This window comes from Amycolatopsis dendrobii (genome assembly GCF_014145675.1).
GTDB classification, from domain to species: Bacteria; Actinomycetota; Actinomycetes; order Mycobacteriales; family Pseudonocardiaceae; genus Amycolatopsis; species Amycolatopsis dendrobii.
In genome coordinates this window covers 794252-849088 of sequence record NZ_JACGZW010000002.1, presented here as the reverse complement: position 1 = coordinate 849088, position 54837 = coordinate 794252, and the positions used below count along the sequence as shown (strand labels likewise).

The window sequence follows — 54837 nt, the reverse complement described above, 5'->3', positions numbered from 1 at the left end:
CGACACGATCGATGTCTAAGTTGTACTTCGGGTTAGCTACCTTGCTGAACCCCATCACGACGTGTTTATGGAAAGCCGCATCACGCGCCTCCATGAGGCGCTCATATGACTCGCGCGCCTGACTTATCGTCAACTCTGCGTGCGGTCGGGCATACGGTGGCACGTACGGTTCGTAGCTACCCCAGTTCACCCCATATTTTCGCGTCTTCGTTGAGCGAAACCTCCACCCGGGGTCACAAGTCACGGATAAATCTGCAATGGCGGACCAACCCATCGAGGGACGACAGGAAGTCGTCGCCAAGCTCGCCGAACGCATCGTCAAAGCCGCCGAACCAGCGGCCGTCTTCCCCGACCAACACGACCAGATAACCTCGATTGGCCTCCCCTACGGGCACCAACGCCGTCCCCGCACGTTCGGCGTAGATCGCAACCCACCGCGGGTCCAAGCTCTCGCGCGACCGAGCCGCGGACACCTCGAGGTCATCCGGGAAGCCACTGCTCCTATTCCAGCGCACTTTGATACCAGAGTATTCCCGGAGAAATTCGATCGCACCGGGGAATATTCCGATTCCGGCCCGCTCCAGGGCTCGCACATCATCTGAGATGTCCACAGCGCGACCGGGAGTCCAGCCAGCTCGCCTCAGCAATTCGATCGAAGGCCGTTCGCTCATTTTACGTCCAACACCCCTCAATTTTTACCATCAAATTTTCGATCTTCTTTCGCCGCCCGCCGCTGGAAGCGCTCGTCCGATCTCCTCGCATCAGCTCACTTCGCCGAGTTGTGAACAAGCACCTTGGCAGAGCAAGCCCCGGGCACGCTCGTCGTACTCGCAGAAGTCGATTTAAGTCATTTCAACTAATTAATCATCCGCCATCTCTTTCCCTATCTCCTTCCGCCGCCAATGCGACCGCCCGTGCGCACATCCCAGGTCTCGTCGAACATTCGTCCAGGATTTCCCGGTCGCTCGAAGGCACTGGATCCGCACCTGATCGAAGTCGGCTTCGTGCGCGCCTGTGACACCACATCTGCCGGTCCCGGCGGGCCAGCGGCCGCCCGGTGCGGCATCGCGGCAGCCACCGGACCGGTACCGAAAACCGTGCCAGCCGTTACGAAAATCGTAAGAACGCAGCACAACAAAGCACGTTTGGCCGGCATCCCTTGCTTCCCCCCGCACAATCGCGCCCGAGTCCGCTGGATATACGGCCGACCGGCGGCACCGCCAGCCGTCCCCGCTGAGCGACGAACACCGCAATCGACGGTACAACCGGGTGAGCACGGCCTCAATAGCCCGGTTGGTCCAGCTTGGACAATCGCGACGGGACAGACCGATCGCACCGCATTCGCTACGTTCGCCTCACTCAGTCATGCAATCGCATGATCCACGGACGCGGAGGCCGGGACGAGTATTGTCCCGCGCGCGAAACCCGGCCCGCCAACGGAACCGAGCCCGCGTTGCGAGTGCTGCGGAACCCAGCCGACCGCTAAGCCCGCACCACCACCGGTCCGGCCGCACCCATGGCCGGGCCGCTTCTTGCTGGCTGGTCGGCGGCATTGCGTCTCTCTCCCCGATCGACTATCTTCCTGAATCAGGAAGACTTCTACGAAATACCGGAAGATAGGCCAACCGGAGTATCGGGGAGACGTCGTGGGCGCACTGTTGCGCTGGGCGGAGGCCGATCGCGCCGTCGTGCGCGGGGTGCTTTCCGAGGCGCTCGTCTTGGTGCCCATCGGCGCGACCGAGCAGCATGGGCCGCATCTGCCTACTGGGACGGACGCCTTTCTGGCGGCCGCGGTGTGCGAACGCGCGGCCGAGCTGGCGGCGCCGAGGGCTGAGCGGGCGTTGTTGCTCGCGCCGGCCATTCCATACGGGGCTTCTGATCATCATCTGCCCTTCAACGGGACGCTATCCCTTTCGGCGCAGACCTTGTTGCACGTGCTGGACGATCTCGCCCGGTCGATCGCGGTGCAGGGCGGGCGGCGGATGGTCGTTGTCAATGGGCACGGGGGCAACGTCGGGATCTGCCACGCGTTCGCTGGTGCGGCGTCGACTCGGCACGGGCTTGCGGTGGCGCATACCGACTACTGGCGGGTCCTCGGCCCGGAGGACATCGTGCCTGGCCATGCTGGCGAGTTCGAGACTTCGATGATGCTGGCGGTTCGCGGGGAGCTGGTTCAGGAACCGGCGAAGAGGGAGCAACCCAGGCAAACTGGAGTGTCTGATGTGGACATTCACTCCGAGCAGGTTTGGCTGGACATCGACGGGTACACCGATCGGCCCGAGTTGGCTGCCGCGGAGCAGGGCAGCAGGTGGTTCGAGAAGATCTCCAGCGGGCTTGCCGATCGGTTCGTGAAGCTGGCGGAGGTGTTGTGAAGCCATGATCGTGGACGTGCACACTCATACTCCGACCCACCAGGCCGCGGTGCCGGAGGACGAGCGGCGCGTTTACGAGGGGTGGCGGACTGACCGGCCGGTGGTCACCACGAATTCCTGGGCGGACTACGACAAAGCCACCGAGGCCGCCGATCTGTCCATTGTGTTCAACATCGCTGTCGACAAGCCGGAGGAGGCCACGGGGCTGCCCTATCGGGCGGAGGACACCAATACCGCGACCGCGGCGTTCGTGACGGCTGATCCGGACCGGCGGATGGGGTTCATGTCGGTGAATCCGATTGCTCCCGACGTGTTCGACGAGGCTGACCGGTGCCGGGAACTCGGGCTGGTCGGAGTGAAGCTCGGGCCCAATTACCAGAATTTCGACCCGCTGTCTCAGCCCGCGTTGGACTTCTACCGTTACTGCGAGCGGCACGGGCTGCCGATCTTGTTCCATCAGGGTGCGTCGCCGATCCGGCAGGCACCGTTGCGGTACACATATCCGCTGGTCACCGACGAAGTAGCGTTGCAGTTCCCGGAGCTTCGGATCGTCATGGCGCACATGGGGCATCCGTGGGGACGCGAGACCGTGGTCACCATCCGCAAGCATCCGCACGTGTATGCGGACGTGTCTTCGATTTACCTCCGGCCTTGGGTCTGCTACGAATCGCTGCTCGCGGCGCAGGAGTGGGGCGTGCCGCACAAGCTGCTCCTCGGTTCGGACTTTCCGATCGCCACCACCGCTGAGGCGATCGCGGGGATCCGGCGAGTCAACGACATCGTCGAGGGCACGGCGTTGCCGAAGATCTCGCCCGAGTTGATCGAGGGGATCATCCACGCGAACGCGGTTGCTGCGCTCGGCCTTCAGAAGGGGATTCGATGACGCCTATTCGCGGAGTATCCCCGGTTCTCGAAGTACCCTTCACCGACGACGGCGAGATCGATGTTTCCGGTTTCCGGCGAGTCATCCGGCACGTGCTCGGGACCGGGATCGGCAGCGTGATGTTCCCTGGGTTCGCCTCGGAGTTCTACAAGCTGGCGGAGGACGAACGGCGAACGCTGACGGAGGTGTTGCTGGCCGAGACCAATCCGCGAGCGGATGTCTTGGCCATTATCGCGGTTCAAGACCATGCTACGCGGCTGGCAGTGAAGCGGGCGCAGGAGGCGGTGGCGGCGGGGGCGGACTTGATCAATCTTTTGCCACCGCACTATCTGCGACCGTCGCGGAAGGCGTTGGTCAAGCATATCCGGGAGGTGCTTGACGCGGTCGCGCCGACTCCGGTGGTGCTGCAGTACGCGCCCGCGGAGACCGGTACGAGCCTCGATGCGGACGTGCTGCGCGAGATCGCGGCCAAACATGCCAATCTGCAGCTGGTCAAGGTCGAATCCAGTCCGCCGGGGCCGTTGATCGCCGAGCTGGCCGCGGGGGATCCGCCGATTCCGGCGGTCGAGGGCTACGCGGGCGTGCAGTTGCCGGACGCGATCCGGCGCGGCGCGGTCGGGACGCAGCCGGGGTGTTCGTTCACCGAGATCTACGTCGAGATCTGGCGGCGGTTCGAGGACGGCGACGACGCGGGCGGCGACGAGTTGCATCGGCGGCTGCTGCCCTACATTTCCTACTGGATGCTGGACACCGAACGGATCATCGCCGCGGAGAAGCTGATTTCAGTCCGCCGTGGACTGTTCGGCAGTCCGTACTGCCGCGCGCCCGCGCATCGGCTCGACGCCGAGGACATCCGGATGATCGACCGGTTTCTCGCCGAGTTCCGCGAGTTCCTGTGAATACCGTCGAAGACCTCGAGGTCGCCGCGATCAGCCCGGTCGTCCGGCCGGAACTGGTCGTGGCCGGCGCTCGCGGAACGCATGACCATTCCGACTTCCTGCTCGTCCGCGTGACCGCTTCGGACGGTGCGACCGGGCTGGGCGAAGTCAGTGCGACGCTCCAATGGAGTGGCGAAGACGCTGGCACGGCGGAGTATCTCGCCAAGAGAGCACTTGCCCCGGCGATCCTCGGGCGGCCGCTCGTTCCGGTCGCCGATCTTGAGCGGCGCATGGACGAAGCAGTGGCGGGCGCGCCGTTCACCAAAGCGGGGATCTCGACGGCGTTGTGGGACGCGTATGCGCGCACGCTCGGAGTCCCGCTCGCAGTGGCGCTCGGTGGTCCATTAAGGACTGAAGTGCCAGTGAAGTGTTCACTCAGCGGCAGCGGGCAACGGCTCCACGACGTCTACCAGTCAGCCTTCGAGGCCGGGTTTCGCAGTTACAAGCTCAAGATCGGCTTCGATCCCGAAGAAGACGCGCGTCGGCTCGCCGAGGCACGGAAGCTCGTCGGTGCGGACACGTTCCTCGGCCTCGATGCGAACGGGGGCTACCGGCCCGGAGACGCCGCCCGGGCGATCGAGTTGATGCGGAACCAGGATCCGGCGTTTCTCGAACAGCCGGTGGCACCTGGGGATCTGGCCCGGATGCGAGAGTTGCGCGGGCGCGGGTTGTCCATTGTGGCCGATGAAAGCGTGTTCGGCACTGACGACCTCGTGTCGGTGATCCGGGCCGAAGCGGCGGACGCGGTCAGCTTGTATATCGGCAAAGCGGGCGGCCCGGGCCGGGTGGTGGCGATGGCGCACCTCGCGAACGCGTTCGGGCTGGACGTCGTGCTCGGGTCCAATGGGGAGCTTGGCATCGGCGCGGCGGCCCAGTTGCACGCGGCGTGTGCCGCACCTGGGCTGTCGGGCAGGATTCCCTCCGACATCATCGGCGCGCACTACTACGAACGCGACATCCTCAAGACACCGTTGAACAGCGACGGCCAGACAGTCCGGCTCGGCGACGCGCCCGGCCTCGGCGTCGAGGTGGCCGACGATATCGCCGCTGGGTTCAGGAGCGTCCGATAAACCGGTCGAGGACGTTCGCCGTCACCGCGGACACGCCATCGTCCACCAGCACAGCTGACGTCCAGGCGATCGATCCGACGGAGCACACCTCACCGCCGCTAGCCGTGGTGTAGCACGCGATTTCGCCGCCGCCGTCGCCGGAGTTCAGGCCGCGGGCGATTACCTGAGTCCCTTGTGGACTGTGCGGGCCGGTCTTGTCGGTTTCGTGTCCGGAAGCACCGCCGGGGCAGCGTTCGTGCAGACTCCGGACGCCGAACAAGTCTCCCTTGTCCAGTCCGGTTCCGCGGAAAGCCCAATGGCCGGGGTCGACGACCTCGTACGGTGCCCCGGTCATCGCACCCGCGCTGGTGAACACCACGCCGAACAGCTCCGACGTCGGCCGGAACGTGCGGTGCATCCGGCTCTCATACGCGTCGGGTTCGACGGCTTGGGTACGGAAGCGCAGCGCGTCCGGCGAAGAGAAGACCACTTCGCAGTCGGCGACGTTACCGCCGAAGTTGGCCAGCTTTCCGCCGCGGTCGTGCACCCAGGAATAGACCGCGGTGTACATCTCCCGGGACCAATACTCCGGATGTGTGCTCAGGACCAGCGCACGGTAACTGTCCAATGGCAAGGTGCCGTCATGCAGGTGCGCGTCGGAGTAGAGGTCGTACTCGTAACCGTGGCGTTCCAGCCAGCTGAGCAGCCGCCATTCCGCGGCGGCCAGGTGGCACGGTTGCCTGCCGCGGATCGGGTCCTCCGGCCGCGCGTCCGCGCTGAGCTGGTTCAGCGGTTCCGGACGTTCGAAGGACAACGGCGGGTACGCGTCGTCGGGCAGGGCGTGTTCGCTGAAGCTTGATTCCAGGTAGCGCGACATTTCGAGGCGAGGCACCAAAACTGGTGCAGTGGGCAGGCCGGAGGCGTTGATGTAATTGCTGCGGCCGCCGAAATTGTTGTAGGCGTTCCAGGTATTCGTGGACGCGACTACGGCGATCGGCGCGGTCGGCTGGCGCGGTGCGACCACCCACGGAAACGAGAAGCGAGCCCCGGATTCGCCTTCGACGTGGAAGTAGTACAGGCCGCTGCGGTCCGGAGCCATGACGTACTGGCGGTGCGACGGATCGGCGTAGCCCTTTTCGTTGAACCGCACGCCGGTCTGGGTGTAATCGCCATCGGGAGTGACCTGCACAGTGGCGCGCGGCGCGTGTTCGTCGAACCAGCCGATCAACGCTGTTTCCTCAACCGCCGCGCCGTGCCGCCACAGGCTCAGGCGGTACGGCTCAGGACTGTGGATCCGGAACTCGCCCTCGTCGCCGCTGCGGGCCCATTTCGGCCAGAGGTAACCGAAAATCCGGTCGGACAGCAGCCGGAACTGGTGCGGTTCGGACCCGAGCGCGAGGTCGACGTGTTTGGCTCCGTAGCCGTCCTTGGCGAGCGTGACGCGGTACTCGCCGGACGGGAGGTCGGCATGGATCGCGCCAGTCGCGGTGGAGCGGACGGTCCAGTGTGCGTCGCGCGCGTTGATCTCAACAGTCACGTCGGGCAGCGCGAGATAGCGTTCGTCGCTGACGTATCCCAGCAAGGTCATACCGTCGCCGCTTTCGGTTCAGCGACCGGCTCCGGCAACGGTTTCCCGGCGCGTTCGGGCAACAGCAGCATCGCGGCCGCGCTGAGCACGCAGCCGGCGATGACGTAGATGCCGACGCCCCACACCGCGCCGGTCGCGCCGACCAGCCAGGCGCTGAGGTACGGCGCGAACCCGCCGCCGAGCACCGCGGTGAGCTGATATCCCAGGTTGACGCCGGTGACCCGCGAGCGAGTGTCGAACAGTTCGGACAGAATTGTCTGGGACAGCGCGGACATCGCCATCACGAACACCGAGAAGCCCAGCACCATCGCGACCGCGACGAGCACCGGATTCTTCGTCTCGAACAACCAAAACACCGGGAAGATCACCACGGCCAGCCCGATGCAGCCGCCGAGGAACACCGGTTTCCGGCCGATCCGGTCGGACAACGCACCCCACGTCGGCGCGAGAACGATCTGCGCGCCGGCCGCGACCATGGTGGCGGTGAGCGCCACCGACGCGGGCATGCCGAGGTCCTTTTTGACATACGACGCGCCGTAGGTGGTGATGACGTAGCCGCCGATGCTGTTGGCGAAACCGAACAGCACGCCGTAGATCACATTTCGCGGCCGGCGCAGCACGGCGATCAACGGAACGCGCGCACCGGCGCCCTTCTCGCGGGCGCGTTCGAAGTCCGGCGTTTCGCCTACCCGCATCCGGATGAGCAAACCCGCGATCAGCAGCACGAAGCTGAGCAGGAACGGGATCCGCCAGCCCCAGGCCAGGAAATCCCGGTCGGGAAGCGTCGCGAACAACGCCATCAACCCGGACGAGACGAGCAGCGCGACCCCTGCCCCGGAAAGGAGCAGGGCTCCGTAGAGACCGCGTTTGCGCGGCGGGGCGTGCTCGACGGCCAGCGAGATCGCGCCGCCCATTTCGCCGCCGGTCGAAAAGCCCTGCACCAGCCGCAGGATCACCAGCAGAATCGGGGCCGCGACGCCGATCTGACGGTATCCGGGCAGCACCCCGATGAGAATCGTGGCGATCCCCATCATGACGATGGTCAAGATCAAGGCTTTCTTGCGGCCGAACCGGTCCGCGATGTGCCCGATCACGATCCCGCCGACCGGGCGCAGCACGAACCCGACGGCGAAGGTGGCGAACGCCGACAACTGGCCGGTGAGCGGGTCCGCGGACGGGAAGAACACGGCAGGGAACACGACAGCGGCGGCTAGGCCGAACAGGTAATAGTCGTAGTACTCGAGCAGTGTGCCGATGCTGGAAGCCAGCACCGCGGACCGGCGCGCCGATCGCGCGGGGGCCGAGCCTGCCGAGCCGGAGCGGTCTGCGCCCATGTCGCCCGCACCTCCTGATCCGATGGTGGATCAAGGTCGGTCGACCTCGACCCAGCACCCCCCGAATCACGCATTTTCAAAATACCGTAGATGCGTCTTCTATTTCGGAAAGATTAGTCTATGCTGGCGGCGTCGGACAAGGGGAATCTCGGGGCGGGCCGGCGGGTTTCTTCTCGTGCGCGCGGGCCGCCGAGCCGTGGAGGGGTCGTCCATGACGTTGAGCCGTCGTCGTCTTTTGCAGTGGTCCGCGGTCGCGGCGGGCGCGGCCGCGCTCGGCGCCGGAACCGTCGCGGAGGCTGCCGAAAGGGAGCCGGACTGGGCCGCGTTGCGCAGCCGGCTGCACGGCGCGCTGCTGCAGCGAAACCACGCCGGCTACGACGAAATCCGTCCGCCGTTCAACCTCCTCTACGACGATCGCTATCCGCCGGCGATCGCCCGGTGCGCCGACGCCGACGACGTCCGCAAGTGCCTCGAGTTCGCGGCGGAGAACAAAATCACCTTCGCGGCACGCAGCGGCGGGCACAGTTACGTCGCCTATTCCACTCCGGGCGACGGATTGGTCGCGGACCTCAAGCTGATGAACCGCGTGGAGGTCCGCCGGAACGGCACCGCCGTCGTCGGCGCGGGCGCGCGGTTGATCGACGTCTATCACGCACTGGCCGCCGCAGGACGCGCCTTGCCGGGCGGCACGTGCGGTTCGGTCGGCATCGCCGGGCTCGCGCTCGGCGGCGGAATCGGCGTCCTGATGCGGAAATACGGACTGACCTGCGACCACCTGGACAGCGCGAAAATCGTGCCGCCGCGCGATTTCCGGCTGCGTTCGGTCGACCCGGGTTCGGACCTCGGCTGGGCGCTCACCGGCGGGGGCGGCGGGAACTTCGGGGTCACCACGGAATTCACCTTCCGCACGGTGCCCGCGCCGCCTCGGGTCACGGTGTTCGTGGTGAACTTCCCCGAGGGATCCGGCACCGACGTCTACGGCGCCTGGCAGGATTGGATCACTTCCGCGCCAAGGGAATTCTGGTCGAACATCTCGGTGCTCGGCGGCCCGAACCCGGCGGCGGGCGTGCCCGGCTGTCTCCTCGGCGGCGAACAGCGGGCCCGCGAGCTCATCGCCGATCTGGAACGCCGGGCCGGGGTCAAGGGCACCGTCAGCGGTTTCCAGGAGACGGACTACCTGGGCGCGATGGATTTCTGGTCCGGAAGCCTGGGTCGGCGCCGATTCAGCGCCGCTTCCCGGGTGCTGGCGAAGAAGGCCGATCCGGCGCGGTTGAGCGGGCTCGTCACCGGCGAGACCAAGATCGCGCTGGAGATCAACCCGCTCGACGCGGCGGTCTCCGACGTCCGCCCCACCGACACCGCGTTCGCGCATCGCGGCGTTTTCGGCGACGTGCAGGTCTACCTCAGCGCCGGCCCGGACATCGACCGGGAGACCGCGAAGCACGAGGTGAACGACGTCCAGTCGCGGCTAGCGGAATTCGCCACCGGCGGCGCGTACGTCAACTACCTCAACGACGACCAGCAGGACTGGGCCACGGCGTACTACGGGGTGAACCTTCCGACGCTCCGGGCGGCAGCGGCGAAGTACGACCCGAGCGGGGTGCTCGCGTTCGAGCAGGGTCTCTCGCCGCGCCCGGTGTGAAAGCCGGTCTGCGGCCGGCGCAGGACTCCGGCCGCAGACCGGCGGGCCACGCTTGCGGCCGCGCGAAGTCCGCGAGTCAGGCGGCGACCTGCAGAATCCAGGTGACCCCGAAGCGGTCCCGGAGCATGCCGAACGCCGGGGCCCACGGGGACGGGCCGAACGGCTCGATCACCGTCGCGTCCTCGGACAGCTTCTTCCAGAACTCGCCGACCTCGTCGACGGAATCGCCGCCGGCGGAGAGGAAGAACTTCTCCGTCGTGATCGTCGTCCCGTTCTCGCGGGTGGTCTCGCCGACCGGCGCGGCGGCACCGCCACCCGGCACGTCGTAAGCCATCACCTGGAACCCGTTCTCGCCGATCACGTGGCCGAACACCACGTGGTCCGCGCCGGGCGCGTCCTGGGGCATCCCGAAGTCGCCGTACGTGGCGATCCGGAGGTCCCCGCCGAACACCGACCGGTAGAACTCGAGCGCCTTCCGGGCCTCGCCCCGGAAATTCAAGTGGGCGACGGCGTGCACTGCCATGATTTCGACTCCTCGATTCCCGCGCCGGACTCGTTCCCGCGCTGCGACCGAGACTCGCAGCAGTAGCGGTCAGGCAGTGACCGCTACTTCCGGCATGATCGAAAACATGCGAAAAGTGACCGACGCCGAACGGCGCGACCGGATCGGGCTGCGGCACGCATTGGCGACCCCCGCGTCCGGGGTCGAGACCGCCGTCCGCGCGGTCACGTGCTTGCACGCGACTGAGGCGAGCAGCGTTTACCTGTCCGCGTACGCCCGGTCCCGCGCCGACCGAGAGTCCATTTCGGACGCCTTGTTCAGCAAACGGACTGTGGTGCGGCAGCTGGCGATGCGCCGGACCGTCTTCGCCTTCCCGGTCGATTTGCTCGCCGCCGCAAGGGGAAGCGCCTCAGCCCGGGTGGTGCGGCAACTGACCGCGCGGCTGGCCAAAGACGCCGAACTCGCCGGAATCGACGACGGCCCGGCGTGGGTCGCCGAACGGTGCGCCGAGGCGTTGCAGGCGATCCGCGAAGAACCCGGCACCGCCGCACAGCTACGCGCTCGCGTTCCCGCACTGAACACGCGGATCGCCGCAGAGGGAAGGCCTGCGGTACTTGCCCCGGTCGGCTCCCGGGTGCTGTCCGTGCTCGCGTCGAACGGTTCGGTGGTCCGCGGGGACAACGCCGGGCGCTGGCAGGTCTCGCGTCCAGTGTGGACGGCGATCGAGCAGTGGCTCGACGAGGATCCCGGTGTCCTGGACGAACGGGAGGGCTACCGGGAACTGGTGCGGCGCTGGCTGTGGTCGTTCGGGCCGGGGACCGAGGACGACCTGGTGTGGTGGCTCGGCGCGACGAAGACCGCGGTCCGCCGGGCGCTGGACGACGCCGGCGCGACACCCGCTCTGCTGGAAGACGGCGCCCCAGCGTGGCTGCACCCCGACGACGTGGAAGAAGTCCGCCTCGACCAGGACTGGGCGGCTCTTCTCCCGACCCTCGACCCGACGACGATGGGCTGGCACCGCCGCGACTTCTACCTCGGCGACCACGGCCCGCACCTCTTCGACGGCGCCGGCAACGCCGGCCCGACCGCGTGGTGGAACGGGCGGATCGTCGGGACCTGGACGCAGCAGCCGGACGGGACGGTGGACGTCGTGCCGATCGAACCGCTGTCGCTCGCTGCCGCGGCGGCGCTGGAAGAAGAGGCCGCGAACCTCACCGCCTGGTTCGACGGCGAGGTGGTCGCGACCGGCTACGTGCCGCCGCTGGTGCGGGGACGGGTCAGTCGCGGCGGCGGAGCTTCGGGTCGGTAAGCGACGGCGGTACGTACGACACGTCGATCGGTCCCACATCGGCGCCCGGCGCGACGATCTGGTCGATCCGGTCCAAGACATCGTCGTCCAGCCGGGTCTCGACGCTCGCCAACAGATCGTCCAGCTGCGCCAACGTTCGTGGACCGATGATCGCGGACGTCACGGCCGGATGGTTGACCGCGAACGCCAGCGCCAGATGCGTCAGCGAAAGCCCGGCTTCCTCGGCGACTCGCGCGAGTTGTTCGACCGCGGCGTGTTTGCGCTCGTCGCTCATGTGCCGCGGCACGAAACGCAGCTGTGCTTCCCGGAGTTGTTCGCCGCCGGGCCGGTAGCGACCGGTCAGCAGCCCCATCGCGAGCGGACTCCACACCAGGACGCCCATCCCGTAGCGGCGGCACACCGGCAGGATTTCGCTCTCGATCCCCCGGTTGAGCAGCGAGTACGTCGGCTGCTCGGTCCGCAGCCGGGCCAGTCCCGCGCGTTCGGACACCCACTGGGCCGCCACGATCTCGGACGCCGGGAAGTTCGAGGATCCGACGGCGCGCACTTTGCCGCCGCGGACCAGGTCGGTCAGCGCGGAGAGGGTTTCCTCCAGATCGGTGTCCGGGTCGGGATGGTGAAGCTGATAGAGGTCGATGCGGTCCGTTCGCAAGCGCCGCAACGACTGTTCGACCTCCGCGACGATCCAGCGCCGGGAGCTTCCGCCTCGGCCGGGGCCCATCGAGCCGTTGACCTTCGTGGCTACCACGACGTCGTCGCGGCGGCCCCGCAAAGCCGCGCCGAGGATCTCCTCGGACTCCCCGCCGGGGCCGTAGACGTCCGCGGTGTCCACGAAGTTGATCCCCGCGTCGAGCGCCCGGTGCACCATCCGGACGCACTCGCCGTGATCGGCATTGCCGATCTGCCCGAATTTCATCGTTCCGAGGCAGTAGGCGCTGACCTTGATTCCGGTCCGCCCCAGAAGCCGCATCCGCATGTGCCGGTTCCTTTCCTGAGCACCCGACGGTCCCAGGGGAAGCGGCCAGCCAGTGTCCGCTACCGCGCGCGAAGTCTGCGAAAGTGATCAGGTGACCGACGTCCTGCTGCCGCCGCGAATCCAGCCAGGAGACCGGGTCCGGCTCGTCTCCCCGGCCAGCTGGCCCACCGAAGAACTGCTCGCGGACTCCGTGCGGACGCTGGAAAGCTGGGGGCTGACCGTCGAAATCGGCGAACACGCCCTGGACCGGCACGGATACCTCGCCGGACTCGACGAGGACCGGCTCGCCGACCTCAACGACGCCTACCGCGACCCCGGCGTGCGCGCGGTCATCGCGACCCGCGGCGGGGCCGGGGCGTACCGGATCGCCGACGGGATCGATTTCGCCGCCGTGCGCGCGGATCCCAAGCCGCTCATGGGGTTCAGCGACATCACCAACCTGCACCTGGCGCTGTGGCGGCACTGCCGGATCGCCGGAATCCACGGCTTCCTCGCCGGCCCGCGCTCCGCCGGATCGACCCGGCGGCTGCTGTGCGAAACCGAACCCACGACGCTGCACCGGGACCCGGCCGCGCTCACCGCCGCGATCTCCTTCCCCGGCACGGCCACCGGGAACCTGATCGGCGGCCATCTCGGCACGGTCATCGGGTTCATCGGAGCCGGACTGCCCAGCCTGGACGGCGCGATCCTGTTCCTCGAAGCCCCGCGCGCGATCGGACTGGGCCAGGTCGACCGCCAGCTGACCCACCTCATGCGATCCGGTTCGCTGCGCGGTCTGCGCGGGGTCGCGCTCGGCCGCTTCCCCGGCTTCGAGGACTACACCGACCGCGGCTGGACCGTCCTCGACGTGCTGCGCGACCGGCTCGGCGCACTGGACGTCCCGGTCATCGGCGGCATCGACGTCGGCCACGGCGACTCACCGCTGTCACTCCCGCTCGGACCGATCGCGAAACTGACCGCGGACACGCTCACGGCCGGACCCGCAGTCCGCTAAGAACCCCAGCTCAAATGCCGGTAATGCAACCCGTTCTTCGACTCCCGCCATTCGCCGACGGTGTCCGGCTCCCGGCCGATCTCCGGCGCGTAGACGTCGCCCTCGAAGGACTCCTGGAGTTCGGTCACCTCGATCCGGTCAGCGAACGGCAGCGACTCCCGGTAGATCCGCGCGCCGCCCATCACCCAGACGTCGCCGTCCGCGGCCGCAAACGCTTGCTCCAAGTCGGGGAACGTTTCCGCGCCTTCCTGCGGCGTGCGGGACACCACCAGGTTCCGCCGCCCCGGAAGCGGCCGGAAGCGCTCCGGCAGCGACTCCCACGTGCGCCTGCCCATGAGCACCGTCGCGCCCGCGGTCACCGTGCGGAAGTGCTTCATGTCCTCCGGGATGTGCCACGGCAACGCGTTGTCGCGCCCGATGACGCGGTTCGCCGCCTGCGCCCAGATGAGTCCGATCATCAGACGGCCACCGGAGCCTTGATGCCGGGGTGCGGGTCGTAGCCCTCCAGCGAGATGTCCTCGTAGCGGTACTCGAACAGGCTCTCCGCCGGCTTCAGGCTCAGCGTCGGGAACGGCCGCGCGTCCCGGGAAAGCTGCTTGTGCACCTGGTCTACGTGGTTGTCGTAGATGTGGCAGTCGCCACCGGTCCAGATGAAATCGCCGACGCGCAGGCCGACTTGGTCGGCGATCATGTGCGTCAGCAGGGCGTAGCTCGCGATGTTGAACGGCACACCGAGGAACAGGTCCGCGCTGCGCTGGTACAGCTGACAGGACAGCTCGCCGTTGGCCACGTAGAACTGGAAGAACGCGTGGCAGGGCGGCAGCGCCATCTGCGGGATGTCTCCGACGTTCCAGGCCGACACGATGATCCGCCGCGAATCCGGGTTCTCGCGCAGCGTTCGCAGCACGTCGCTGATCTGGTCGACGTGCCCGCCGCCGGGGGTCGGCCAGGACCGCCATTGCACGCCGTACACCGGGCCGAGGTCGCCGTCCGGGGCCGCCCATTCGTCCCAGATCGTGACGCCGTGGTCACGCAGCCAGGTGACGTTCGAGTCGCCGCGCAGGAACCACAGCAGTTCGTACGCGATGGACCGGAAGTGCACCTTTTTCGTGGTGATCAGCGGGAATCCGTCGGCCAGCCGGTAACGCAACTGGTGCCCGAAGATCGACCGCGTGCCCGTACCGGTGCGGTCGCCCTTCTTGGCTCCGGTGTCGAGCACGTGCTGAAGCAGGTCTTCGTACTGCGTGTCCGGCATGTCTGCGGATGGTAGTCGAGCCAGCGCCGTGTCAGCGGGATATCAGCCGTCGCGGTGACGCTGGTCGCACCACCACCGAGAGGGGACCCGAACATGACACGCCCGCCAGGCCTGTCGCTCGAGCGCGACGCAGGCCCCTTCGCCCCGCCGTCCGCCATCACCCGGCTGCGGGAGACCCGGCCGGTGAGCCCGCTGAAGTTCCCGGACGGGCACGACGGCTGGCTGGTCACCGGCTACGACGCGGTCCGCCAGGCGCTCGCCGACCCGCGGTTCAGTTCGCGCCAGGACCTCGGCGCGGTGCACGTGCCCTACGAAACGCCGAGCATGCCCGAGGCGCAGGAGGAGTTCGATCCGTCGCCGCAGGTGCCCGGCCTGTTCATCACGATGGATCCGCCGGACCACACGCGGCTGCGCCGGAAGCTCACCGGCACGTTCACCGTCAACCGGATGAAACAGCTCGAGGAGCACATCACCGAAATCGCGCAACGGCAGCTCGACCATCTCGCCGCGTGCCCGAAGCCGGTCGATCTGGTGAAGGAATTCGCGCTTCCGGTTCCGTCGCTGGTGATCTGCGAAATGCTGGGCGTCCCGTATTCCGACCGGGAGACGTTCCAGAAGAACTCCGCACAGATGATGCTGCGGGACCAGAGCATCGAGGACAAAATGGCCGCCTGGACGGCGCTCACGTCGTATCTCGGGAAGCTGGCCGCCGAGAAGCGCGCGGTTCCCGGCTCCGACATCCTGTCCGATCTGGCGCGTGACGAGGACCTGAGCGTCGAGGAACTCGTCGGCATCGGCTTCCTGCTGCTGCTCGCCGGGCACGAAACGACGGCGAACATGCTGGCCCTCGGCACCTTCGCCCTGCTGGAGAACCCCGGGCAAATGGCCGCGCTGCGCGCCGATCCGGATCTGATCCCGGGCGCGGTCGAGGAACTGCTGCGGTATCTCGCGGTGGTCGACGTCCTGTTCCGTTATGCGTCCGAAGACCTCGAACTCGGCGGCGAGAAAATCAGCAAGGGATCGACCGTTCTCATTTCGATGCTGGCGGCCAATCGCGATCCTTCGCGGTTTCCCGAAGGCGACGACCTCGACGTCGAACGGAATGCGCGCACACATGTGTCGTTCGGGCACGGCGTGCACCAATGCCTCGGCCAGCAGCTCGCCCGGATCGAAATGCGCGCGGGATTCGCCGGGCTGCTGCGCCGCTTCCCGACGCTCGCGCTCGCGGTCCCGCCGGAAAAGGTCCCGCTGCGGACCGGCATGAACATCTACGGCGTGCACGAACTGCCCGCGACCTGGTGAGACCCAGACGTCAACGGATCAGTTGACGAACACTGGCGTCAACCTATACGTTGACGACCATGACCGACTCCGTGCAAGCAATGGCCACCCGCTACTTCCGGCAACGCGAGAACCCCTTCCTCGCCGAACTGGTCCGCGCGGCGAGATCCGGCCGCCAGCCCGGCGAGGACCTCAGCGCCGAGGACGCGGCGGAGGCGTTGCACCTGGTCCCGGACGTCCGGCAAGACCTGGACCGGGCCGAGGTCACGCTGATCGAATCGGTGCTCGACCGCGGCTGGACCTGGGAACAACTGGGGGCGGAGTACGGCGACCGGTCCAAACAGGCGATGCAGCAGCACTACCGGCGGCGCGGCGGGAACCGTTCCTGGCCCGGCAAGGAACGCCCGCCGCGCACCGGCTCGCCGCACCGGCTCGGCGACGAAGACTTGAATCCGGCCGACGTGGCGAAGGTGCGCGAGGCGATCAGCGCCTTGCTCGCCACCGCGCACGACGTCGCCGAAACCCACACCGTCGACGGGAAGTGGACCGCGGGCGAACCGATCCTGGAGGAGATCTCGGCAGTCGGCCTGGATCCGTTGCCCCGTTTGGAAGTCGCGTGCCGGACCGCGGCGAAGGCGATCGAAGACATGGTCGTCGCGGGCTGGGAACGCCGGGATCCGGGACGCGAGCAGCGGCGGCGCCGATCGTGGACGGTGCGGCTGGACGACGAGATGCGGGACATGGCGGCCTGGCTCGACCGGGAACCGCAAGGACGGCCCCTCCCCCGCGACGATCGCCCGCTGACCGTCGGGACGACCACCGCCGAACACGCGGATCACATCGAGATCGCCGCCGAGGACGTCGAACAGGTGCGGGAGTCGATCAGCCTGGCGCTCGCCCGGCTCGAAGCCCACCGCGCCGCGTTCGACCAGGTCATCGAGGAGCTGAAGCGGCATCAGGCCGGACTGCCCTGAGCAGGTTCACCGGGACCGCAGCCACCTGTCCCACGGCCGTTCCTTGTCCTTCGCGAACGGCGCCTCCGAGCGCAACCCACGCGGAATCAGCACCAGGGCTTCCCCGGCGAAGCTGACGCCGATCGCCAACTGGTACGGCCTCGCCTGTTCGTGCATCCCTAATCTCACTGCCAGCACAGTGAATCCGGCCGACGCGGCGACACCGAGCACGAACAGCGCGAGGCTCGATTTCCGGTAACGCTGCCACAGTTCGCCTTTCTTCGGATACAGCCGGATCGTCGCGCCGCGCGCAGCACCGAAGGCGAGACCGATCACGCAGCTGCCGACGATCCACCACACATCGGCGCTGGTCAGCCCCTTGAAGCTGACGACCCCCGCGACGCCGATGGCGATCAGCACCACCGGCGGCGCCACGGTGTCGCGCCAGTTCAGCGGCTCCCCGAGCATCCGGAACACCAGCATCACCACGACGCCGACGGCCAAGCTCACGAGCACCCACCCGCTCATCGCGGTCCCCCTCGCCCTGCACCGGGGCCTCGTGCGCGGCAATACCGGTTCTCAGCGGCATCACACTCACGAGCCCACTTATTTAGCACCTCTATGCCAAATCCATCGTGGCATCAGCGTGCTATAAACGCAACCATGCCGAAGATCGTGGTGCCGGAAGACCGGCGGAAGGCAGTCAGCGAGGCCGTGGTCCGGGTGGTCCGCCGCTGCGGCGTCGAAGGCGCGACCCTCGGCAATGTGGCCAAGGAAGCCGGCCTCGCGATCGGCTCGATCCGGCATTACTTCGCCGACCACGAGGCGATGATGATCTTCACGATGGACCAGCTCGGCCACCGGATCGGCGAGCGGGTCGCGGCGCGCGCGGACCGGCTGCTCGCCGCCGAAACCGGCCGCCGGACGCTGGTCGAAGACCTGCTCGCCGAGTTCCTCCCGCTCGATGACGAGCGCCGGGACGAGGCGATGGCGTGGCTGGCGTTCACCGTCGCCGCCCGCACCCGTCCGGCGTTCCGCGCCAGCGCCGACGCGCAGCACCAGTACCTGCGCGACCTGATCACGCGAATCCTGCGCGAAGCCGTCGCGCTCGGCCGGCTTCCGGAGGAACTCGACCTGACCGTCGAGTCCGTCCGGCTGTCCGCACTGCTCGACGGACTGACCATGCAAGCGGTGCTGCACCCGGAATCGATGCCGCCGGAACTGCTCCGCGACGCGCTGCGGCGAAGCCTGCCGTAACCCGGATCCCTTGTGGACCGACCCGCTTCAGCGCGATTCATCGCATGTGAACGCGCTGTGAATATTGCGAATTACCTGTCGCCGCGGTGAGCGAAACCGCGGCGGTGCCAGTCATTTTCCCGCAGAAGGCGCTGTGAACACTCACACCGCGTGCCGGAGCCGTTGCTCTGCGGGAGCGGGCGAGCACACAGTGATGCTCGGCCGGGTCACCCCGGCAAGCTCCCTTCCCCGTCTGGCACAAGGAGATTCGATGGATTACCGACCCACCCGGCGGACAGTCCGGATTACGGTGGCGACCGGGGCAGCCGCGCTTGCCGTGGCGCTGCTGCCGGGCACCGCGCTGGCCCAGTCGGCCAACGACGCGCACCAGCCGAACGGCCTCATCAAGACCGCCACGCACACCCAGGTGCGCGAGATCCAACCGGTCGGCGGCAGCATGCGCGCCGCGGCGCTGCCGGCGTCGAAGCAGCTCGAATACAACCAGCAGGTGCAGGAAAACGACCAGTGGTGCTGGGCGGCGGACGGCTCCAGCATCGAGCAGTCCCAGGGCGGCACCGCCTCGCAGGCCGATTTCTGCGCGGCGGGCAAGGGCACCCAGTCCGGGTACTGCCCGAACGAGGGCGGCCAGATCTACGAGATCGTGCAAGGCTTCCAGGGCACCGGGTTCTCCGCGCAGGACGCGAACGGGCCGATCAGCTACTCGTCGATCCAGAACCAGGTCAACTCCGGAATCCTGAACCTGACCGGCATCTACTGGACCTCCGGCGGCGGGCACGCCGAGGTGATCTACGGATACGACAGCTCGAACCAGTCGCTGATGGTCGGCGACCCGTGGCCGAGCTACGAGCGGTACCAGACCTGGGACTACAACTCCTACCGCAGCAACGCCCAGTTCACCTGGAACGACACCATCGTCAACATCAAGAAGGGCTGACGAGCCGCCATGGGTGAGATCTGCCGGAAGTTCGCCGCCGGCGCGGCGATCGCGGTCGCGGCGCTCCTGTCCGCCGGTCCCGCCGAGGCCGCCGGGGCCTCGTGGGTCGCGCCGCCGTCGGAGCAGGACGTCGCGGCCGCGGTCAAAGCCGCGGAAACGGCACGCGCGATCAGTTTCGCCAAGTCGAACTTCCGGCAGGTCGGGCACGCCGATCCGGGCCGGATCACCCTTGAGCACAAGGGTTTCCCGGTCTACACGCTCAATCCCGACTTCGTCTCCGCGAAGCCGGGAGCCCCCGCCGGGGTACTGCGGGCGATCGCGGTGACGGCTACCGCGGCCACCGGCGCGAAAGCCACCCTCCGCGCCGCGCCCGACCACACCGCGCCGACCGGCTGGTCGGTCGGGAACGTGTTGTCCGGCAACGACGAGGAGGCGCTCAGCGCCCGGCTTCGCCCGGGGTCGGTGCTGCTGAACGAGCCTCAGATCAACGGATGGTACGACCTCGGCCGCGACGGCGTCGTGCTGTTGCAGGCCAGTCTCCCGCAGTCCCCGGTCGGCCAGTTCACGCCGATCGCCGAGTACCAGCAGCAGGTGCGTTCCCGGTACGCCGACAAACAGCCCGGTTCGGATTACCAGCGCGGCGGCGGCATCGGGTTCAAGCAGACCGTCCTCCAGCAGCGCGACACCGGACCGGCCGGTTCGCTGGTCGTCGCGCTGATCGTGTTCGGTTCCGCGGTGGTGCTCGGCGGAGCGTTCCTGGTGTGGCGCTGGACGAAACGGCGGATCAGTCCCAAATGAGATCGACCCCGGCGATGCCTACGCCGAGTTCCTCGAAATAGGCGCTGACCGTGTTCCCCGGCCCGCAGAACAGCGGCTCGCGGACCAGCAGTTCCAGGTCTTCCCTCGGCCGGATGGTCCGCAGGCAGCGCGCGGGCAGCGCGGACGGGTCGAAGCGCAGCCGCAGCAGGTAAGCCGACATGCGGGAGCGTACGACCCGATGGAAATTCCCCGGCCGGACCGAGGCGGCGGGACGCAGCGTGAACCCGAACGTGTGCGTCTCCCCCTCGGCGAGGCCCCGGTCGAAGAGCAGCTCGAACACCATTCCCGCCGACCGCGTGCTGCGGCGCACCCGCCCGACCCGGCAGCCGTCGACCGCGATGATCTCGGTCGCCGTGACGTCGCTGCCCTCCTCGTCCTGGTGCGTCACCAGGAAGCTGTCCGGCCCGGATCTTCGGGCGCGCACCACCATGGTCGACGAGATCTCCGCGGTCCGGCCTTGCGGTCCGAGGGTCAGCACGTCGACCACCGTCGCGACGTCCAGATCCGCGTTCTCCTCGACGCCGGGCGTTCCGCTCAGCTCGTCGCGCAGTGCGAAGGTCTCCGCCCAGCTCTGCTGGAGTTCCGGCAGCGAGGGCCTGCGGTCGGCGTCCGCGGTCCGGTGCGGTCCGATCAGCACGACCAGACTGTCCGGCGGCAGGTTCAGCACCGACTCCAGAGCGCGCACGACATCGAGCGACCGGGGCGCGGACGGACTGCGCAGCCCGCGCTGCCAGTAGCTCAGCGTGGACTCGGCGACCGAAACCCCGTGCGCGGCGAGATGCGCGCGGAGTCGCGAAAGGGACAACCCGCGCCGGTCGACGGCCTCGGACAATGCGCGGTGAAACGGGCCGGACCGGACTGTTCGCGCCGACCACCGGACCGCCAAGCTCTGCTGCTGCATCTGGCTTCCCCTGCTCGTGCCGAATAGCTGTTCAGCATGAGCAGTTCGTGACCGGCCAACAACCGTCCATGGTCGAGAATCGGACAAATCCCCCCGCTTGTGCGGGCTCAGCCGTCCCCGAGATCGCGCCAGACCGCGCCCAGTTGGCGCAGCTGCTCGTCGTCCAGCCGGTCGAAGAAGAGCGTCCGCAGGTCCTCGTGATGGCGCCGGCGGGCTTTGCGCATCAGCGCGCGCCCCTGCGCGGTCAGCACCGCGTCGAAGCTGCGGGCGTCCACCTCCGATTGGCGGCGCGCGATCAGCCCGCGGCTGACGAGGCGGTCGGCCAGCCGGGTGAAGCCGCCAGTGGACATCAGGCGGCGCTGCGCGAGGTCGGTCATCCGCATGCCCGCGTCGCCCGCCTCGGCCAACAGGGCCAGCACGCCGTACTCCGCCATGCTCACGTTCAGCGGCGCGAGCCCGTCCGCCAGCGCGCGCCACAGCCGCTCGTGCGTGAAGAGGAACCCGCTCCACGCCTCCTGTTCCAGGTCTCGCAGACCGTCGCTCGCCATGCCGACACGGTAACCGGGCCCGGCAACCGGGTGAGCACGGCCTTCACCGGACATCATTGTCTGCACAGACAGGTTAATCCGGACAGGCTCGTCCGCGGCATGCGGCCGGGTGCAGGAAAAAAGCACCGACGATGGCTGAACCGCAGAATCCCCGACCGCCGGACCGCGGCCGTTCGAAATCGGCATCCTGACGTTCGCCGAACTCACCCGGGACCCGGTTTCCGGGGCCCTCCCCTCGCCGCACCAGCGGGCGCGCGAGTCGATCGAGCGGAAGAAGCTGACCTGCTGATCGCGGCGACGCCGGTGTGCCGCGGTTCGTACCAGGCATGTTCAAGCAGTTCTTCGATCCGGTCGGCCAGTACGCGCCAGCCGACAAACCCGTCCTGCTGGCCGCGACCGGCGGCGGGACCATCACGGCCTCGTGCTGGAACACGCGTTACGGCCGTTGTTCGGGTTCTTCCAAGCGTGCACGGGCGGATTCAGCCCGCGCTCTCGACCGCGGTCCGGTACCTGCCAGTGCTGAAGTAGGCAACCGCGAACTCCGTAAGGCGTTGTGCCGCGGCGGAAAGGTAGGCGTCCGCCCGCTGCACCACCGTCAAGGTCCGATGACAACCCGGAGCGTCCAGCTCCAGCCCGACGGCCGCCTCGTCCTTGGCGGCCCGTCGGGCCACCTCCGGGACCAGGCCGATCCCCAGCCCGCTCGCGATCAGCTGGCCGGTCGCGCCGGGTTCGTCGCTCTCGCAGGAGTAGTTCGGCGCCAACCCGGCCTCGGCGAAGAGGCGGTCGGCAAGGGCGCGCGGCCAGTAGCCGGGACGGGTGGTCACCATGGGCTCGTTCGCGAGGTCCGCCATCCGCACGCGTTTGCGCCGCGCGAGGCGATGCGTGCTGGGCACGGCGAGAATCACCTCCTCGCGCAGCAGTTCCCGCGCCTGGAGACCGGGTTGCCGCAGCGGCTGCGAGGCGAAGCACAGGTCCACCTCGCCCGCGCACAACTGCTGCGCCATGGTTTCCGCCGAAGATTGGTACAGCCGCAGCTCGATGCCGGGGTACTCCGTGCGGAAGGCGCTCATCAGGCCGGTCAGCGTGAGCAGCGTTTCCGACGCGACGGCGACCCGGCCGTGGTCCAGACCGGCCAGGTCGACGAGTTCCTGGCGGGCGTCGTCGAGCTCGCGCAGGGCCCGGTCGACGCGGCGCAGGAACGTCGTGCCGAAGTGGTTGAGCCGCAGTCCCCGCCCGGCCCGTTCGAACAGCGGCACGCCGAGATCCGCCTCCAGCCGCGCGATCGCCCGGCTCAGCGACGGCTGCGCGATGTGCAGTTCGGCCGCTGCCTGGCTGAGGTGGCCGCGGTAGGCGACCGCCTGGAAGTAACGCAGCTGAAGCAGGTCCATTTCATAGCTCCGAGGTCATGAGTACATGGCGATTTTGGTCTTGGACGGCATGAGAACTTCAGCTTAGCGTCTGAACGGGGGAATTCTTACGCGCACTAGGGGGAACGGTGGCCGAAGCGGCCCTGACACGCGGGCGGACGTTGCTGGTGGTGACGCGGGTCGTCGTGACGGTGCACGCCGTCGCGATCCTGGGTCAGCCAGTGTTCGCCGGACGGTATCTGATCGGCGATTACGGCATGCTCGCGATGCACGAACTCGGCGCGAACATCGTGTCGACGGTCGCGCTGGTGCAGCTCGTGCCTGCCGCGCTGTACTGGTGGCGAGGCGGGGTCCAGTGGCCGTTCTGGGCGAGCCTGCTGCTGGCCGGCGGCGAGACCGCGCAGTACTTCGCCGGCCAGGCCGGCGCTCTTGACCTGCACATTCCGCTCGGCGTCGCACTGGTCGCGATCGCGCTCGGGACACTGTTCGGCATCTGGCGGACCGGGGCGCGGCGATGAGCGGGATGTCGCGCCGCCGGTTTCTCGGGCTGGCGGGCGGTGCCGGAGTGGTGCTCACGGCCGGGTCCGTCACCCCGCGGCTGTTCCGCCCGGCTGCCGCCACCGGCGAGCTGCTGACCAGCGAAGTGCCGCTGCCGCAACCGTTTCAGGTTCCGCTGCCATTGCCATCGGCGCTGAAACCGGTCTCTCGCGACGGCGGCGTCGACCGGTACGAGATCGTGCAGCGGGCGAGCACCGCGGAAATCCTGCCCGGACTGCGTACCCCGATCTGGGGCTACCAAGGCACGTTCCCCGGACCGACGATCGAGTCCCGCAGCGGCCGGACCACGATCGTCGCGCACCGCAACGAACTTCCGGTCCCGACCGTCGTGCACCTGCACGGCGGACGCACGCCGCCGGAGTCCGACGGCTATGCCACCGACCTCGTCCTGCCCGCCGACGGCCGGTATCTCGCCGGTGCCGGGCACGGGCACTCGGGGATGGCCGACCCGGACGCCGTCGTGACCACCGGCACCCGCGAGTACACGTATCCGTTGCGGCAGAAGGCCGCGATGCTCTGGTATCACGACCACCGGATGGATTTCACCGGCCCGGCCGTATACCGCGGACTCGCCGGACTGCACATCGTCCGCGACGACGAGGAAGACGCTCTCCCGCTGCCGCGCGGCGAGCGAGAGATCCCGCTGATGATCACCGACCGTGCGTTCGCCGAAGACGGATCGATGCGATACCCGTCGCTGGATCCTTCGCTGCGAACCGTGCCCGGAGTCGAAGCTGCTTACGCAGCAGGAGTTCTCGGCGACGTACTGCTGGTGAACGGCGCGCCGTGGCCGGTCGCGGAGGTGTCGGCGACCCGGTACCGCCTGCGATTCCTCAACGGTTCCAACGCCCGCCGGTACGACCTCGCCCTCAACCCACCGCCGCCGAGCGGGCCCGCGTTCACGCAGATCGGCTCGGATCAGGGTCTGCTGGACGCACCGCGCGGCCACGAACACCTGCCGATCGCGCCCGCCGAACGATACGACACGGTGGTCGACTTCGGCGCCTACCCGGTCGGCGCCGAGGTGACGCTGGTCAACCGCCTCGGAACCGGTACCACCGCACAGGTAATGCGTTTCCGCGTCACTCGCCGGGCGAAGGACGACAGCCGCGTTCCGGCAAAACTGTCCGAAGTGGAGCGTCTCGGCCGAGCACAAGCGACAGTGACACGCGAGTTCGCGTTCCGAAGTGGACAGTTCAACGGCAGGCACGGCTGGACCATCGGCGGCGAAGCCTTCACTCCGACGAAGATCGCGGCTGAGCCGAAACTCGGCGACGTCGAGATCTGGCGCTTCGTCGCGGATCTGCACCATCCGATCCACCTGCACCTGGTGCACTTCCAGATACTTTCCCGCGGCGGCAAGGACCCCGCCCCGCACGACGCGGGCCGGAAGGACACTGTGGACCTTCAGCCCGGCGAAGCGGTGGAGGTGATCGCGCGGTTCGACGGGTATCGCGGGCGGTACATGTTCCATTGCCACAATGCCGAGCACGAGGACATGGGGATGATGGCCACGTTCAAGACCGGCTAGGAAGGTGGTGCCGTCACCGCGTACCCCGGCGGTTGGGTGTTCCCGTCACCGTGACCTCGTGCGGGCGCATTCCTACGCTGGCCGCACGATTTCCCTTCCTTCCTGGAGGTGCGGCAATGGCGAATTCCGCAGGCCGGCTGGCCGGCGTGGCGCTGGGCCTTTCCGCGGTACTGGCGCTCACCGGCCAGACCGCCGCGACGGCCTCGCCCAGACCGGCGGCGGCTTCGGTGACCTGCAATTCCGGTCCGCTGCAGGTGAATTTCTCCGAATTCCCCGGTTCCCCGCCGAACGTGTTCTGGTCGCTCGGCGTCTTTTGTTCCGCTCCGGCGCAAATCTCCCTGTCCTCCCGGTTGACGACCGGGTTCGGCACACTGGCCTTCGGCACCAACCCCAGCGCGTTCACGCAGTTGCTCTTCACGACCTCGCCCGGCAACAAGTCGGTGTCGGTGCCGAAGGGCATTCCGGTGGAAGTGCTGGCCACCGCCACGATCGCCAACCGCACCGGCGGCGTCGTGACCATCGCGAGCCCCGCGGGCGGGAACTGCACCCGGAACAATTCCGTGCAGGTGACCTGCAATTACGTCAGCGGTTTCTTCCGGCCCTGACCGGAAGACCGGACGCCGGGCGCCGACGGCCGCGGCACCCGGCGTCATGGGCGGACAGACAGCGCGGCGAGAGCCAGATGCAGCAGATGCAGGTCGTGATAGCGGCTCACCGACAGCCCGGTGCGCTGCTCGATGTGCCGGAGCCTGCGGTCGAGAGTGTTGGGGTGGACGTGGAGCGCGGCGGCCACCCTCCGCCGGTCAGCGTTCCCGAGCACCCAGGCGCGCAGGGTATCCAGAAGTACCGGCGAATCGGCCAGCGGCGCGAGAATGCCGTGCAGTCTCGTCGCGATATCCGGTTCGCCCGAAACCAGCCGGTCGGTCAGCACGTGCGACAAGTCGTAGAACCCGGCTGGGTAGCCGCGGCTGCGCACGAGCTGCCAGACCGTCACCGCTTCCCGGAAAGCCCCGAGAAGTCCTTGCGTGCTTCCCTTGGCCAGCGCCACGTGGACGCCCGGCCCGAGCGAGTCGAGAGCCGATACGTGTTCCAGCACCCGCACTCCCGGCCCGTCGAACGCGGGCAAGGGATGCAGCAGAACAACGAACTGCTTGCGCGCCAGCACTAATGCACCGCTGTCGAGAAGAGTCCGTTCAAGCCGGGCCAGTTTGCCCGCCGGGTCACCGCGCGAGACCGCGGGCGACACCAACGCGACCAGATGAGCCGGTGCCCGCGTGCCCACCCCGGCGGCCGAACCGCTCAGCAGGCTGCGGACCACCTGTTCCCGGTACCGGCCGGTTTCCGCCCGTTGCTGATGCCAGTGGAAGAACGCGCCCAGTTCGGTGTCCTCGACCAGCGGCCCCAGCTGAGCCGACCACATGACCAGCGGCATCAGAGTCGCCCGATCGCTCACCGACGCTTCGGCGAGCGCGATGCGCATCGCGGCGGTGTAGCTCGTGGTGACGCCCAGCCGCAGCGAATCCGCGGAAAACCCGCCGTCGGCGACGACATGGCCGAACTTTTCGTACGGCGAAAGGGTTTCCTGGCCGATGAGCTGGTCTTCCCGTGCACAGTCGAAGGCGAGGTCCGCGCCGAACCGGATGAGCTCGACCGAACGCGGGATCAGTGCGAGCGCCCCCGGCCCGTGCACGGCCATCGTGGCGTTCAGCTCGTGCTGAACGCCGGTCAGCACCCGGGGCAGCAGCCGTTCCAGAACAGCCCTGGTTTCTCCGCTACGCATGGCGACGGTTTCCTGACGGCGAGGTGCCGCCCAGCATAGCGGCTGAGCGCGGCTCGCCGGAGCTACTTCGTCCAGACCCACAACCTGACGCGGCGGCCGGTCGCGAAGGCGCACACCAGCAGCGGCAGCAGCCAGTCCACGAAGAGGACGAATGCCACGACGAGAAGGGGATCCTGGTGCCACCCGTCGAGCACGCGGCTGCCGTCGACCCGGACGGACGCCGCGGCAAAGGCGACCACGACGATCAGCAGCCTGCTGCCCGCGCCAAGAAGAACGAAGGTCCGGCCGAGCGGGACGCGCAACGTCAGCAGCATCGCACCGGCCAAACAGCAGATTCCGCAGAAGACCTGGCTGACCAAACCGCCGAGCATGCTGACCGACATGGTCCCGTCGTCCGCCGGCACGTACCCCATGGTCAGCGACAGCGCGTCGATCGCGTCCCACCGGCTGCCCGGCGAGACGGAAGGCACTTTCTCGATCGGCCAGATCAAGAACGCCGTCTCACGCACGGCCAGCAGCACCGCGAACCCGATCGCGAGCACTACCCCAGCCGGTATCCGCTTAGTCCGCTGCGCCACCAAACCCTCCTCCGCCACCGAGGCGGTCAAGCTAATCCAGCTCGGGCGGGACTGGTCCCGAAATGCTCAGGCGGGTGCAGCCAGCCGATACCCGGCCCCGGCGACCGTCTCGATCACCGGCGGCGCCCCCAGCTTCCGCCGCAGCGTCATCACCGTGACCCGCACTGTGTTGGTGAACGGGTCGGCGTGCTCGTCCCACGCCTTTTCCAGCAACTGCTCCGCACTCACCACCGTCCCGTCGGCACGCATCAGCACCTCCAGCACCGCGAACTCCTTCGGTGACAGCGGCAGGAAGCGGCCGTCACGGGACGCCTGGTGCCGGGGCAGATCCAGGACCAAACCGGCCGCTTCCAGCACTGGCGGCAGGGCCGGACGCGCCCGGCGGGCCAGCGCGTGCACCCGGGCGACCAGTTCCGCGAAGACGAACGGCTTGGTCAGGTAGTCGTCCGCGCCGAGGTTCAGGCCTTCGATGCGGTCGGTGACGTCGGCGGCCGAGGTGAGCATGAGAACCCGGGTCTCGCCGCCCGCGTCGACTATTGCCGCGCAGACCTCGTCGCCATGGACGGTCGGCAGGTCCCGGTCCAGGACGACGACGTCGTACGCGTGGACGGCGACGCGTTCGAGAGCCTCGCCGCCGTCGTAGCAGACATCCACCGCGATGGAATGGCGGCGCAGCCCCTCGGCGATCGAATCCGCCAGGAGCGGTTCGTCCTCGACAATCAGTACCCGCATTCGATCATCATGCCCGGAACGCCGATAAAGGCGGCATAAGGATCAAGCGGGCAGCCGTACCTCGACGGTCAACCCACCGTTCGGATTCGCCCGTGCGGCCACGTCCCCATCGTGTGCCCTGGCGACGGAACGCACAATCGACAATCCCAGTCCGGAGTGATCCCCCGCGCCGGTGCGATCCGGCTTTCCCCGACGGAAGGGTTCGAACAAGCCCGCGACCGTTCTTTCGTCCACATTAGACCCGGAGTTGCGCACGCTCAGCGCGGGTGTCGCACCGATGGCGATCGACACCCAGCCGTCCGGGACGTTGTAGCTGATCGCGTTGCTCACCAGGTTCAGCACCAGGCGTTCGAGCAGCACGGCATCGCCGACGACCGTCCGCGCGCGCAGCCGGGTCTCCACCGTCACCCCGGCGTCCTTCGCTTGCGCGGCAGTGAGTTTCATTACCGAACGGACCACTTTGTCCAGTCGCACCGGTGCCCGTGCGCTCAGGCCGCGATCGCTGCGCGCGAGCACCAGCAATCCTTCGATCAGCCGTTCGCTGCGTTCGTTGGTCTGCAGCAAATGCGCGCCCAGCTTGGTCAGCACCGGCCCGGCTTCGGGGTTTTCCAACGCGACTTCGATCAGCGTCCGCTGCACCGCGAGCGGCGTGCGCAACTCGTGTGAAGCATTGGCTACAAACCGTTTCTGGCTGTCGAATGAACCGGCGAGACGGTCCAGCATGCTGTCGAAAGTGTCGGCGAGTTCCTTCAGTTCGTCGCGCGGGCCGTCGAGGTTGATCCGCTCGTCGAGCTTCCCGGCCTCGAGCCGCCGCGCGGTCGAGGTGATCGTGTGCAACGGCCGCAGCGCGCGTCCGGCCATGAACCAGCCGAACAGCAACGCCAGGGCCGCGGTGACCAGCAGCGCGATCGCCGACGCGAGGACCAAAGTGGACATTGTCGAGCTGCGGTAGTCGGTGAGCACGGCCGTGGCCACCCGCTCCGCCGAAGCCGAAGCGGCATCCGCCGGGATCGCGCTGAAAGTCGCGTCAGCGGGAAGCGCATCGGCCGACATCGCCTGGCCCAGCCTCAGCGAAGCCCCGTCGCCGAGATATTGCGCGGGCGCGGGCAGTTCGTTGCTGACGACGATGTAGGTCACCACCACCAGCACGATTCCGGCCAGCAGGAAGAACCCGCCGTACAGCGCGGTGAGCCGGGTCCGCACGGACAGCCGCAGCGGCCCCCGGCGCGGGCCTGCGCTCTTCTCGGCCAAGGGATCCTCCCAGGTCGTGGCTGCCGGCAGTCTGTCGGATCCGGGCATAAGGAGAGGATAAACAAGATCGCTTAACGGGCCTGTATCGCCGCGTCGGTACTACTGGGCCACCGGCGGGAACGACCCGCCCGAGCGAAGGAGAATCCCGATGCGGAAAGCACGTCTGGCGGCCGTCGGGGCCGGACTGGCGCTGGCGCTGCTCGCCGGGTGTTCGTCCGGGGACACCGCGCCGCAGGTGCCGTCGATCTCCGGCCCGAAGGCAAGCCCGGAACAGGACGCCGCCGCCGGAAAGACCGATCCCGCCGCGGACCGGGACGCGATGCGCGCCTACGCGAAATGCATGCGCGAACACGGCGTCGACACGCCGGATCCCGGCGAAAACGAGGCCCCGACCATCAACTTCTCCAACGATCCCAAGACCATGGCGGCGCTCGACGCCTGCAAGAAGCTGCTGCCCGGCGGCGGAATGCCGAAGAAGCTGACGCCCGAGGAATTGGACAAGGCCCGCAAGGACGCCAAGTGCATGCGCGAGCACGGCTTCGACCTGCCCGATCCCGACGCGAACGGCGGCGCGCGGGCGCTGCCGATGAAGGACGACGGGACCAAATTCGAGGCAGCGCTCAAGGCGTGCGGAATGGGAATGGCCGGAAAGTGACCGGGAAACGAGGGCGCTGGTTCATCGCCGCGGGAGCGACTGTCGTCGTGCTCGGCACGACCTCGGCCGTCGTGCTGACCCACGTCGCTTCCGGTGGCGAACCGGCCGCGGCGGCGAAGCCGGTGGCGACCGCCGAAGTGACCAAATCGGACCTGAAGGAAGAGGAGAACGCGACCGGGAAACTCGGCTACGGCAAGGAATCCACGCTGAGCGGCAAGAAGAACGGCACAGTGACCTGGCTGCCCGGGCGCGGCGACGTGCTCGGCCGCGGCAAGACGGCGTACACAGTGGACGCCAAGCCGGTGCCGCTGTTCTACGGGAGTCTGCCGTTCTATCGCGTGCTCAACGACGGCGTGGACAAAGGCCCGGACGTCAAAGAGCTCGAGGAGAACCTGAAAGCGCTGGGGTACGGCGGTTTCGGCACTCCGGACGAGAAGTTCACCTCCGCGACCGCCGCCGCGCTCAAACGCTGGCAGAAATCGCTCGGCCTCGAGCAGACCGGGTCGTTCGATCCGGCCGACGTCGTGCTGGTCCCCGGCGAGATCCGGGTGTCGTCAGTGGCCGGTCAGCTCGGCGGCCCCGGCGCGGGCGAGGTTTTCAAGTACACCGGCACCGCACGCGTCGTGGAGGCCGAATTGGACGCGACCAAGCAGAGTGTCGCGGTCAAGGGTGCGAAGGTGTCCGTGTCGCTCAACGGCCGCACGCTGACCGGCACCGTCACCGACATCGGCGACACCGCGGCCGAGGACAAGGAAACCGGCAAGGCCAAGGTCACCGTTCAGATCCAGATGGACGACCCGGCCGCTGCCGGAGACGTCGTCGACGTTCCGGTTTCGGTGCGGTTCACCAAGGAGGTCCACCAGGACGTCCTGGTCGTCCCGGTCGGCGCGCTGGTCGCGCTCGCCGAAGGCGGATACGCGGTCGAGGTCGACGAGCAGGGCAAGCGGCGGCTCGTCGGCGTCGAAACCGGGCTCTTTTCTGGCGGACAGGTCGAGGTCAAGGCCGCCGGGCTGCACGCGGGCCAGCGGGTGGTGACCACGTCATGATCCCGGTGCTGGCCGCGTATCGGGTGTCGCGCACCTACGGCGGGAACGTGCCCGCGCTGCGCCAGGTCTCACTGTCCTTTTCGGACGGAGAAATGGCCGCCATCGTCGGCCCGTCCGGTTCGGGCAAATCCACGCTGCTGCAACTGATGGGCACGCTCGACCGGCCGACCGAAGGCCGGATCGAAATCCGCGGCCACGACGTCGCGCAGCTGTCCGACCGCAAACTCGCCGCGCTGCGCTCGCGGTGGATCGGCTTCGTGTTCCAGCAGTTCTTCCTGGACGACGGCGAAACCGCGGTGAACAACGTGTGCAGCGGGCTGCTGTACAGCGGAGTCCCGAAACGGAAACGACGGGCGCAGGCGTTGGAGGCGCTCGACCGGGTCGGGCTCGGACATCGCGCCGGGCACCTGCCGGGAGAACTGTCCGGCGGCGAACGGCAGCGGGTCGCGATCGCGCGGGCGGTCGTGAACACGCCGCCGATCCTGCTCGCCGACGAACCGACCGGGAACCTCGACACCGGCAACGGCGCGGCGGTGCTGTCCTTGCTCGCGGAACTCAACGCCGGCGGCACCACGGTCGTGCTCATCACGCACGACCGGGAGATCGCGACCGGAATGCCGCGGCGGATCGAGATCCTCGACGGGGAACTGCGCCTCGACACCGGCGCGGCCGATCTCGCGGGAGCACCGCGATGACCGCGCCCGCCCCGCCCAGCCCGAACCGGCTCGGTCCCGCCGACCTGCTCTCCCTCGGCGCGCACGGAATGCGCACCCGTCCGCTGCGCGCGATGCTGTCCGCGCTCGGCATCGCCATCGGCGTCGCGGCGATGGTCGCCGTACTGGCGATCCCGGCGTCCGCGGACCAAGCGCTGCAGGACAAGCTCGCCGCGATGGGCACCAACCTGCTCCGCGCCGAAGCCGGGCAGACCCTCATGGGCGGCTCGGCGAAGCTGCCGGACTCGGCGGTCCCGATGGTGCGGCGGATCGCGCCGGTCGAGGGCGCGGTGGAGGTCGGCAAAATCAACGCCAAGGTGTACCGCAACGACCGGGTCGGCAAGGACGATTCGGCGGGCGTCTCGGTGTTCGCCGCGCGGCCGGATCTGCTGCCGGTGCTCGGCGGAACGGTCCGGACCGGGACGTTCCTCAGCCCGGCGAACCAGCGCTTCCCTGCGGTCGTGCTCGGCTCGGAAGCTGCGTCGAGGCTAGGGATCGACCATCTCGATCCGGCGCGGCCGCCGCAGGTCCTGATCGGCTCGTCGTGGTTCAGCGTCGTCGGGATTCTCGCCCCGATGCCGCTCGCGCCGGAGGTCGAACGGTCCGTGCTGATCGGCTGGGACGTCGCCGAACAGGTCTTCGGCTTCGACGGCCATCCGAGCACGGTGTATCTGCGCGCGCGGGAGTCGCAGGTCAGCGCGGTCCGTTCGGTGCTCGCCGCGACAATCAACCCGGCCGCGCCGAACGAGGTCGCGGTCGAACGGCCGTCCGACGCGCTCGCCGCGCAGCAGCTGACGAAGAACACCTACGGCGCGCTGTTCCTCGGCCTCGGCGGGGTGGCGCTGCTGGTCGGCGGCGTCGGCGTGGCGAACACGATGGTGATCTCGGTGCTGGAACGACGGCGCGAGATCGGATTGCGCCGCGCGCTCGGGGCGACCCGAGGCCAGATCCGCGGGCAGTTCCTCGCCGAATCGGTGCTGCTGTCCGGGTTGGGCGGGCTCGTCGGGGTGGTGCTCGGGGTCGGCGCGACGGCGGGCTACGCGCTCAGCCAGGGCTGGCCCGCGGTGCTGCCGCCGGTCGCGCTCGCCGGCGGGGTCGCGGTCTCGGCCGCGGTCGGCGCGATCGCCGGTGCGTACCCGGCGATGCGGGCCGCGCGGCTTCCCCCTGCTCAGGCGCTGGCCTGATCCCGCGGACGGCCCGCACGACCGGAACGCGTGAACGCTACCCGGTCGTGCGGGCAATTATCACCACTGGACTCCCGTCTAGTGCTATCGTTCAACTAAGGTTACAAGCACTAACGTTCGATTAACTCCTTAACTCATGCTGGGCTGCCGAGGTATCGCAGGCACTACCGCGTCCCGGCAGCGCGGGGGATCGACCTCGCGCGCCGAACCGCGAATCCTCGGCTCAGCGGAGGATGCGGCGCGGCCGCCGGGAACGACTGGTCTGTGAGCTGACATGAGCGCATTGCCCGAACGAGTGGCGATCATCGCCAACGACCCGATCAGCGGCGAAGGCGCCGCCGCCTACCTGCGCGGCACGCCTCGCTACGCCGTGATGGCTCCCAGCGAGGTCCCGCGCGCGGACGTCCTGCTCGTGATCGTGCCGGAGGTCCGCGAGAAAACCCTGGCCGACCTGGCGCGGATCCGCCGGACCGCGCTCGTCGCGGATGTGCGCGTGGTGCTGGTCGCGGACCGGATCGAGAAGGCCGAACTGGGCAGGCTCGGCGGATTCGGCCTGTCCGCGCTGCTGTACCGCGGTTCCGCGACGCGCGAGAAGATCCTGGACGCACTGGCCGCGCGGGCGCCGTCGGCCGAACCGGAAGACGCCCGCGCGACCCGGTTGGCAGACGAGTTCCGCACCAGCGAGGGCGAGGCCCGCTACCCGCGGGGTTTCCTTGACCGGCACCGGCACCGGCTGCAGAGCCGCGAGGTGGAAATCCTCGGCCTGCTCGCGGACGGTTTCGGCACGGTCGAAATCGCCGACCGGATGGCGTATTCGGAGCGGACGATCAAGAACATCATCAGCACGCTGCTGGTGCGGTTCGACCTGCGGAACCGCTCGCACGCGGTCGCGTACGCGCTGCGGACGGGCATCATCTGAACCGCCGCGCCCTGCCCGCCTCAGATCGCGCCGTTGCGGAGGGCGTAGGCGACCGCGTGCGTCCGGTTGCGCAACTCCAGCCGCTGCGACATGTCGTGGATGACCTTCTTCACCGCGCGTTCGGAAAAGTTGATTTTCTCCGCGGTTTCCGCTGTGTCGAGGCCTTCGGCCAGCAGGCGCAGCACGTCGATTTCCCGTTGGGTCAAACCGGAACTGTGCTTCGGGCGGGGTTCGATCGGGCGGCGGAAATGGCTGAGCAGCGTGCCCAGCGCGGCCGGGGGCAGGACCCCGCCGCCGCGCGAAGCGGTCAGCACCGCGGCGGCCAGCTGCTCGCTCGACGTGCGTTCGCGGTTCAGCAGGGCGACCACGTTGCACTCCACCGCGGTCAGCACCGCCGGGCCCGCGGCCTCCTCGTCGACGAGCAGGACCACCGGAGCATCCACAGTGGCCTTGAGTCCGCGCAAGGCCGAGGTCACCTCCACCGACAGCAGCTCGGCCGCGACGATGATCACGTCCACCTCGTCGGCGACCACGGAAAACTCCGGCCGGGCCTGCAACCAGCTCCGGATCCCGGTGTCGGTAAGGGGATCCGAGGCTCGAATGAGCACCCGGACCGCTGTCTCGTGCACCGCCGCCCCGTTCATCCCCGCTCCCCCTGCCCGTCCGGTCCTCCCCGGTAGCCCGAACCTAAGGCCCCGGCGGGACGACCGGCGATCCCGCGCGGGGTAAGGATCAGGTACAGCCAGCTGTACCGCCCATGGTCCCGCGATACTGGAGCGGACGAAAGGACGCCGATGGCACGGACGGGACGCCGCCCAGGGCAGACCGAAACGCGCGAGGCCATTCTGGCCGCCGCGCGGGACCTGTTCGGCCGGAACGGGTACGAGGGCGCGACGATCCGCGCGATCGCCGCGGAGGCGGGCGTGAACCCCGCGCTCGTGCACCATTTCTTCGGCAGCAAGGACCAGGTTTTCGCGACCGCGCTGCACCTCCCGGCCGACCCCGGCGTCGTAGTGGCCGCGATCCTCGACGGCCCGAGAGCCGAGGTCGGCGAACGGCTCGTGCGCCTGTTCCTGACCCTCTGGGAAACCCCCGCCTCCCGCGACGCGTTCTTCGGCGTGCTGCGCTCGGTCTCCACCACCGAACAGGCCGCGGACATGCTGCGCGGCTTCATCCAGGGCGCGCTGCTGGACAAGATCGCGGACGCGCTCGACATCCCGCCGCTTCGGGTCACCGGGATCGCCGCCCACCTGGTCGGGCTCGCGATGGTCCGGTACGTCGTGCAGGTCGAGCCGCTGGCGCGGGCCGCGCATGAGGATGTGGTCGGGTTGATCGCGCCTGCTGTGCAGCAGTACGTCGACCAGGCCTGACCTCGGCTGATCCGCGCACACCACCGCGCACCCGGGCTTGACACGAAAATTCCGCGCGCGCAGAATTAATCGCATGATTAATTCCGCGGTGGTCATCGACGGCCTGCGCGTCGTCCGCGGTGGCCAGGAAGTGCTGCGCGACGTGAGCTTCCGCGTCGAGCCCGGGTCGGTCACCGGGCTGCTCGGGCCGAGCGGCTGCGGGAAGACCACCTTGATGCGCGCGGTCGTCGGCGTGCAGGTGACCCATGGCGGCACGGTCACCGTGCTCGGCGAACCGGCCGGGAGCCGTCGGTTGCGCAAGCGGATCGGGTACGCCACGCAGGCGCCCGCGGTCTACGCCGACCTCACGGTCACCGAATCCCTGCGCTACTTCGCGTCCGTGCTGGGCGCGCCGTCCCGGTCGGTGCCCGAGGCGATCGAGCAGGTCGGCCTCGGTTCGCACGCCGACGCGCTGGTCGGCCGGCTCTCCGGCGGTCAGAGCAGCCGGGCGAGCCTCGCCGTCGCGCTGCTCGGCAAGCCCGAACTGCTCGTGCTCGACGAACCGACCGTCGGGCTGGATCCGTTGCTGCGCGAGCATTTGTGGAACGTTTTCCATCGTCTGGCCGCCGACGGCACCACGCTTCTGGTGTCCAGCCACGTCATGGACGAAGCCGCTCGCTGCACCCGGCTGCTGCTGATGCGCGACGGCGCGCTGCTCGCCGACGATTCGCCGGACGCCCTGCGCGCGGCCACTGGCGAACAAGACCTCGAACGCGCGTTCCTGCACCTGGTGAAGGCCCAGCGATGACTGTCTCGATCACTCTCGCCACCACCCGCCGCATCCTCGCCCAGCTGCGGCACGATCCGCGCACGGTGGTGATGCTCATCCTCGTGCCGACGCTGCTGATGGTGTTGCTGCGCTTCGTGTTCAACTCGGCCGAGACGTTCAGCCGGATCGCGCCCGCACTGCTCGGCGTGTTCCCGTTCGTGATCATGTTCCTGATCGCGTCGATCACGACCCTGCGCGAACGCACCGCCGGCACGCTGGAGCGGCTGATGACGCTGCCGCTGGGGAAATTCGATCTGCTCGCCGGGTACGCGCTGGCGTTCGGGCAGGTCGCGGTGCTGCAGGTGGCAGTCGCGACGGCGGTCAGCCTGTGGTGGCTGGGACTGTCGGTGGCCGGTTCGGTCTGGTCACTGCTGCTGATCACCGTGCTCGACGCGTTGCTCGGCATGGCGCTGGGCCTTTTCGTGAGCGCGTTCGCGACGAGCGAGTTCCAGGCCGTTCAGTTCATGCCGCTGTTCGTGCTGCCGCAAACCTTGCTGTGCGGGCTTTTCCAGCCGCGCGACCAGATGGGCTGGGTACTGCACTGGCTGTCGGACGTGATGCCGCTGTCCTACGCCGTCGAAGCGCTCACGCAGGTGACCCACAGCTCGGACTGGACGACGACGTTGACTCGCAACATCCTCGTCGTGCTCGGTTGCGCGGTACTGGCGCTGGGTCTCGGAGCGGCGACGCTGCGCCGTCGCACCCCTTAGAGCCGGCGCGCCGCCGCCTGGTAAGCCGCGCGGTTGCGGTTGAGCCATTTCGCGAAGTACTGGTCGGACTGCGCGTAGACATATCCCGGCGGGACGAACAAAACGGTGAACACCACAAAAGTGCCGAGCCCGATGATCGCCAGTTTCAGCACGGCGTGCGGCGGATTGCTGGACATAAAGGACAGTCCACAAACGACAGCGGCTAAACAGCCCATCCCCGCTGCGGCAAAGAAAGCGCCTCGCACATTCCCCGGAGTACGACCGGCAGGCGGATGCGATCCCGGGTTCAACGCACGCTCGGTCGCGGGCCTGCCCCGCCAGGTCAGTACGCCGCCGAGCCACAGCACCGCGAAGAAAACACCGCCGCCCGCCAAACTGAATCCTCCCGCCGCGGAATGGGCCAGCAGTCCGGCCAAAAGCCCGCTGACGCCGAAAAGCCCGGCGAGGCTGGCCGTCATCACCCGGTACACCCGCCGCATGGTGACGATCGCCTGCAGCCGCGCCGTGTAGTCGCGCAGCCGCTGTTCGGGAGTGTCCGCGACCGCACGGACCTGGTATCCGCTCACGGCTTCCGGACGAAACCGGCGGCGCGGAGCCGTTCGGTCTCGCGAACGTCGATGCTCGTGCGGACCCCGTTCGTCACGGTGACGTCGCCGTTGAGCACGCCGAGCGCGATGATCACGAAGCCGAGCGTACGGATCAGCATCGCCCAGCCCGCCTTCCAGAGCCCGATCCGGCCGCCGTCGCGAAGCCGGACGAGGCGGATCCCGTTGAACAGCGCGCCGAGGCCGCGGCCGTTGCCGTAAAACCAGCCGTACAGCAGCGGCAGCACGAACAGCCCCGCGATTCCGATCACGCTCGCCCCGACCGCTGCGTCGACGCTGTAGGACTTGAAGTAGTACGTCACCGCCGCGGCCACCGACAGGCCGGTGACCAGGAGGAAGTCGACCAGCCAGGCCCAGATCGTGGAAGCGGTGCGCGCCTCGACGTACAGGTCGCCGTTCTCGAACGCGCGAATCCGCGCCGCCGCACCCGTGCCGAGCACGGGTTCGGCTTGCGCGCGGAGGCTGGCCATGACGTCTTGCTGAGTCTTCACGCCATCCTCGACGCCGATCGAGGGTTGGAGGTTCCCTCAACCGGCGCGCATCACCCGGGCCACCGGGGTCAAGGACCGAAGTGCAGGTGAGCGGCCCACAACGAAGGCAAGCCGGGAAACTCGTCCCGCAGCTCGCGGACTGCTTCGTGCAGTGCGCGCGCCGCGTCGCCGACACTGACGGTCGCGGTGGCCTGGTCGCGAAGGCCGCAGTAAAAGCGGCTGGCGATGACGGCGGCGAACTCGTCGTCGACCGCCCACAACGTGCCGATGACGTGGGGGAAACCCGTGAGCTGGAATGCGGCCGCGAGGTGGATCGCTTCGTCGAGGAAGGGCCCGGCTTTGTTCAGTGCGGATTCGCACGACGACAGGTAGGCCAGCTGGGCGTGGTCGAGCGCGAGCGGGGCCAGGTGCGCGACCGTCAACGGTGCCTCGGCGTGATCGTGCAGCAGGAGCATGCTGGCTTCGGGCTGGGCCGGGTTGTGCGTCCCGTGGCAGGCGAAGTGCGCGATCGCGCTCGACGGCAGTTCGTCGAGGACCCGGCGGGCGGTGGGAAGGGCAGGTCCGGCGTCCGTCTGGTCAGGCGGTGCGCTCAGGACGAGCGGATCAGGCAGCAGGGCGGCGACCGTTTCGGCTTCCGCGCGGACATGCGGCAGGTGTCCGCCGCCGTACAACCCGGGAGTGGTGGGCATGGCGACGACGAGCGAGCGGAGCGGGCGGCCGCTCGGCCGGGAACGGCGAGCGTGCCGCAGCGCGCCGATCGTGGGCGTATAGGAGGACACCACACGGTCGAGGACAGTGCGTCGCGCCGGCGTCGCCGGGTCGCGGTGGTGGCCAGCCGCGTGAAGCGGCAGCAGGGCGAGCTGACCGCACGGGATCCACCAGATCCGCGGCCACGCGCGGGCGCTCTCCGCCGGAGTACGGCACAACCCCAGATGGTCCAGCACCGGTCCGGTCACGTTGTCCCACAACCATTCGAGAACGGCGTGCAGTTCGGCTTGCCCGCCGGGCCGGGCCGCGGCTGGAGTCAGCTCCCGCATGCCGGGAGACCGGACAGCCCGGTGGAAAGCGTCGGCCCGCTCCGCGAGCGCTTCGGTGGTCAGTCCGGGCAACTCCACGCTCTCGATCCCGTCCGGGGTGACGATCAAGGCGTTGCCGCGGTCCGCGGTGACGGTGAAAGCCACCAATGGCCCGTTCTCGGCCTCCGCCAGCAGCTCTCCGGCGTCCGGAGGCAGGCCGAAGGACGCGAACCCGTCCACCTCGCGGATGCCGCGCACCGTTTCGGCCAGGTCTTCGGCCAAGCGAATCCGGTCGGCCCCCTCGTCGGCGCGGATCGCGCCGGGACTGCCCGCGGCCTCGGACATGAGCATGAACCGGTCGAACGCCGATTCGCGGCGGCCCGGGTCAGTGTGCACCCGCTGGGCGGCGTGCTGGTTGAGAGCTTCGGTCAGCTCGGCGAACCTCGTCGCCAAGTCCGGCCGGACGGCACGCAGGCCGGTGAGGTCGCCGCGGGTCTCCAGGCTCTGGCTGATCAGGACCGCGCGCCCGGCCTCCAGAAGGGTCACTGCCCGCGCGGCACGCTCCGGCGCGGACCCGGTCGTGCTCGCCAATGCCGCCGAGGCGGCCCGGTTGGCCAAGCCAGCGATGGCGGAAAGCCGGGCTTGCTGATCGAAGCGGGGAAGACGGCGGGGAACCAGCTCGGGCAGCAACCGGACGCCGGTCTCCAGCAGATCGGCCGCACCAGCGGGGTCGTTGTTCTCCTCGGCGAGGATCGCGGCCGTCCGGGCAGTCCTGATCCGGTTGAGCGGCGGTGCGGCACGCACGCGGGTCGCCTCGGCGCACGCTGTCGCTGCGTGGTCGAGGTCTTCGGGGCGACCGTAGCGGAGGTAGCGCTGCCACAACGCCAAACCCAGGTTGTGCAGCCATCCGTTGCGGTCGGCATGGCCGGCCGGGACGACGGCTGCGGCTTCCGCCAGGACCGCCACGGCCTCGTCCGCGTCGTTCGCGGCTCCCAAGCGCTCGAACCGGCTCGCCAACGCGTTGCCGAGCCCGGACAACCGTCCGGCCCGCGCCGGATCGTCGGCCGGAGTCGCGGCCACCGCCTCGCGGCAGACGTTCACCACTTCGTGCAGTGCCTCGGGCTGATCGTTCCTTTCCGCCTGTCTGAGCAAGGAAGCCCCGAGGTTCGTGAGGTGCGGTGCCCGGTCACGGTGGCCTTCCGGGACGGCTGCCAGGGCTTCGCGGTGCATCCCCGCCGCGAGGTCGAGATCCTCCGGGGCGTTGAAGAACTCGCCTTGCGTCCGGAGCACCTCGGCGAAGCTCGACACGATGGCGGGATACCAGGGATGGCCGATGCCGCTGGCCGCGACGCCTTGGACGGAGGCGGCCCGGGCTTCGTGGAGGTCGGCCACCTGTCCAGTGACGCGAAACCGCGTGAGCAACGCGGCACACGCGTTCAGCAGGTACACCGCCTGACCGGGGTCATCGGGGGAAGTCGTGGCAACGGCCCGGCGGGAAAGCTCCACGGCCAGGTCCAGATCAGGTACCCGGCCAGTCCGGTTGAACCGGTCGAGCAAGGCCGCGGCATGGCTCGACAGGTATTTGCTCAGCTCTTCGGCCGCGACCGCCAGGCCGACAGCCTCGCCGAGCATTCCGATGGCCTCGTCCAGGTCGCGGATCGCGCCGGTCCGCGCGTAGCGAGCGCGCAAACTGATGCCCACGTTCTGCAGATGCGCTGCCCGCTCCGGATGGCCGGGCGGGGCCCCGGGCAAGGCAGCGCGTCCGGCGGTCACCGCGCGGTCCAGATCCGCGAGGTCTCCGTGCTTCTCGTAACGACTGCGGTACCTCAGATTGAGGTTCTGGAGAGCCAGCGTCCGCACTGGTCCGGCTGGCCCCGCCGCCGCTTCCTCGGTGGCACGGATCGCTTCGTCCGCGTCGGAATCCAGCCCGGACAGACCGAACCTGGTGCGCAACGCCTGTCCCAGATTCAGCGACCACGCCGCTCGAGCGACCGGGGAAATGCCGGGGACGTCCAGTGCGGCACGGTGTGCGTTCACCGCCGCGGCCAGTTCGTCCGGCGCTCCAGTCCGTTCGAACCTGGCCTGCATCGCCGCGCCGAAGGCGGCCACAAAGTTCGCCCAGTCGCACTGGGGCGCGGCGTGCAGGATCCAGGCCCACAGATCGAGCAGCGAGGGCAGACTGCCGGCATCCGCTCGGATCGTGGACTCGATGGCAGCCCGGACCGCGCCTCGCATCGACGCTTCGCCGGCGCTCTCCGCGGTGAGCCCCACCGACCGCAGCATCTCGACCCCGGGCATCGCCACCGGGCCGCGCTCCCCGGTGATCCAGCCCAGCAGATCCTCCCCCGATTCCCCGCTCACGCACCACACCTCCGTGCCGACCCGTCCCCTCGTTCTTTGACGGACGGCGCGAAGCGCACGCGGCAACGGCTCAGGCGAAGCTGTAATCCTCCAACGGGAATCGCGCCGCCTCCCGATGCGCGCTGATCGTCGAGGTCGGCCGGAGCAGGGTCGCCTCGCCGTGCTGGTTGAAGTAGTAGCTGTTGGCCGTCGCGCATTGGCCGAGTGCGAAGACCGAGTGCCCGACCTTGTGCTTCATCCGGTCGAGGAACTCGTCGTTCGCCCGCTGGGTCACCTCGAACACGTCCGAACCGCGGGCACGCATGCCCTTGAACAGCCGGTCGATGTGCTTCATCTGGCATTCGATGGTCGTGAAATACGAGAGCCCGCTGTAGGAATACGGGCTGTTGAGCGAAACCAGGTTCGGGAACCCGGGCACGGTCACGCCCTCGTAGGCCTGGAACCGGTTGTCGCGCCACCACTTTCCGAGGTTCTTGCCGTCGCGGCCGATGATCTCGATCGCCGGGAAGTTCACGTCCCACAGGTTGAAGCCGGTGGCCAGCACGAGCGTGTCGATCTCGGTGCGCTTGCCGTCCGCGGTGACGATCCCGGTTTCGTCGATCCGTTCGATGCTCGTGGTTTCGAGGTGCACGTGCGGGCGGGTGAAGGCCGGGAAGTAGTCGTTGGAGAACGTCGGCCGTTTGCAGCCGAAGGAGTAGTCCGGGGTCAGCTTGCGGCGCAGTGCGGGGTCGCGGACCTGGCGGTACAGATGCGCGCGGCACCAGCGTTCGGCGATCCGGTTGGCACCGCGGAACTGCCGGTACTGCACGACGCCGGAGATCATCATCAGCTCCAGGATCGAACTGCCCGCCAGCCGCACCGCGCGCTGCACCAGCGGCAGCTTCGCGAACGCCTGCTGCAGCGGCTTCGGCACGGCGTAGTCCGGCTTCGGGCTGACCCAGATCGGCGTGCGCTGGTACACCGTCAACTCCGCGGCGACCTTGGCGATTTCCGGGATGAGCTGGACGGCCGTCGCGCCGGTGCCGATCACCGCGGCGCGTTTTCCGGCCAGGTCGTAGCTGTCGTCCCACTTGGTGGTGTGGATGACCTTGCCCGCGAACTTCTCGATGCCCTCGATTTCCGGCATCTTCGGCTGCGATAGGAAGCCGGTAGCCGTGAGCAGGTACTTCGCGGTGACCGTCTCGCCGCCTTCGATGCTGACCCGCCAGGTGGAACCGTCCCACGTCGCGCCGGTCACGACGGCGCCGAAGCGCATCGAGGCGCGCAGACCGTACTTGTCGGCGACGTGCTCGGCGTACTTCTTGAGCTCCGCGCCCGGCGCGAACAGCCTCGACCAGTACGGATTGGGTTCGAACGAGTAGGAATAGGTGGACGACGGGATGTCGACGGCCAGCCCCGGGTACCGGTTCACGTGCCAGGTCCCGCCGAGGTCGTCCTCGCGATCGAGAATCAGCAGGTCGCGGTAGCCGAGGCGGCGGAGCTGAATGGCCGCCCCCATGCCGCCGAAGCCCGCGCCGACGATGACTGCGTCGTACTGCGCGTCCATGTCCGACCTCTCGTCCGGAACTACTTGTCAGTAACGGAACGGTATGTCACTCCGGCGGACTTGGCAATACACTGCACTGTGTGACAGCCCAGGAGAGCCCCCGCACCACCCGAGCCGAGCGCAAGAAGCAGGAACTGCGCCGCGAGATCATCGACGCGGCGTTCGATTGCTTCGCCGACCTCGGCTACCACGCCACGGGCATCTCCGACATCGCCACGAAGCTCGGCATCGGGCACGGCACCTTCTACCGCTACTTCCAGAACAAGCGCGACATCGTCGACCACGTCATCGACGACCTGGTCGCCCGCATCGTCACCGCGCTCACCGCGGAGAACGCACCGGACGCGGTGTCTACTTTGGCCGCCTACCGCGAGCAGACCGCCCGGATCGGCGACGCGCTGGCCCAGATCTTCGGCGAGGACCCGCGCGTGCCGCGGCTGCTGCTGTTCGAGGCCGCCGGTATCGACAAAGCGATGGCAGCGCGCGTACTGGACTTCTTCGAACTGGCCACGGAACTGACCGCGGCGTACCTGTCGCACGGCGTGGAACTCGGGTACCTGCGCGCGGATCTCGACATCGAGAACAGCGCGCGGGCGATCAACGGCATGATCCTGGCGTCGGCGATCGCTTCGCTGCGCAACCCGGATCCCGATGAGCAACGGCGGGTCAGCGAGGCCGTGCGCCGGATGATGTACGACGGGATCGCGGCCAGGCGAGAGTGATCCCGGTCAGCTTGTCGGGATTGCGCACGAAACACAGCGTCGACACCCCCGACTCGCCCGCCCGGACGGTGACGGTGGTCGTCGCCTTGCCGTCCTGAAGGAAGACCGCACCGGGGCCGCCGTTGATGATCGCGGGCACGATCGTCACCTCCTCCATCGTCGAGATCCCGATGAGGAACTGCGCGATCCGATCCCGCCCGAACAACGGCTTGCGCGCGGCCATCGCCTTGCCGCCGCCATCGGAGTACAAGACCGCGTCCGGTGCGATCAACGCCGCCACCCTGCCGATCTCGCCGGACAGCACCGCTTCCGCGAGCGTCGCCAGCGCCTCGGCGTCACGATTCCCCTGATCCGGCAAGGAATCCCCGATCGCCGAGGTCACCGCTCGTTGCGCGCGCGAGACGAGTTGCCGGGCCGCCGCGGGGGTCGTCTCCAGTACTTCGGCGACGGAGGCGTAGTCGACGTCGAGCACCTTGCGCAGGACATACGCCGCGGCCTGCTCCGGGGTCAACGTGCTGAGCACGAAGTCGAGCGCCTGGCCGAGACCGTCGCGATGCAGCACCTCCCACTCCGGCGAATCCCCCTCGACCACCGGATCCGGCAACCAGGGACCGGGGTAGTTCTCGCGCCGCCGACGCTGCGCGCGGACCGCGTTGAGCGCCAGCCGCGAGACCATCACCGACAGGAACGCGTGCGGCGTGCGGACCGTCTCGAGGTCCACCCGGGACCAGGTCTCCCACGCGTCCTGTACGACGTCCTCCGCGTCGTAACGCGATCCGGTGATGTGGAAGGCGGCGGCGAGCATCGTCGGCCGATGCGCGGTGAAGACGTCGCCGTGATCCATGCCGGCCAAGTCTAAGCACCGGCCGGCCACGAGTAGCGGCCCGCGCGATCCCGTTCCTGAGCGAGCCATCGCACGGTCATCCGGCAGATCGTCTCCTTGACGAGCCCGCCTGCCCGCCCGTCGATCGCGATCGCGCGCTCGGTGTCGTCCGGGTGCAGGAACTGGACGCGCCCGCGCCCGCCGCCGAGATCGGTGCACTGGAGGACGTAGCCCATCCGGAACGGTTGCCCGGCTCCTCCTTCGCGCCGCGCGGCGATGACGTCGGCGGCGTGCGCCCCCATCGGCAACGCCGTCGCGCACGCGGCCCGCAGGCAGCTGGGCGTTTCGATGTGCACGGCGTCGCCCGCGCCGAGGATGTCCGGGTGGCCGGGGACGGTCAGCTGCTCGTCCACCAGCAACCGGCCGAGGTCGTCGACCGGCAGTCCCGAATCGGCGGCGAGGCTCGGCACGGCGAACCCGGTGGTGTCCACGACGAGGCCGTCGAGCCCGGCCGGATCGACGCGTCGGCCGAGCTCGATCTCGACGCCTTGTTTGGCGAGAAACCGCAGGTGCGCCTGGATCGCGCGGCGCTCGGGAGTGGTGGAGACCAGCTTGACCACGCGTCCCGCCTCGCGCAACGCCCCGGCCAGCTCGACTCCGGTCAGGCCCGCGCCCACGACGGTGACCGGAGCGTCCGGCTCCTCGGCGAGAGCAGCGCGGAACCGTTCAGTCTCCTGCTCGGAGACGATCCGGTAGGTGCCGTTCTGGTCGCTGGCCCCGGAGCCGACCGCGTAGACGAGGGTGTCGTAGGGCAGGCTTTCGCCGGAAGCCAGCTGGATCTTGTCCTCGCCGACCTTGGTCGCGGTGTCCTGGACGACCTCGACGGCGGGGTTCAACACGGTCTCGAGATCGAGCCGGGCGTTCTCCCGGAGACCGGTTGCCACGCGATGGAGCCGGATTCGCTCGACAAACCAAGCGTTCGGCGTGACCAGCACCACTTCCTCGCCGCGCCCAGCGAGCCGGTTCGCGGCCATGACCCCGGCGTATCCCGCGCCGAGCACTGTCGTCGTCATGCTGTCCTCCTCCGCTTTCGGGGTTTTCAGCGGATGGACACCGGTCGCGGAAAATCTGTGACAGCTCAGACGCGCCGAGACAAGTACGTGCTGTTCGGATCGTCCCGGTAGCTTCCGAACGGCGCGCACGGGGTGAAGCCCGCCCGCAGGTACAAAGCGCGGGCCGGGGCGAAGAAGTCCATGCTGCCGGTCTCCAGGGAGACGCGTTCGATACCCCGGTCTTTGGCGTCCTGGAGCAGGTGGGCGAGGAGCGTGCGAGCGATGCCTTGCCCGCGCCGGGCGGGGTCGGTGCGCATGCTTTTCAGTTCCTCGTGCCGTGGCTCCAGCGCCGCGAGGGCTGCGGTGCCGACGATGCGCCGGTCGTCCTGGACGGTCCAGAGCCGGACGTGCGGCCGCTGAAGTGCGGCCAGGTCGAGAGCGTGCCGGCTTTCGGCGGGGGCGGTCGGGGCCAGGTCGTCCAGGTGGGCTTGAAGGAAGACCCGGAGTTGCGGGTCCGCGAAGTCGGCTCGCTCGATCAGCAGAGGCATGGCCCCAGGCTGCCCGGCGGATGTTTCGCGGCGGTTAGCGCCCGATGTGGCGTTGAGCGCACCCAACGCCACATCGGAGCGGCCTACAGCACCAACCTCGGCCAGGAAGCCGTGTCGCGCAACAACTGCCGGTCGTGGGTCGCCACCACCACCGCGGCCGGAGTCGAGTGCAGGGCTTCGGTCAGTTCGTCCACCAGCGTCGCGGACAGGTGGTTCGTCGGCTCGTCCAGCAGCAGTACCTGCGGGCGCGCGGCCAGCACCAGCGCCAGATCCAGCCGTCGCCGGGCACCGGTCGACAGCTCGGCGATCGGGCGGTGCCGGTCGTATCCGCTGAGCAAGCCCAGGTCGGCCGAGCCGGGGAACCGTTGTTCGAGCAACTCGGCGGCCGTGCGCCGGGCCGGCAGGTCGGATTCCTGGCCCAGCCAGCCGATCCGCACCGAGCGGGCGTGCGTGACTGTGCCCGATGTCGGCTCCAGCGTCCCGGCCAGCACCGCCAGCAGCGTCGACTTTCCGGCTCCGTTCCGGCCGGTGACGACGAGCCGGTCCGCACCGCCGAGGGTCAGGTCGACCGGGTGGTCCAGCCGTCCGGCGACGGTCACTCCGGCGGCCCGCAGCGCGACAGTTCCTTGGTGCTGCGGCAGTTCCGGCATGGCGAACCGCGCCGGCGGCGGCGGAACAGCCACGACGTGCGCGCTCAACTCCTCCTGCCGCCGGTGCACGGCGCGGACCAGGCCCGGTGCCCGGGTCGCGCGGGTGTGCTTGCCGTGGCCCTTTTCCGGACGCCAGTTGTCGCGCAATCGGTTCTGTGCGGCGGAAAGGTCGTCCGCGAGGCGCTGCCGTTCCGCGAGTTGCCCGGCGTGCAGCGCCTCCCAGCGAGCCCGTTCGGCTTGCCGGGCCTCGACGTACGCCGCGTAGCCGCCGCCGTAGCCGCGCGGACGGCCGTCGCTCGACGGGTCGAGGTCCAGCACGGATGTGGCGACGTCGGCGAGCAACGCGCGATCGTGGCTCACCAGCACGACCACGCCCGGGTACGCGCGCAGCCGTTCGGTGAGGTGCGCGAGACCGGACGCGTCGAGGTGGTTGGTCGGCTCGTCCAGCAACAGCACGGAATGCCCCGCGCCGAGCAGGCACGCCAGCCGCACCCGATGCCGCTGCCCGACCGACAACGTGCCGAGCGGACGGCTCCGATCGTCGACCGCGTTCAGCGCGGCCAGCGAAACCTCGACCCGACGATCCGCGTCCCACGCGTCGAGCGCTTCGGCGTCCGAGAGCGCGGCGGCGAACGCGTCGTCCGCGCCGGATTGTCCTTCGGCGAGCGAGGTCGTCGCGGCTTCCAAACGGGCCAACGCAGTCCGCACAGCCGTCAACTCGAGATCGATCAGGTCGCCGACGGTTTCCTGGTCTCCCAAGGGGATCTGCTGGTCGGCGACCCCGGTCGGGCCCGCGCGGCGAACCTCGCCGCGGTCGACCGGCTGAGTTCCGGCCAGTACGCGCAACAGGGTGGTCTTGCCACGCCCGTTCTCGCCGACGACGGCGACCCGGTCGCCGGCCGCAGCGACCAGATCGACCCCGGCGAGCACTGGACGGCCGCCGAAAGCGACATGGACGTCGGACAGCCGGACATGCGCCGTGCGCACGAGCGCAGGCGAAAGCGGAGATGTCATGAGGGAAATGCCTCCGATGAAACGTGATCAGCAACAAGGACGAGGGCCGGTGCCGCGAACGCGCGCGGTACCGGTGGAGGCGGTGCTCCCTCAGAGGTAGAGCTGGTGCTGTATCACGATCGCCAGGATAAAGATCTTCCCGGCGGCGCGCATCCGAATTTCACGCGGTCAGCGACGCGAGCTTCGCGGCGGTGCCGGAATCGGCGGGCAAGCAGGTGAACAGCTTCCGGCCGGACTCGTCCATAGTGGACAGTTTCACGTAGTCGAAGGCGAGCACGCCTGCCCTCGGATGATCGAAAACCCTCCGGTTGCCGGCGAACGGCGCGACGTCGTGCGCGGCCCACCATTCGCCGAACTCCGGACTGGCCTCGCGCAGCGTCCGCACCAGCCCGGCCGCGCGCGGATCCTCGGCCCGATGCGCGACGTCGGCACGGTACTGCGCGAGGAGATTCCGGGCCTGGCCGGGCCAGTCGACCAGCAGCGCACGGATCCGCGGCACGGCGAACACCAGCCACAGCAGGTTCCGCTCCCCGGCGGGCAGCAGCGCCGGATCGCCGATCAGCGCGGCCTCGGCACGGTTCCACGCCACGAAGTCCCAATGCGCGTCGAGCACGTACGCCGGGTTCGGGTCCAGTGCGTCGACCATGCCCTGCAGCGCCTGCGGCGAAGACGTCGCCTCGCGGTCCGGCGGCGGTTCCTCGGCGAGGGAGAAGAGATGCTGCCGTTCGGTCTCGGAAAGCCGGAGTTCCCTGGCGAGACTCGCCAGCACCTGCCTGCTGACAGTGATGTCCCGCGCCTGTTCGAGCCACGTGTACCAGGTGACGCTGACCCCGGCCAGCTGAGCGAGTTCCTCGCGGCGCAGGCCCGGCGCGCGCCGGCGCGGCCCCGCCGGAAGACCGACCTCCGCGGGGGTGAGCCGATCGCGACGCGAACGCAGGAAGTCCGCGAGAGCGCGGCGGCGCGACGCGGACCCCATGCGTTCCTCCCCGGTCCTGGTAGTGGCGATACCAGCATATTCGCCCGCTACCACCGCCTCCGGCCCGCTGCCGACGATCAAGACATGCACCCCGCACCTTGGCGCACGCTCGCGATCCTGTTCACCGGCGTCTTCATGGCAGTGCTGGACACGTTCATCGTGTTCGTCGCCGCGCCCGCCATCCGGACCGACCTCGGCGCCTCGCCCGCCGAACTCCAGTTGCTGCTCGCCGGGTACCAGCTCGCCTATGCCGTGGCACTCGTCACGTTCGCCCGGCTCGGCGACCGCTACGGCCGCAAACCGGTGTTCCTGGCCGGGCTGCTGGTGTTCACCGCGTCGTCGGCCGCGTGCGCCGCCGCACCGGGCGCGGGCTGGCTGGTCGCCGCGAGGTTCGTCCAGGGCCTCGGCGCCGCGGCGATGTTCCCGCAGGTGCTCGCGATGGTCCACGTCGTGGTTCCCGGCCCGCACCGGCCGAGGGCGTTCGCCGCGCTCGGCGCGGTCATCGGCCTGTCCGGCGTCACCGGCCAGCTGCTGGGCGGCGTGCTCGTGACCGCGAACCTTTTCGGCAGCCCGTGGCGGCCGATCTTCTGGGTCAACGTCCCCCTCGGACTGCTCACCCTCGCTCTCGCCGCCCGTTTCCTGCCCCGGACCCGGTCGAACGGCACCGCGCGACTGGACCTTCGCGGCGCCGCGGTGCTGACCGTCGCACTCTCCCTGCTCGTCGTACCGCTCGTCGCCGGGAGGGAAGCGGGCTGGCCGCTGTGGTCCTGGTGCAGCCTCGCCGGCGGCGGACTCGCGATGGCGGTCTTCGCCGCCGTCGAACGCCGCGTACCCGCGCCACTGGTCCGGCCAGGACTGGTGCGGCAGCGCGAGTTCAGCCTCGGCATGTGCCTCGTGCTGCTCACCTACGCCGGGATCAACTCGTTCTTCCTCGTGCTTTCGCTTGCCCTGCAAGACGGTCTTGGTCTCAGCCCGCTTGCCGCCGCGCTGACGTACGTACCGTTCGCCGCCGCCTTCCTCGCAATGAGCCTCCTCGGCGGCCGCGTTCGCCACGCCCCGTTGACCGGTGCGGCGACTGCCGGACTCGGCTACACAGTGCTGATCACGCTTTCGACCACCCCTTGGTCCTTCGTCCCCGCGCTAGCGCTTATCGGCGCAGGTCAGGGCCTGCTCGTACCGCCGCTGCTGAACCACGTCCTGTCCGCCGTCCCTCGCGCCGACGCCGGGATGGCCTCCGGCGTGCTCGCGACCGGCCAGCAGATCGGCGGAGCACTGGGAGTCGCGGTGATCGGCGCGGTCTACTACTCCGCGCTGCCCGGTTCTCCACTGCACGCGCTCGCGCTGGCGTGCGGCGGGATTCTGGCTCTCACGGTTGGCGCGATCGTGATTCTTCGGTTGCTTCCGCGTCGATGAACGCGCGCACCGCCAGCACGATCGGCAGCGGGGTCCCAGTCTCGGCGAACCGGTCGAACGACAGACCCGCGTCACGGAAACCGTTCAGCAATTCGGCCAACGGCCAGTGTGTGGCCCCGACCTTGTCGCGAATCCCCTGATCGGTCCACGATTTCTTGGTCCAGTGCCCGTCGAGATAGCCAGGACGGACAACCACTGCGGCCGGGTCGCCGCGGTCCGCGAATCCGCCGCAGAAGCACGGATGGACGCCGACGTGCACGAACACGCCGCCCGGCCGCAGCACCCTCGACACCTCGCGCAACACGGCGAAATACGCGGGCATGTCGGTGTGCACCAACACCGCGACGACCGCGGCGACGCTGTGGTCCCGAACCGGCAAGCGCGCGGCGTCGGCCTGCGCGATCGGCAGCCGGGCGCGGGCGTGCCGCAGCATCCCGCTGGACAGGTCGACGCCGAGCGGCGTCCAGCCCAGCTGCCGCACCAGGTCAGCGTGCACGCCGGTGCCGCAGCCGATCTCCAGGCACACGCCGCTGCCTTCGCCGAGAAGCTCCCGCAGCGCGCTCGCCCCCGGGCTCACCGGCTGGGCGCGGAGAAACTCCTCTTCGTACCAGTCCGCGATCTCGTCATAGGCCGCCACCGCTCCAGTGCACTACCGAATCGCTCCCGGCCGCCACTGATTACGCGTTGGGCGAAGAAAGCTTGCGGGCACAGAGAATCGTGTCGTGCAATTCCCCGCCAGGCACCTTCCGCGTCCGGTTCTCGGCGACCGTGATCTCCCACTGCTCCGGAGCGAGTCCGACGTCGTGGACGGTGATCGTCGACTCCGGCGGATGCAGCTCACCGTGGTGATGTCCGACCACCAGCAACGTCCCGCCCGGCGCGACCCACTCCGCGAGCCGTTCGAACAGCGGACCCGCGGCGTGCACGTAGTGCGTGGCGACCAGGTCGAACTGCCCGTCCGGGGCCCAGCTCAGCAGGTCAGCGCACACCCACTCGACCGCGCTCGACCGTTCGCGCGCATGCCGCAGCACCTCCTCGGACAGGTCGACCGCCGTCACCCGCCATCCGTGCTCAGCGAGCCAGAGCGCCTCCGTACCCTCCCCGCAGCCGGCGTCCAGCGCGCGTCCGGGCGGGAGTTTCCCCGCCTCCTCGACCAGCTGCGGATGCGGTTCGAGCTGCGCGTGCCCGGCGGCACCGGCCCAGTGCTCGTCCCAATAGGACTGATCGAATGCATGCGGCACAACGATTCCTTTCCTGGCTCCTGCTCCCAGCTTGCAAACCCTCCGGCACGACTGGCAAGCAAACTTGCCAATCTGTCAAACTCGGGAAATGGACGACGACCGAGCCCTGGACGCAGTCGGCCCCCGGTTGCGCGAGCTGCGCCGGAAGCGGGAGGTCACGCTGGCCGAACTGGCCGCGCAGACCGGCATCGCGGCCAGCACGCTGTCGCGGCTGGAGTCCGGCAACCGGCGGCCCACCCTGGAACAGCTGCTGCCGCTGGCCCGCGCACACGGCGTGACCCTCGACGAACTGGTCGACGCCCCGCAAACCGGCGACCCGCGTATCCACCTCCGCCCGATCAGCTGCTCCGACGGAGTGACGATCCTGCCGTTGACCCGCCGTCCGGGCGGGATCCAGGCGTACAAGTTCATCCTGCCCGGGCAACGGAAGAAGCAGGAACCCGATCCCAAGACCCACGAGGGCTACGAGTGGGCGTATGTCCTCAATGGACAATTAAGGCTGGTGCTCGGCGAGCACGACATGACGCTTTCTCCGGGCGAGGCAGCGGAATTCGACACCCGGGTGCCGCATTGGTTCGGCGCGGCGTCGGCGGAACCAGTGGAGTACCTGTGCTTGATCGGACGGCAGGGGCAGCGCGCGCACGTGCGGGCCGCGCCTAAGGCATGACCGCGGCGGGCAGTCCGAAGGCTGGGAAATGTTCTGCGCCGAGGAAGGACGTGAGGTCGCAGATCAGGCCCTCCCGCAGGGTAAGCACGGTGATGGACCACGCCTCGTGCGGGACAGTCCCCGAACCGCCGAGGTAGAACGCCACCGCGGGCTGGGCGTTCGCGCTGATCAGCCGGAAGCGCCAGCTCGGACAGCGCGTCATCGGGACCTGGACGGCGAACTCCGTCACGGCGGCGCGGCCGCGGTACCAGTGCGGCAGCGGCGGCATCGACCAGGTGACGTCCTCGGTCAGCAGGCTTACGAGGCCGTCGACGTCGCCTTCGGCAAGGGCCGTCGCGAAATCGGCCGCCAGCTCGTGGAGACGGGAGTCGCCGAGGATCTGCTGCTGCGTTCGGGCGGGAACGTGCGCCGAGATGGTCCGGCGGGCGCGGGCCAAGGCGGAGTTCACCGAGGTCACCGACGTTTCCATCATCGCGGCGATCTCGGCGGCGGAGAAGCCGAGGACGTCGAACAGCAGCAGCGCCGCCCGTTGATTGCCCGGCAGATGGCGGCACGCGGCGACGAAAGCCAGCTCAACCGCCTCGCGTTGTTCGTAACTGGCCTCGGGGAAATCGGGGCACGGACCCAACCAGGCCACGTCGGTACGCGGGGCTGAGTCGAGGACGACCTGCTCGCTCGCCGGGCCCAGGTCGACCGGCAGTGCGCGGCGGCCGCGCTGCTCGATGAGGTCCAGGCAGGTCCGCGTGGCGACCGTGTACAGCCAGGTGCGCAGCGTGCTGCGACCTTCGAACCCAGGCAGCCCGCGCCACGCTCGCAGCAATGCCTCTTGCACGGCGTCGTCGGCGTCGTGCATCGAGCCGAGCATCCGGTAACAGTGCGCACGCAATTCCACTCGCAACGGGGCCACCGCACGGGTGAACGCAGCCGCTGAAGAAAATTCCCCCACGACCGACGATTCTGCCGCATCCGGCCGGTCTCACCTGGCAACGACTACCGAGGAGACCTGGAATGACCGCCACCTGGCCGCAGATCCACGCCGAACGCGCCGCGCTGGCCGACGACCTGTCCGACGCCGCGTGGAACACGCCCTCGCTGTGCGAAGGGCTCTCCGTCCGGGAAGTGCTGGCCCACCTCACCGCGGGCGCGTCGCTCACGCCGCTGCGCTGGATGGCAGGCGTGCTCCGCTGCCGATTCGACTTCGATCGGCAGGTCGCGATGCGGTTGGCCGAGCACCTCGGCGACAACCCGGCCGACACGTTGGCCCGCTTCCGCCGGGTCGTCACCAGCACGACGAAACCGCCGCTGCCGGTGGTGGCGATGCTCGGCGAGACGGTCGTGCACGGCGAGGACATCCGCCGCCCGCTCGGCATCCGCCACGAGTATCCGCTCGAAACGCTTACCGCGGTAGCCCGCTACTACCTCGGCTCCGACCTCGTCGTGCTCGCCAAAGGACGCGTCCGCGGCCTCCGCCTCGCGGCTACCGACAGCGACTTTTCCGGCGGCTCGGGACCCCTCGTGTCCGGCCCGACACTCGCGCTGATCATGGCGATGACCGGCCGCTCCCGGTTCCTCGACGACCTGGACGGCGACGGCGTCGAGGTGTTGCGGCACCGCTGACGGGGCTTGCACTCCGCCGCCAAGAGTTCTATAACAGTGGAGACAGTTATAGAACTCTAAGGAGATGCCCCATGCGCACCCCGACCCGGAAAGGACGCTTCGGGGAGTACGGCGGGCGCTGGGTGCCGGAATCGCTGGTGCCCGCCTGCCTCGAAGTCGCCGACGCGTTCGAGAAGGCCTGGGTGGACCCCGGCTTCCGCGACCAGCTCCAGACGATGCTCGTCCGCCACGTCGGCAGGCCAACGCCGGTGACGCCCGCCGAGCGGCTGTCCGCGGAACTCGGCGTGACCGTCGCGCTCAAGCGGGAAGACCTCACGCACACCGGATCACACAAAATCAACAACGCGGTAGGTCAGGCGCTGCTCGCGAAGCGGATGGGCAAGCGGCGGCTGATCGCCGAGACCGGGGCTGGGATGCACGGCGTCGCGACAGCCACCGCGGGCGCACTGCTCGACCTGCCGGTCACGGTCTTCATGGGCGAGCAGGACGTCGAACGCCAGTCGCACAACGTGTTCCGCATGCGCTACCTCGGCGCGGAGGTCGTCCCGGTGCGCACCGGCAGCCGCACGCTCAAGGACGCGACCAGCGAGGCGATGCGGCACTGGGTCAGCTCGACCGAGGAGGCGCACTACTGCCTCGGCTCGGTCGTCGGACCGCATCCGTATCCGTGGATGGTGCGGGAATTCCAGCGCGTGATCGGCGACGAGGCCTGCGAGCAGCACATGACCGTGCCGGATTACGTCGTCGCGTGCGTCGGCGGCGGATCCAACGCGGCGGGCACGTTCGCCGGATTCGCCGGCACCAGCGCGCGGCTGGTCGGCGTGGAAGCGATCGGCGGATCGGGCGCGACGTTCGGCCAGGCCGGGGTGCTGCACGGTTCGCGGTCGCTGTTCCTCCAGGACGAGCACGGGCAGATCCGCGAAGCCCATTCGATCGCCGCCGGACTGGATTACCCCGGCGTCGGGCCGGAACACGCGCACCTGCGCGACCTCGGGCGGGCTCGATATGTCGCGGTCGACGACGAAGCAGCGGTCGCCGCGGCCGCGCAATTGGCTCGTACCGAGGGGATCATCCCGGCGCTCGAATCCGCGCACGCGCTCGCCTGGGTGGCCGAAGCCGCCGGCACACCGGATCTCCCTGCTGGCTCGACTGTTCTGCTCACCCTGTCCGGCCGCGGCGACAAGGACATCACCACGCTCATCGCCCGCTCCGAGGAGTCCCGCGCATGAAAACCGACCGCAAAATCCTGATGCCGTACCTCACCGGCGGCGTCACTCCACAGTGGACTGACTATCTTCCGGCGATGGTCGAGGCCGGTGCGGACGCGATCGAAGTCGGCATCCCGTTCTCCGACCCGA

At 68.8% G+C, this 54837-nt stretch carries 57 protein-coding genes (1 of these 57 running past the window's edge); 29 read left to right on the top strand and 28 right to left on the bottom strand.

Going from position 1 to position 54837, the window contains the following annotated elements; all coding sequences use genetic code 11:
- Nucleotides 1–233 precede the first annotated feature (233 nt).
- Nucleotides 234–671 (bottom strand): SUKH-3 domain-containing protein, encoded by a 438-nt coding sequence (locus H4281_RS08070; protein WP_182890193.1) that lies wholly within the window; start codon nt 669–671, stop codon nt 234–236.
- A gap of 975 nt (nt 672–1646) precedes the next feature.
- Here H4281_RS08070 and H4281_RS08065 point away from each other — a divergent pair.
- Genes H4281_RS08065 through H4281_RS08050 form a run of 4 tightly spaced genes read left to right on the top strand, consistent with a single transcriptional unit; the run spans nt 1647 to nt 5263 of the window.
- Entirely contained in the window at nt 1647–2372 is a 726-nt protein-coding gene (locus H4281_RS08065; protein ID WP_182890192.1) for a creatininase family protein, read from the top strand.
- Nucleotides 2373–2376: 4 nt separating this feature from the next.
- Nucleotides 2377–3255 (top strand): amidohydrolase family protein, encoded by an 879-nt coding sequence (locus tag H4281_RS08060; RefSeq protein WP_182890191.1) that lies wholly within the window; start codon nt 2377–2379, stop codon nt 3253–3255.
- Complete coding sequence (locus H4281_RS08055) at nt 3252–4154, top strand: dihydrodipicolinate synthase family protein (protein ID WP_182890190.1); 903 nt, start codon at nt 3252–3254, stop codon at nt 4152–4154. Before H4281_RS08060 ends, H4281_RS08055 begins: the two co-directional genes overlap by 4 nt.
- Complete coding sequence (locus H4281_RS08050) at nt 4151–5263, top strand: mandelate racemase/muconate lactonizing enzyme family protein (protein WP_182890189.1); 1113 nt, start codon at nt 4151–4153, stop codon at nt 5261–5263. Before H4281_RS08055 ends, H4281_RS08050 begins: the two co-directional genes overlap by 4 nt.
- On the opposite strand, the gene H4281_RS08045 is transcribed toward H4281_RS08050, so the two are convergent.
- The gene (locus H4281_RS08045) at nt 5247–6830 is read right to left on the bottom strand and encodes a carboxypeptidase-like regulatory domain-containing protein (RefSeq protein ID WP_182890188.1); all 1584 of its coding nucleotides are present in this window, start codon (nt 6828–6830) and stop codon (nt 5247–5249) included. The two genes, H4281_RS08050 and H4281_RS08045, sit on opposite strands and share 17 nt — an antisense overlap.
- Nucleotides 6827–8164, bottom strand: a complete 1338-nt coding sequence (locus tag H4281_RS08040) for an MFS transporter (RefSeq protein ID WP_182890187.1) — start codon at nt 8162–8164, stop codon at nt 6827–6829. Before H4281_RS08040 ends, H4281_RS08045 begins: the two co-directional genes overlap by 4 nt.
- 211 nt (nt 8165–8375) lie before the next feature.
- Between H4281_RS08040 and H4281_RS08035 the strand changes: the two genes are divergently transcribed.
- Nucleotides 8376–9806: an FAD-binding oxidoreductase gene (locus H4281_RS08035; protein ID WP_182890186.1), complete on the top strand. Its 1431-nt coding sequence runs from the start codon at nt 8376–8378 to the stop codon at nt 9804–9806.
- Nucleotides 9807–9882: 76 nt separating this feature from the next.
- On the opposite strand, the gene H4281_RS08030 is transcribed toward H4281_RS08035, so the two are convergent.
- Nucleotides 9883–10329: a VOC family protein gene (locus tag H4281_RS08030; RefSeq protein ID WP_182890185.1), complete on the bottom strand. Its 447-nt coding sequence runs from the start codon at nt 10327–10329 to the stop codon at nt 9883–9885.
- A gap of 106 nt (nt 10330–10435) precedes the next feature.
- Here H4281_RS08030 and H4281_RS08025 point away from each other — a divergent pair, with 106 nt between their 5' ends.
- Nucleotides 10436–11617, top strand: coding sequence for a winged helix DNA-binding domain-containing protein (locus H4281_RS08025; protein ID WP_182890184.1), 1182 nt, complete (start codon nt 10436–10438; stop codon nt 11615–11617).
- Here H4281_RS08025 and H4281_RS08020 read toward each other — a convergent pair.
- The gene (locus H4281_RS08020; protein WP_182890183.1) at nt 11586–12593 is read right to left on the bottom strand and encodes an aldo/keto reductase; all 1008 of its coding nucleotides are present in this window, start codon (nt 12591–12593) and stop codon (nt 11586–11588) included. The genes H4281_RS08025 and H4281_RS08020 overlap by 32 nt on opposite strands.
- 91 nt (nt 12594–12684) lie before the next feature.
- Between H4281_RS08020 and H4281_RS08015 the strand changes: the two genes are divergently transcribed.
- Complete coding sequence (locus H4281_RS08015; protein ID WP_237597091.1) at nt 12685–13587, top strand: S66 peptidase family protein; 903 nt, start codon at nt 12685–12687, stop codon at nt 13585–13587.
- On the opposite strand, the gene H4281_RS08010 is transcribed toward H4281_RS08015, so the two are convergent.
- Both H4281_RS08010 and H4281_RS08005 read right to left on the bottom strand, forming a co-directional pair.
- Complete coding sequence (locus tag H4281_RS08010; RefSeq protein WP_182890182.1) at nt 13584–14045, bottom strand: dihydrofolate reductase; 462 nt, start codon at nt 14043–14045, stop codon at nt 13584–13586. The two genes, H4281_RS08015 and H4281_RS08010, sit on opposite strands and share 4 nt — an antisense overlap.
- On the bottom strand, nt 14045–14842 hold the full coding sequence (locus H4281_RS08005; RefSeq protein ID WP_182890181.1) for a thymidylate synthase: 798 nt from the start codon (nt 14840–14842) through the stop codon (nt 14045–14047). The genes H4281_RS08010 and H4281_RS08005 overlap by 1 nt, the downstream gene beginning before the upstream one ends.
- 93 nt (nt 14843–14935) lie before the next feature.
- On the opposite strand from H4281_RS08005, the gene H4281_RS08000 reads away from it, so the two are divergent.
- Nucleotides 14936–16144, top strand: a complete 1209-nt coding sequence (locus H4281_RS08000; RefSeq protein ID WP_182890180.1) for a cytochrome P450 — start codon at nt 14936–14938, stop codon at nt 16142–16144.
- A 59-nt stretch (nt 16145–16203) separates the two neighbouring features.
- Nucleotides 16204–17097, top strand: coding sequence for a hypothetical protein (locus H4281_RS07995; protein WP_182890179.1), 894 nt, complete (start codon nt 16204–16206; stop codon nt 17095–17097).
- A gap of 6 nt (nt 17098–17103) precedes the next feature.
- On the opposite strand, the gene H4281_RS07990 is transcribed toward H4281_RS07995, so the two are convergent.
- Nucleotides 17104–17604 carry a DUF1453 domain-containing protein gene (locus H4281_RS07990; protein WP_182890178.1) on the bottom strand — a complete coding sequence of 167 codons (501 nt, stop codon included), beginning with the start codon at nt 17602–17604 and terminating at the stop codon, nt 17104–17106.
- A gap of 135 nt (nt 17605–17739) precedes the next feature.
- Between H4281_RS07990 and H4281_RS07985 the strand changes: the two genes are divergently transcribed.
- The 3 genes from H4281_RS07985 (at nt 17740) to H4281_RS07975 (ending at nt 20065) form a co-directional block, all read left to right on the top strand.
- Nucleotides 17740–18333, top strand: a complete 594-nt coding sequence (locus tag H4281_RS07985) for a TetR/AcrR family transcriptional regulator (RefSeq protein ID WP_220506785.1) — start codon at nt 17740–17742, stop codon at nt 18331–18333.
- 250 nt (nt 18334–18583) lie between these two features.
- Entirely contained in the window at nt 18584–19267 is a 684-nt protein-coding gene (locus tag H4281_RS07980) for a papain-like cysteine protease family protein (protein WP_182890176.1), read from the top strand.
- 9 nt (nt 19268–19276) lie between these two features.
- Nucleotides 19277–20065, top strand: coding sequence for a hypothetical protein (locus H4281_RS07975; protein WP_182890175.1), 789 nt, complete (start codon nt 19277–19279; stop codon nt 20063–20065).
- Here the strand turns inward: H4281_RS07975 and H4281_RS07970 are convergent.
- From H4281_RS07970 to H4281_RS07960, 3 genes are all read right to left on the bottom strand, one after another.
- Nucleotides 20052–20987 carry a helix-turn-helix domain-containing protein gene (locus tag H4281_RS07970; protein WP_182890174.1) on the bottom strand — a complete coding sequence of 312 codons (936 nt, stop codon included), beginning with the start codon at nt 20985–20987 and terminating at the stop codon, nt 20052–20054. The two genes, H4281_RS07975 and H4281_RS07970, sit on opposite strands and share 14 nt — an antisense overlap.
- A 107-nt stretch (nt 20988–21094) precedes the next feature.
- Nucleotides 21095–21535 carry a MarR family winged helix-turn-helix transcriptional regulator gene (locus tag H4281_RS07965; protein ID WP_220506784.1) on the bottom strand — a complete coding sequence of 147 codons (441 nt, stop codon included), beginning with the start codon at nt 21533–21535 and terminating at the stop codon, nt 21095–21097.
- A gap of 479 nt (nt 21536–22014) precedes the next feature.
- Nucleotides 22015–22923, bottom strand: coding sequence for a LysR family transcriptional regulator (locus H4281_RS07960; protein WP_182890173.1), 909 nt, complete (start codon nt 22921–22923; stop codon nt 22015–22017).
- Nucleotides 22924–23030: 107 nt separating this feature from the next.
- Here H4281_RS07960 and H4281_RS07955 point away from each other — a divergent pair, with 107 nt between their 5' ends.
- From H4281_RS07955 to H4281_RS07945, 3 genes are all read left to right on the top strand, one after another.
- Nucleotides 23031–23420 carry a hypothetical protein gene (locus H4281_RS07955; RefSeq protein ID WP_182890172.1) on the top strand — a complete coding sequence of 130 codons (390 nt, stop codon included), beginning with the start codon at nt 23031–23033 and terminating at the stop codon, nt 23418–23420.
- The gene (locus H4281_RS07950; RefSeq protein ID WP_182890171.1) at nt 23417–24991 is read left to right on the top strand and encodes a multicopper oxidase family protein; all 1575 of its coding nucleotides are present in this window, start codon (nt 23417–23419) and stop codon (nt 24989–24991) included. Before H4281_RS07955 ends, H4281_RS07950 begins: the two co-directional genes overlap by 4 nt.
- A 116-nt stretch (nt 24992–25107) precedes the next feature.
- Nucleotides 25108–25596 carry a hypothetical protein gene (locus H4281_RS07945; RefSeq protein WP_182890170.1) on the top strand — a complete coding sequence of 163 codons (489 nt, stop codon included), beginning with the start codon at nt 25108–25110 and terminating at the stop codon, nt 25594–25596.
- Between the two features lie 44 nt (nt 25597–25640).
- Here H4281_RS07945 and H4281_RS07940 read toward each other — a convergent pair whose 3' ends face one another.
- From H4281_RS07940 to H4281_RS07925, 4 genes are all read right to left on the bottom strand, one after another.
- Nucleotides 25641–26771 carry a PucR family transcriptional regulator gene (locus H4281_RS07940; RefSeq protein ID WP_182890169.1) on the bottom strand — a complete coding sequence of 377 codons (1131 nt, stop codon included), beginning with the start codon at nt 26769–26771 and terminating at the stop codon, nt 25641–25643.
- A 62-nt stretch (nt 26772–26833) separates the two neighbouring features.
- A complete protein-coding gene (locus tag H4281_RS07935; RefSeq protein WP_182890168.1) occupies nt 26834–27349 on the bottom strand; it encodes a hypothetical protein in 516 nt (171 codons plus the stop codon).
- A gap of 66 nt (nt 27350–27415) precedes the next feature.
- Nucleotides 27416–28081, bottom strand: coding sequence for a response regulator transcription factor (locus H4281_RS07930; RefSeq protein WP_182890167.1), 666 nt, complete (start codon nt 28079–28081; stop codon nt 27416–27418).
- A gap of 42 nt (nt 28082–28123) precedes the next feature.
- Nucleotides 28124–29380 carry a sensor histidine kinase gene (locus H4281_RS07925; protein ID WP_182890166.1) on the bottom strand — a complete coding sequence of 419 codons (1257 nt, stop codon included), beginning with the start codon at nt 29378–29380 and terminating at the stop codon, nt 28124–28126.
- A 100-nt stretch (nt 29381–29480) separates the two neighbouring features.
- On the opposite strand from H4281_RS07925, the gene H4281_RS07920 reads away from it, so the two are divergent.
- The 5 genes from H4281_RS07920 (at nt 29481) to H4281_RS07900 (ending at nt 33849) form a co-directional block, all read left to right on the top strand.
- Entirely contained in the window at nt 29481–29987 is a 507-nt protein-coding gene (locus H4281_RS07920; protein ID WP_182890165.1) for a hypothetical protein, read from the top strand.
- The gene (locus H4281_RS07915; RefSeq protein ID WP_182890164.1) at nt 29984–31033 is read left to right on the top strand and encodes a peptidoglycan-binding protein; all 1050 of its coding nucleotides are present in this window, start codon (nt 29984–29986) and stop codon (nt 31031–31033) included. The genes H4281_RS07920 and H4281_RS07915 overlap by 4 nt, the downstream gene beginning before the upstream one ends.
- Nucleotides 31030–31728, top strand: coding sequence for an ABC transporter ATP-binding protein (locus tag H4281_RS07910; protein WP_182890163.1), 699 nt, complete (start codon nt 31030–31032; stop codon nt 31726–31728). Before H4281_RS07915 ends, H4281_RS07910 begins: the two co-directional genes overlap by 4 nt.
- On the top strand, nt 31725–32930 hold the full coding sequence (locus H4281_RS07905; protein ID WP_182890162.1) for an ABC transporter permease: 1206 nt from the start codon (nt 31725–31727) through the stop codon (nt 32928–32930). Before H4281_RS07910 ends, H4281_RS07905 begins: the two co-directional genes overlap by 4 nt.
- 274 nt (nt 32931–33204) lie before the next feature.
- Entirely contained in the window at nt 33205–33849 is a 645-nt protein-coding gene (locus H4281_RS07900) for a helix-turn-helix transcriptional regulator (RefSeq protein ID WP_182890161.1), read from the top strand.
- A 20-nt stretch (nt 33850–33869) separates the two neighbouring features.
- On the opposite strand, the gene H4281_RS07895 is transcribed toward H4281_RS07900, so the two are convergent.
- Nucleotides 33870–34493, bottom strand: coding sequence for a response regulator transcription factor (locus H4281_RS07895; RefSeq protein ID WP_182890160.1), 624 nt, complete (start codon nt 34491–34493; stop codon nt 33870–33872).
- 150 nt (nt 34494–34643) lie between these two features.
- Here H4281_RS07895 and H4281_RS07890 point away from each other — a divergent pair, with 150 nt between their 5' ends.
- The 3 genes from H4281_RS07890 (at nt 34644) to H4281_RS07880 (ending at nt 36737) form a co-directional block, all read left to right on the top strand.
- Complete coding sequence (locus H4281_RS07890; protein WP_182890159.1) at nt 34644–35219, top strand: TetR/AcrR family transcriptional regulator; 576 nt, start codon at nt 34644–34646, stop codon at nt 35217–35219.
- Between the two features lie 73 nt (nt 35220–35292).
- On the top strand, nt 35293–36006 hold the full coding sequence (locus H4281_RS07885) for an ABC transporter ATP-binding protein (protein WP_182890158.1): 714 nt from the start codon (nt 35293–35295) through the stop codon (nt 36004–36006).
- The gene (locus H4281_RS07880) at nt 36003–36737 is read left to right on the top strand and encodes an ABC transporter permease (RefSeq protein ID WP_182890157.1); all 735 of its coding nucleotides are present in this window, start codon (nt 36003–36005) and stop codon (nt 36735–36737) included. The genes H4281_RS07885 and H4281_RS07880 overlap by 4 nt, the downstream gene beginning before the upstream one ends.
- Here H4281_RS07880 and H4281_RS07875 read toward each other — a convergent pair.
- The 4 genes from H4281_RS07875 to H4281_RS07860 form a co-directional block, all read right to left on the bottom strand.
- A complete protein-coding gene (locus H4281_RS07875) occupies nt 36734–37303 on the bottom strand; it encodes a hypothetical protein (protein ID WP_182890156.1) in 570 nt (189 codons plus the stop codon). The two genes, H4281_RS07880 and H4281_RS07875, sit on opposite strands and share 4 nt — an antisense overlap.
- Nucleotides 37300–37833: an RDD family protein gene (locus H4281_RS07870; protein WP_237597107.1), complete on the bottom strand. Its 534-nt coding sequence runs from the start codon at nt 37831–37833 to the stop codon at nt 37300–37302. The genes H4281_RS07875 and H4281_RS07870 overlap by 4 nt, the downstream gene beginning before the upstream one ends.
- 68 nt (nt 37834–37901) lie before the next feature.
- Entirely contained in the window at nt 37902–41210 is a 3309-nt protein-coding gene (locus tag H4281_RS46540; RefSeq protein WP_182890155.1) for a CHAT domain-containing protein, read from the bottom strand.
- A gap of 70 nt (nt 41211–41280) precedes the next feature.
- The gene (locus H4281_RS07860) at nt 41281–42756 is read right to left on the bottom strand and encodes a flavin-containing monooxygenase (RefSeq protein ID WP_182890154.1); all 1476 of its coding nucleotides are present in this window, start codon (nt 42754–42756) and stop codon (nt 41281–41283) included.
- Between the two features lie 80 nt (nt 42757–42836).
- On the opposite strand from H4281_RS07860, the gene H4281_RS07855 reads away from it, so the two are divergent.
- Nucleotides 42837–43478, top strand: coding sequence for a TetR/AcrR family transcriptional regulator (locus tag H4281_RS07855; RefSeq protein WP_182890153.1), 642 nt, complete (start codon nt 42837–42839; stop codon nt 43476–43478).
- On the opposite strand, the gene H4281_RS07850 is transcribed toward H4281_RS07855, so the two are convergent.
- The 5 genes from H4281_RS07850 to H4281_RS07830 form a co-directional block, all read right to left on the bottom strand.
- Nucleotides 43423–44322, bottom strand: a complete 900-nt coding sequence (locus H4281_RS07850; RefSeq protein ID WP_182890152.1) for a sigma factor — start codon at nt 44320–44322, stop codon at nt 43423–43425. The genes H4281_RS07855 and H4281_RS07850 overlap by 56 nt on opposite strands.
- 11 nt (nt 44323–44333) lie before the next feature.
- Nucleotides 44334–45374: an NAD(P)/FAD-dependent oxidoreductase gene (locus H4281_RS07845; protein ID WP_182890151.1), complete on the bottom strand. Its 1041-nt coding sequence runs from the start codon at nt 45372–45374 to the stop codon at nt 44334–44336.
- 65 nt (nt 45375–45439) lie between these two features.
- Entirely contained in the window at nt 45440–45901 is a 462-nt protein-coding gene (locus tag H4281_RS07840; RefSeq protein ID WP_182890150.1) for a GNAT family N-acetyltransferase, read from the bottom strand.
- Nucleotides 45902–45984: 83 nt separating this feature from the next.
- Complete coding sequence (locus H4281_RS07835; protein WP_182890149.1) at nt 45985–47565, bottom strand: ABC-F family ATP-binding cassette domain-containing protein; 1581 nt, start codon at nt 47563–47565, stop codon at nt 45985–45987.
- 160 nt (nt 47566–47725) lie between these two features.
- Entirely contained in the window at nt 47726–48541 is an 816-nt protein-coding gene (locus tag H4281_RS07830) for a helix-turn-helix transcriptional regulator (RefSeq protein WP_182890148.1), read from the bottom strand.
- Between the two features lie 84 nt (nt 48542–48625).
- On the opposite strand from H4281_RS07830, the gene H4281_RS07825 reads away from it, so the two are divergent.
- Nucleotides 48626–49954: an MFS transporter gene (locus H4281_RS07825; protein WP_182890147.1), complete on the top strand. Its 1329-nt coding sequence runs from the start codon at nt 48626–48628 to the stop codon at nt 49952–49954.
- Here the strand turns inward: H4281_RS07825 and H4281_RS07820 are convergent.
- Both H4281_RS07820 and H4281_RS07815 read right to left on the bottom strand, forming a co-directional pair.
- A complete protein-coding gene (locus tag H4281_RS07820; RefSeq protein WP_182890146.1) occupies nt 49908–50591 on the bottom strand; it encodes a class I SAM-dependent methyltransferase in 684 nt (227 codons plus the stop codon). The genes H4281_RS07825 and H4281_RS07820 overlap by 47 nt on opposite strands.
- A gap of 40 nt (nt 50592–50631) precedes the next feature.
- Nucleotides 50632–51195, bottom strand: a complete 564-nt coding sequence (locus tag H4281_RS07815) for a class I SAM-dependent methyltransferase (protein ID WP_182890145.1) — start codon at nt 51193–51195, stop codon at nt 50632–50634.
- An 88-nt stretch (nt 51196–51283) separates the two neighbouring features.
- On the opposite strand from H4281_RS07815, the gene H4281_RS07810 reads away from it, so the two are divergent.
- Nucleotides 51284–51862 (top strand): helix-turn-helix domain-containing protein, encoded by a 579-nt coding sequence (locus H4281_RS07810; protein ID WP_182890144.1) that lies wholly within the window; start codon nt 51284–51286, stop codon nt 51860–51862.
- Here H4281_RS07810 and H4281_RS07805 read toward each other — a convergent pair.
- Nucleotides 51852–52808 (bottom strand): sigma-70 family RNA polymerase sigma factor, encoded by a 957-nt coding sequence (locus tag H4281_RS07805; RefSeq protein WP_182890143.1) that lies wholly within the window; start codon nt 52806–52808, stop codon nt 51852–51854. The genes H4281_RS07810 and H4281_RS07805 overlap by 11 nt on opposite strands.
- Nucleotides 52809–52870: 62 nt before the next feature.
- On the opposite strand from H4281_RS07805, the gene H4281_RS07800 reads away from it, so the two are divergent.
- From H4281_RS07800 to trpA, 3 genes are all read left to right on the top strand, one after another.
- Nucleotides 52871–53479, top strand: coding sequence for a maleylpyruvate isomerase family mycothiol-dependent enzyme (locus tag H4281_RS07800; RefSeq protein ID WP_182890142.1), 609 nt, complete (start codon nt 52871–52873; stop codon nt 53477–53479).
- Between the two features lie 71 nt (nt 53480–53550).
- Entirely contained in the window at nt 53551–54708 is a 1158-nt protein-coding gene (trpB, locus tag H4281_RS07795) for a tryptophan synthase subunit beta (RefSeq protein WP_182890141.1), read from the top strand.
- Nucleotides 54705–54837, top strand: the 5' end (the start) of a protein-coding gene (gene trpA, locus H4281_RS07790) for a tryptophan synthase subunit alpha (RefSeq protein WP_182890140.1). 581 nt of this gene lie beyond the right edge of the window; the window shows 133 of its 714 coding nt (coding positions 1–133); it begins with the start codon at nt 54705–54707; its stop codon lies off the right edge, out of view. Before trpB ends, trpA begins: the two co-directional genes overlap by 4 nt.

Excerpts from the sequence above, each read along its gene's own strand:
- H4281_RS08070 (WP_182890193.1), bottom strand. The coding sequence starts at position 671 with ATGAGCGAACGGCCTTCGATCGAATTGCTGAGGCGAGCTGGCTGGACT.
- H4281_RS08060 (WP_182890191.1), top strand. The coding sequence starts at position 2,377 with ATGATCGTGGACGTGCACACTCATACTCCGACCCACCAGGCCGCGGTG.
- H4281_RS08055 (WP_182890190.1), top strand. The coding sequence starts at position 3,252 with ATGACGCCTATTCGCGGAGTATCCCCGGTTCTCGAAGTACCCTTCACC.
- H4281_RS08045 (WP_182890188.1), bottom strand. The coding sequence starts at position 6,830 with ATGACCTTGCTGGGATACGTCAGCGACGAACGCTATCTCGCGCTGCCC.
- H4281_RS08040 (WP_182890187.1), bottom strand. The coding sequence starts at position 8,164 with ATGGGCGCAGACCGCTCCGGCTCGGCAGGCTCGGCCCCCGCGCGATCG.
- H4281_RS08035 (WP_182890186.1), top strand. The coding sequence starts at position 8,376 with ATGACGTTGAGCCGTCGTCGTCTTTTGCAGTGGTCCGCGGTCGCGGCG.
- H4281_RS08030 (WP_182890185.1), bottom strand. The coding sequence starts at position 10,329 with ATGGCAGTGCACGCCGTCGCCCACTTGAATTTCCGGGGCGAGGCCCGG.
- H4281_RS08025 (WP_182890184.1), top strand. The coding sequence starts at position 10,436 with ATGCGAAAAGTGACCGACGCCGAACGGCGCGACCGGATCGGGCTGCGG.
- H4281_RS08020 (WP_182890183.1), bottom strand. The coding sequence starts at position 12,593 with ATGCGGATGCGGCTTCTGGGGCGGACCGGAATCAAGGTCAGCGCCTAC.
- H4281_RS08010 (WP_182890182.1), bottom strand. The coding sequence starts at position 14,045 with ATGATCGGACTCATCTGGGCGCAGGCGGCGAACCGCGTCATCGGGCGC.
- H4281_RS08005 (WP_182890181.1), bottom strand. The coding sequence starts at position 14,842 with ATGCCGGACACGCAGTACGAAGACCTGCTTCAGCACGTGCTCGACACC.
- H4281_RS08000 (WP_182890180.1), top strand. The coding sequence starts at position 14,936 with ATGACACGCCCGCCAGGCCTGTCGCTCGAGCGCGACGCAGGCCCCTTC.
- H4281_RS07995 (WP_182890179.1), top strand. The coding sequence starts at position 16,204 with ATGACCGACTCCGTGCAAGCAATGGCCACCCGCTACTTCCGGCAACGC.
- H4281_RS07990 (WP_182890178.1), bottom strand. The coding sequence starts at position 17,604 with ATGAGCGGGTGGGTGCTCGTGAGCTTGGCCGTCGGCGTCGTGGTGATG.
- H4281_RS07985 (WP_220506785.1), top strand. The coding sequence starts at position 17,740 with ATGCCGAAGATCGTGGTGCCGGAAGACCGGCGGAAGGCAGTCAGCGAG.
- H4281_RS07980 (WP_182890176.1), top strand. The coding sequence starts at position 18,584 with ATGGATTACCGACCCACCCGGCGGACAGTCCGGATTACGGTGGCGACC.
- H4281_RS07975 (WP_182890175.1), top strand. The coding sequence starts at position 19,277 with ATGGGTGAGATCTGCCGGAAGTTCGCCGCCGGCGCGGCGATCGCGGTC.
- H4281_RS07970 (WP_182890174.1), bottom strand. The coding sequence starts at position 20,987 with ATGCAGCAGCAGAGCTTGGCGGTCCGGTGGTCGGCGCGAACAGTCCGG.
- H4281_RS07965 (WP_220506784.1), bottom strand. The coding sequence starts at position 21,535 with ATGGCGAGCGACGGTCTGCGAGACCTGGAACAGGAGGCGTGGAGCGGG.
- H4281_RS07960 (WP_182890173.1), bottom strand. The coding sequence starts at position 22,923 with ATGGACCTGCTTCAGCTGCGTTACTTCCAGGCGGTCGCCTACCGCGGC.
- H4281_RS07950 (WP_182890171.1), top strand. The coding sequence starts at position 23,417 with ATGAGCGGGATGTCGCGCCGCCGGTTTCTCGGGCTGGCGGGCGGTGCC.
- H4281_RS07945 (WP_182890170.1), top strand. The coding sequence starts at position 25,108 with ATGGCGAATTCCGCAGGCCGGCTGGCCGGCGTGGCGCTGGGCCTTTCC.
- H4281_RS07940 (WP_182890169.1), bottom strand. The coding sequence starts at position 26,771 with ATGCGTAGCGGAGAAACCAGGGCTGTTCTGGAACGGCTGCTGCCCCGG.
- H4281_RS07930 (WP_182890167.1), bottom strand. The coding sequence starts at position 28,081 with ATGCGGGTACTGATTGTCGAGGACGAACCGCTCCTGGCGGATTCGATC.
- H4281_RS07925 (WP_182890166.1), bottom strand. The coding sequence starts at position 29,380 with ATGCCCGGATCCGACAGACTGCCGGCAGCCACGACCTGGGAGGATCCC.
- H4281_RS07920 (WP_182890165.1), top strand. The coding sequence starts at position 29,481 with ATGCGGAAAGCACGTCTGGCGGCCGTCGGGGCCGGACTGGCGCTGGCG.
- H4281_RS07910 (WP_182890163.1), top strand. The coding sequence starts at position 31,030 with ATGATCCCGGTGCTGGCCGCGTATCGGGTGTCGCGCACCTACGGCGGG.
- H4281_RS07905 (WP_182890162.1), top strand. The coding sequence starts at position 31,725 with ATGACCGCGCCCGCCCCGCCCAGCCCGAACCGGCTCGGTCCCGCCGAC.
- H4281_RS07900 (WP_182890161.1), top strand. The coding sequence starts at position 33,205 with ATGAGCGCATTGCCCGAACGAGTGGCGATCATCGCCAACGACCCGATC.
- H4281_RS07895 (WP_182890160.1), bottom strand. The coding sequence starts at position 34,493 with ATGAACGGGGCGGCGGTGCACGAGACAGCGGTCCGGGTGCTCATTCGA.
- H4281_RS07890 (WP_182890159.1), top strand. The coding sequence starts at position 34,644 with ATGGCACGGACGGGACGCCGCCCAGGGCAGACCGAAACGCGCGAGGCC.
- H4281_RS07885 (WP_182890158.1), top strand. The coding sequence starts at position 35,293 with ATGATTAATTCCGCGGTGGTCATCGACGGCCTGCGCGTCGTCCGCGGT.
- H4281_RS07880 (WP_182890157.1), top strand. The coding sequence starts at position 36,003 with ATGACTGTCTCGATCACTCTCGCCACCACCCGCCGCATCCTCGCCCAG.
- H4281_RS07860 (WP_182890154.1), bottom strand. The coding sequence starts at position 42,756 with ATGGACGCGCAGTACGACGCAGTCATCGTCGGCGCGGGCTTCGGCGGC.
- H4281_RS07850 (WP_182890152.1), bottom strand. The coding sequence starts at position 44,322 with ATGGATCACGGCGACGTCTTCACCGCGCATCGGCCGACGATGCTCGCC.
- H4281_RS07845 (WP_182890151.1), bottom strand. The coding sequence starts at position 45,374 with ATGACGACGACAGTGCTCGGCGCGGGATACGCCGGGGTCATGGCCGCG.
- H4281_RS07840 (WP_182890150.1), bottom strand. The coding sequence starts at position 45,901 with ATGCCTCTGCTGATCGAGCGAGCCGACTTCGCGGACCCGCAACTCCGG.
- H4281_RS07835 (WP_182890149.1), bottom strand. The coding sequence starts at position 47,565 with ATGACATCTCCGCTTTCGCCTGCGCTCGTGCGCACGGCGCATGTCCGG.
- H4281_RS07830 (WP_182890148.1), bottom strand. The coding sequence starts at position 48,541 with ATGGGGTCCGCGTCGCGCCGCCGCGCTCTCGCGGACTTCCTGCGTTCG.
- H4281_RS07825 (WP_182890147.1), top strand. The coding sequence starts at position 48,626 with ATGCACCCCGCACCTTGGCGCACGCTCGCGATCCTGTTCACCGGCGTC.
- H4281_RS07810 (WP_182890144.1), top strand. The coding sequence starts at position 51,284 with ATGGACGACGACCGAGCCCTGGACGCAGTCGGCCCCCGGTTGCGCGAG.
- H4281_RS07800 (WP_182890142.1), top strand. The coding sequence starts at position 52,871 with ATGACCGCCACCTGGCCGCAGATCCACGCCGAACGCGCCGCGCTGGCC.
- trpB (WP_182890141.1), top strand. The coding sequence starts at position 53,551 with ATGCGCACCCCGACCCGGAAAGGACGCTTCGGGGAGTACGGCGGGCGC.